Annotated in this window: 53 protein-coding genes (2 of these 53 running past the window's edge); 26 read left to right on the top strand and 27 right to left on the bottom strand. The window is 54.3% G+C overall.

The features are described 5' to 3' along the window. The 3 genes in view from aat to KZZ10_RS13395 are tightly spaced (at most 21 nt apart) and all read left to right on the top strand, a layout consistent with a single transcriptional unit that may run on beyond the window. On the top strand, positions 1-413 hold the 3' portion of the coding sequence (gene aat, locus KZZ10_RS13385) for a leucyl/phenylalanyl-tRNA--protein transferase (RefSeq protein WP_259662024.1). The gene continues 328 nt to the left of window position 1, outside the view; 413 of the gene's 741 nt are visible here — the last part of the coding sequence; its start codon lies off the left edge, out of view; its stop codon occupies positions 411-413. Then, positions 410-1,153 carry an arginyltransferase gene (locus KZZ10_RS13390; RefSeq protein WP_259662025.1) on the top strand — a complete coding sequence of 248 codons (744 nt, stop codon included), beginning with the start codon at positions 410-412 and terminating at the stop codon, positions 1,151-1,153. The genes aat and KZZ10_RS13390 overlap by 4 nt, the downstream gene beginning before the upstream one ends. Before the next feature lie 21 nt (positions 1,154-1,174). Further along, on the top strand, positions 1,175-2,224 hold the full coding sequence (locus tag KZZ10_RS13395; protein WP_259662026.1) for a quinone-dependent dihydroorotate dehydrogenase: 1,050 nt from the start codon (positions 1,175-1,177) through the stop codon (positions 2,222-2,224). Between the two features lie 56 nt (positions 2,225-2,280). On the opposite strand, the gene KZZ10_RS13400 is transcribed toward KZZ10_RS13395, so the two are convergent. Further along, positions 2,281-2,856, bottom strand: a complete 576-nt coding sequence (locus KZZ10_RS13400; RefSeq protein ID WP_259662027.1) for a phasin family protein — start codon at positions 2,854-2,856, stop codon at positions 2,281-2,283. A 163-nt stretch (positions 2,857-3,019) separates the two neighbouring features. Continuing rightward, positions 3,020-3,844: an IclR family transcriptional regulator gene (locus KZZ10_RS13405; RefSeq protein WP_375372570.1), complete on the bottom strand. Its 825-nt coding sequence runs from the start codon at positions 3,842-3,844 to the stop codon at positions 3,020-3,022. A 151-nt stretch (positions 3,845-3,995) separates the two neighbouring features. Here KZZ10_RS13405 and KZZ10_RS13410 point away from each other — a divergent pair, with 151 nt between their 5' ends. Next, positions 3,996-5,669 (top strand): formate--tetrahydrofolate ligase, encoded by a 1,674-nt coding sequence (locus KZZ10_RS13410; RefSeq protein WP_259662028.1) that lies wholly within the window; start codon positions 3,996-3,998, stop codon positions 5,667-5,669. 23 nt (positions 5,670-5,692) lie between these two features. On the opposite strand, the gene KZZ10_RS13415 is transcribed toward KZZ10_RS13410, so the two are convergent. Both KZZ10_RS13415 and KZZ10_RS13420 read right to left on the bottom strand, forming a co-directional pair. Beyond that, complete coding sequence (locus tag KZZ10_RS13415; protein WP_259662029.1) at positions 5,693-6,508, bottom strand: competence/damage-inducible protein A; 816 nt, start codon at positions 6,506-6,508, stop codon at positions 5,693-5,695. Between the two features lie 83 nt (positions 6,509-6,591). Next, positions 6,592-7,404, bottom strand: a complete 813-nt coding sequence (locus tag KZZ10_RS13420) for an EI24 domain-containing protein (protein WP_259662218.1) — start codon at positions 7,402-7,404, stop codon at positions 6,592-6,594. A 68-nt stretch (positions 7,405-7,472) separates the two neighbouring features. Here KZZ10_RS13420 and KZZ10_RS13425 point away from each other — a divergent pair, with 68 nt between their 5' ends. After that, positions 7,473-7,853 (top strand): thioredoxin family protein, encoded by a 381-nt coding sequence (locus KZZ10_RS13425; protein WP_259662030.1) that lies wholly within the window; start codon positions 7,473-7,475, stop codon positions 7,851-7,853. Positions 7,854-7,875: 22 nt separating this feature from the next. Here KZZ10_RS13425 and KZZ10_RS13430 read toward each other — a convergent pair whose 3' ends face one another. From KZZ10_RS13430 to KZZ10_RS13440, 3 genes are read right to left on the bottom strand one after another with little or no spacing between them, the layout of a single operon-like run. Further along, entirely contained in the window at positions 7,876-9,330 is a 1,455-nt protein-coding gene (locus KZZ10_RS13430; RefSeq protein ID WP_259662031.1) for a DEAD/DEAH box helicase, read from the bottom strand. A 59-nt stretch (positions 9,331-9,389) separates the two neighbouring features. Continuing rightward, positions 9,390-9,722 (bottom strand): branched-chain amino acid transport AzlD family protein, encoded by a 333-nt coding sequence (locus KZZ10_RS13435; RefSeq protein ID WP_259662032.1) that lies wholly within the window; start codon positions 9,720-9,722, stop codon positions 9,390-9,392. After that, positions 9,719-10,450, bottom strand: coding sequence for an AzlC family ABC transporter permease (locus tag KZZ10_RS13440; RefSeq protein WP_259662219.1), 732 nt, complete (start codon positions 10,448-10,450; stop codon positions 9,719-9,721). Before KZZ10_RS13440 ends, KZZ10_RS13435 begins: the two co-directional genes overlap by 4 nt. 145 nt (positions 10,451-10,595) lie before the next feature. Between KZZ10_RS13440 and KZZ10_RS13445 the strand changes: the two genes are divergently transcribed. Genes KZZ10_RS13445 through KZZ10_RS13455 form a run of 3 tightly spaced genes read left to right on the top strand, consistent with a single transcriptional unit; the run spans position 10,596 to position 12,331 of the window. Then, positions 10,596-10,805, top strand: a complete 210-nt coding sequence (locus tag KZZ10_RS13445; RefSeq protein WP_259662033.1) for a zinc-finger domain-containing protein — start codon at positions 10,596-10,598, stop codon at positions 10,803-10,805. A 19-nt stretch (positions 10,806-10,824) separates the two neighbouring features. Further along, entirely contained in the window at positions 10,825-11,247 is a 423-nt protein-coding gene (locus KZZ10_RS13450) for a YybH family protein (protein WP_259662220.1), read from the top strand. Between the two features lie 10 nt (positions 11,248-11,257). Then, on the top strand, positions 11,258-12,331 hold the full coding sequence (locus tag KZZ10_RS13455; RefSeq protein WP_259662034.1) for a YheT family hydrolase: 1,074 nt from the start codon (positions 11,258-11,260) through the stop codon (positions 12,329-12,331). A 12-nt stretch (positions 12,332-12,343) separates the two neighbouring features. Here KZZ10_RS13455 and KZZ10_RS13460 read toward each other — a convergent pair whose 3' ends face one another. Beyond that, a complete protein-coding gene (locus KZZ10_RS13460) occupies positions 12,344-13,789 on the bottom strand; it encodes a M48 family metalloprotease (RefSeq protein WP_259662035.1) in 1,446 nt (481 codons plus the stop codon). A 154-nt stretch (positions 13,790-13,943) separates the two neighbouring features. On the opposite strand from KZZ10_RS13460, the gene galU reads away from it, so the two are divergent. Next, positions 13,944-14,780: a UTP--glucose-1-phosphate uridylyltransferase GalU gene (gene galU, locus KZZ10_RS13465; RefSeq protein WP_259662036.1), complete on the top strand. Its 837-nt coding sequence runs from the start codon at positions 13,944-13,946 to the stop codon at positions 14,778-14,780. Here galU and KZZ10_RS13470 read toward each other — a convergent pair. Further along, positions 14,770-15,615: a cytochrome c oxidase assembly protein gene (locus KZZ10_RS13470; protein ID WP_259662221.1), complete on the bottom strand. Its 846-nt coding sequence runs from the start codon at positions 15,613-15,615 to the stop codon at positions 14,770-14,772. The two genes, galU and KZZ10_RS13470, sit on opposite strands and share 11 nt — an antisense overlap. A 90-nt stretch (positions 15,616-15,705) precedes the next feature. Here KZZ10_RS13470 and KZZ10_RS13475 point away from each other — a divergent pair, with 90 nt between their 5' ends. Together KZZ10_RS13475 and KZZ10_RS13480 are read left to right on the top strand one after the other, a co-directional pair. Further along, on the top strand, positions 15,706-17,058 hold the full coding sequence (locus KZZ10_RS13475; protein ID WP_259662037.1) for an aminopeptidase P N-terminal domain-containing protein: 1,353 nt from the start codon (positions 15,706-15,708) through the stop codon (positions 17,056-17,058). A 41-nt stretch (positions 17,059-17,099) separates the two neighbouring features. Then, positions 17,100-18,230: a TGL-type protein-glutamine gamma-glutamyltransferase gene (locus tag KZZ10_RS13480; RefSeq protein WP_259662038.1), complete on the top strand. Its 1,131-nt coding sequence runs from the start codon at positions 17,100-17,102 to the stop codon at positions 18,228-18,230. Here the strand turns inward: KZZ10_RS13480 and KZZ10_RS13485 are convergent. After that, complete coding sequence (locus tag KZZ10_RS13485; protein WP_259662039.1) at positions 18,227-18,670, bottom strand: TM2 domain-containing protein; 444 nt, start codon at positions 18,668-18,670, stop codon at positions 18,227-18,229. The two genes, KZZ10_RS13480 and KZZ10_RS13485, sit on opposite strands and share 4 nt — an antisense overlap. 107 nt (positions 18,671-18,777) lie before the next feature. Here KZZ10_RS13485 and KZZ10_RS13490 point away from each other — a divergent pair, with 107 nt between their 5' ends. Genes KZZ10_RS13490 through KZZ10_RS13520 form a run of 7 tightly spaced genes read left to right on the top strand, consistent with a single transcriptional unit; the run spans position 18,778 to position 25,455 of the window. After that, entirely contained in the window at positions 18,778-19,950 is a 1,173-nt protein-coding gene (locus tag KZZ10_RS13490; protein WP_259662040.1) for an FAD-dependent monooxygenase, read from the top strand. Between the two features lie 46 nt (positions 19,951-19,996). Then, positions 19,997-21,043 carry a tRNA dihydrouridine synthase DusB gene (gene dusB / locus KZZ10_RS13495; protein ID WP_259662041.1) on the top strand — a complete coding sequence of 349 codons (1,047 nt, stop codon included), beginning with the start codon at positions 19,997-19,999 and terminating at the stop codon, positions 21,041-21,043. Between the two features lie 21 nt (positions 21,044-21,064). Further along, positions 21,065-21,310, top strand: coding sequence for a helix-turn-helix domain-containing protein (locus tag KZZ10_RS13500; RefSeq protein ID WP_259662042.1), 246 nt, complete (start codon positions 21,065-21,067; stop codon positions 21,308-21,310). A 7-nt stretch (positions 21,311-21,317) separates the two neighbouring features. Then, positions 21,318-22,907, top strand: a complete 1,590-nt coding sequence (purH, locus tag KZZ10_RS13505; protein WP_259662043.1) for a bifunctional phosphoribosylaminoimidazolecarboxamide formyltransferase/IMP cyclohydrolase — start codon at positions 21,318-21,320, stop codon at positions 22,905-22,907. A 12-nt stretch (positions 22,908-22,919) separates the two neighbouring features. Continuing rightward, entirely contained in the window at positions 22,920-23,471 is a 552-nt protein-coding gene (ruvC, locus tag KZZ10_RS13510) for a crossover junction endodeoxyribonuclease RuvC (protein ID WP_259662044.1), read from the top strand. A gap of 26 nt (positions 23,472-23,497) precedes the next feature. Then, a complete protein-coding gene (ruvA, locus tag KZZ10_RS13515; protein WP_259662045.1) occupies positions 23,498-24,070 on the top strand; it encodes a Holliday junction branch migration protein RuvA in 573 nt (190 codons plus the stop codon). Positions 24,071-24,123: 53 nt separating this feature from the next. After that, positions 24,124-25,455 (top strand): aspartate aminotransferase family protein, encoded by a 1,332-nt coding sequence (locus tag KZZ10_RS13520; RefSeq protein ID WP_259662046.1) that lies wholly within the window; start codon positions 24,124-24,126, stop codon positions 25,453-25,455. Positions 25,456-25,469: 14 nt separating this feature from the next. Here KZZ10_RS13520 and KZZ10_RS13525 read toward each other — a convergent pair whose 3' ends face one another. The 4 genes from KZZ10_RS13525 to KZZ10_RS13540 are packed head-to-tail and all read right to left on the bottom strand — an operon-like array spanning position 25,470 to position 29,439. Continuing rightward, positions 25,470-26,447 carry a tripartite tricarboxylate transporter substrate binding protein gene (locus KZZ10_RS13525; RefSeq protein ID WP_259662047.1) on the bottom strand — a complete coding sequence of 326 codons (978 nt, stop codon included), beginning with the start codon at positions 26,445-26,447 and terminating at the stop codon, positions 25,470-25,472. 26 nt (positions 26,448-26,473) lie between these two features. Next, positions 26,474-27,493, bottom strand: a complete 1,020-nt coding sequence (locus tag KZZ10_RS13530) for an NAD-dependent epimerase/dehydratase family protein (protein ID WP_259662048.1) — start codon at positions 27,491-27,493, stop codon at positions 26,474-26,476. Positions 27,494-27,517: 24 nt separating this feature from the next. After that, a complete protein-coding gene (locus tag KZZ10_RS13535; protein ID WP_259662049.1) occupies positions 27,518-28,438 on the bottom strand; it encodes a complex I NDUFA9 subunit family protein in 921 nt (306 codons plus the stop codon). A gap of 29 nt (positions 28,439-28,467) precedes the next feature. Beyond that, positions 28,468-29,439 (bottom strand): threo-3-hydroxy-L-aspartate ammonia-lyase, encoded by a 972-nt coding sequence (locus tag KZZ10_RS13540; RefSeq protein WP_259662050.1) that lies wholly within the window; start codon positions 29,437-29,439, stop codon positions 28,468-28,470. Between the two features lie 98 nt (positions 29,440-29,537). Here KZZ10_RS13540 and ruvB point away from each other — a divergent pair, with 98 nt between their 5' ends. Continuing rightward, a complete protein-coding gene (gene ruvB / locus KZZ10_RS13545; RefSeq protein ID WP_259662051.1) occupies positions 29,538-30,605 on the top strand; it encodes a Holliday junction branch migration DNA helicase RuvB in 1,068 nt (355 codons plus the stop codon). Between the two features lie 24 nt (positions 30,606-30,629). Here ruvB and recQ read toward each other — a convergent pair whose 3' ends face one another. Continuing rightward, a complete protein-coding gene (gene recQ, locus KZZ10_RS13550) occupies positions 30,630-32,513 on the bottom strand; it encodes a DNA helicase RecQ (RefSeq protein ID WP_259662052.1) in 1,884 nt (627 codons plus the stop codon). Between the two features lie 96 nt (positions 32,514-32,609). Here recQ and KZZ10_RS13555 point away from each other — a divergent pair, with 96 nt between their 5' ends. From KZZ10_RS13555 to KZZ10_RS13565, 3 genes are all read left to right on the top strand, one after another. Next, the gene (locus KZZ10_RS13555; RefSeq protein WP_259662053.1) at positions 32,610-33,311 is read left to right on the top strand and encodes a response regulator; all 702 of its coding nucleotides are present in this window, start codon (positions 32,610-32,612) and stop codon (positions 33,309-33,311) included. Next, the gene (locus KZZ10_RS13560; protein ID WP_259662054.1) at positions 33,308-34,804 is read left to right on the top strand and encodes an ATP-binding protein; all 1,497 of its coding nucleotides are present in this window, start codon (positions 33,308-33,310) and stop codon (positions 34,802-34,804) included. Before KZZ10_RS13555 ends, KZZ10_RS13560 begins: the two co-directional genes overlap by 4 nt. Positions 34,805-34,890: 86 nt before the next feature. Next, positions 34,891-36,657 carry a glutamine--tRNA ligase/YqeY domain fusion protein gene (locus KZZ10_RS13565; RefSeq protein ID WP_259662055.1) on the top strand — a complete coding sequence of 589 codons (1,767 nt, stop codon included), beginning with the start codon at positions 34,891-34,893 and terminating at the stop codon, positions 36,655-36,657. A gap of 24 nt (positions 36,658-36,681) precedes the next feature. On the opposite strand, the gene ettA is transcribed toward KZZ10_RS13565, so the two are convergent. Further along, positions 36,682-38,355, bottom strand: coding sequence for an energy-dependent translational throttle protein EttA (gene ettA, locus KZZ10_RS13570; protein WP_259662056.1), 1,674 nt, complete (start codon positions 38,353-38,355; stop codon positions 36,682-36,684). A gap of 122 nt (positions 38,356-38,477) precedes the next feature. Here ettA and KZZ10_RS13575 point away from each other — a divergent pair, with 122 nt between their 5' ends. Next, entirely contained in the window at positions 38,478-38,984 is a 507-nt protein-coding gene (locus KZZ10_RS13575) for a hypothetical protein (RefSeq protein ID WP_259662057.1), read from the top strand. A 5-nt stretch (positions 38,985-38,989) separates the two neighbouring features. Here KZZ10_RS13575 and KZZ10_RS13580 read toward each other — a convergent pair whose 3' ends face one another. The 10 genes from KZZ10_RS13580 to KZZ10_RS13625 all read right to left on the bottom strand — a co-directional run bounded on the left by KZZ10_RS13580 (position 38,990) and on the right by KZZ10_RS13625 (position 48,853). After that, on the bottom strand, positions 38,990-40,000 hold the full coding sequence (locus KZZ10_RS13580; RefSeq protein ID WP_259662058.1) for an ABC transporter ATP-binding protein: 1,011 nt from the start codon (positions 39,998-40,000) through the stop codon (positions 38,990-38,992). Continuing rightward, positions 39,997-40,971, bottom strand: a complete 975-nt coding sequence (locus KZZ10_RS13585) for an ABC transporter ATP-binding protein (protein ID WP_259662059.1) — start codon at positions 40,969-40,971, stop codon at positions 39,997-39,999. Before KZZ10_RS13585 ends, KZZ10_RS13580 begins: the two co-directional genes overlap by 4 nt. 8 nt (positions 40,972-40,979) lie before the next feature. Continuing rightward, positions 40,980-41,894 carry an ABC transporter permease gene (locus KZZ10_RS13590; RefSeq protein WP_259662060.1) on the bottom strand — a complete coding sequence of 305 codons (915 nt, stop codon included), beginning with the start codon at positions 41,892-41,894 and terminating at the stop codon, positions 40,980-40,982. Next, on the bottom strand, positions 41,894-42,883 hold the full coding sequence (locus KZZ10_RS13595) for an ABC transporter permease (RefSeq protein ID WP_259662061.1): 990 nt from the start codon (positions 42,881-42,883) through the stop codon (positions 41,894-41,896). Before KZZ10_RS13595 ends, KZZ10_RS13590 begins: the two co-directional genes overlap by 1 nt. 72 nt (positions 42,884-42,955) lie before the next feature. Further along, positions 42,956-44,527, bottom strand: a complete 1,572-nt coding sequence (locus KZZ10_RS13600) for an ABC transporter substrate-binding protein (RefSeq protein ID WP_259662062.1) — start codon at positions 44,525-44,527, stop codon at positions 42,956-42,958. A gap of 92 nt (positions 44,528-44,619) precedes the next feature. Continuing rightward, positions 44,620-45,612 carry a Bug family tripartite tricarboxylate transporter substrate binding protein gene (locus KZZ10_RS13605; protein ID WP_259662063.1) on the bottom strand — a complete coding sequence of 331 codons (993 nt, stop codon included), beginning with the start codon at positions 45,610-45,612 and terminating at the stop codon, positions 44,620-44,622. Between the two features lie 55 nt (positions 45,613-45,667). Continuing rightward, a complete protein-coding gene (locus KZZ10_RS13610; RefSeq protein WP_259662064.1) occupies positions 45,668-46,030 on the bottom strand; it encodes an AtuA-related protein in 363 nt (120 codons plus the stop codon). Between the two features lie 3 nt (positions 46,031-46,033). Beyond that, positions 46,034-47,389 carry an acyclic terpene utilization AtuA family protein gene (locus KZZ10_RS13615; protein WP_259662065.1) on the bottom strand — a complete coding sequence of 452 codons (1,356 nt, stop codon included), beginning with the start codon at positions 47,387-47,389 and terminating at the stop codon, positions 46,034-46,036. A 67-nt stretch (positions 47,390-47,456) separates the two neighbouring features. Then, positions 47,457-48,512, bottom strand: coding sequence for a cyclase family protein (locus KZZ10_RS13620; RefSeq protein ID WP_259662066.1), 1,056 nt, complete (start codon positions 48,510-48,512; stop codon positions 47,457-47,459). 209 nt (positions 48,513-48,721) lie between these two features. After that, positions 48,722-48,853, bottom strand: coding sequence for a hypothetical protein (locus KZZ10_RS13625; RefSeq protein WP_259662067.1), 132 nt, complete (start codon positions 48,851-48,853; stop codon positions 48,722-48,724). A gap of 102 nt (positions 48,854-48,955) precedes the next feature. On the opposite strand from KZZ10_RS13625, the gene uvrA reads away from it, so the two are divergent. Genes uvrA through KZZ10_RS13640 form a run of 3 tightly spaced genes read left to right on the top strand, consistent with a single transcriptional unit; the run spans position 48,956 to position 56,377 of the window. Then, the gene (gene uvrA, locus KZZ10_RS13630; protein WP_259662068.1) at positions 48,956-54,556 is read left to right on the top strand and encodes an excinuclease ABC subunit UvrA; all 5,601 of its coding nucleotides are present in this window, start codon (positions 48,956-48,958) and stop codon (positions 54,554-54,556) included. Beyond that, on the top strand, positions 54,553-55,701 hold the full coding sequence (locus tag KZZ10_RS13635; RefSeq protein ID WP_259662069.1) for an aminodeoxychorismate synthase component I: 1,149 nt from the start codon (positions 54,553-54,555) through the stop codon (positions 55,699-55,701). The genes uvrA and KZZ10_RS13635 overlap by 4 nt, the downstream gene beginning before the upstream one ends. Positions 55,702-55,711: 10 nt before the next feature. Continuing rightward, positions 55,712-56,377 carry an aminotransferase class IV gene (locus tag KZZ10_RS13640; RefSeq protein WP_259662070.1) on the top strand — a complete coding sequence of 222 codons (666 nt, stop codon included), beginning with the start codon at positions 55,712-55,714 and terminating at the stop codon, positions 56,375-56,377. Here KZZ10_RS13640 and KZZ10_RS13645 read toward each other — a convergent pair. Next, positions 56,348-56,829: the final stretch of a Bug family tripartite tricarboxylate transporter substrate binding protein gene (locus tag KZZ10_RS13645; protein ID WP_259662071.1), read on the bottom strand. 499 nt of this gene lie beyond the right edge of the window; only the last 482 of its 981 coding nucleotides appear in the window; its start codon lies off the right edge, out of view — the gene reads right to left on this strand; it ends in the stop codon at positions 56,348-56,350. The genes KZZ10_RS13640 and KZZ10_RS13645 overlap by 30 nt on opposite strands.

Below are 56,829 nucleotides of genomic sequence, written 5' to 3' on the forward strand. Positions count from 1 at the left end.
GTGCCCGACCAGCCCACAATGGACAGCCCGGCACCTGGATCACTAGAGAAATGCAATTGGCTTACGAGGCCTGGCATTTACTAGGACACGTGCACAGCCTAGAAACGTGGATGGATGGAGAGTTGGTAGGAGGGTTATACGGCGTGAGCCTCGGGCGTATGTTTTTTGGCGAATCGATGTTTAGTCGAGCGACAGATGCCTCTAAAATCGCCTTGGCACACTTGGTCTGGTTCTTAAAGAATCAAGGGATCCCGTGGGTTGACTGTCAGATGCACACTGCGCACCTAAGCACCCTAGGGGCAGCACCCATCCCCAGGCAGCAATTCATCGCACATGTCCAACAATACACCTCGATGCCTGATATCGTTTGGCATCCAGGTCGCCTGGACCAAGCAGGTATATTGCACCTATGAGCCAACTGAAAGAACTCCCCTTTGCGGCACTGCAGTTTTATGCGACTGCGCCGTATCCATGCAGCTACTTGCCGCAGCAACAAGCTCGCTCGCAAGTCGCTGCGCCGGGACATTTGATTCATGCCGATACCTACTCCCAATTGATAGATCAAGGATTTCGGCGCAGTGGGCTATTCACGTACCGCCCTCACTGTGACAATTGCCGCGCCTGCCTGCCCGTCCGTGTTGACACGACTCGCTTTACACCGAACCGCACCCAACAGCGCACCCTCAAGCGCCATCAACAACTACGTCCACTGGTCGCCGAACTATCCTGGTCCAGCGAACACTACGCGTTGTATGCCCGCTATCAAGCGCTGCGTCACCCTGGTGGTGGCATGGATGATGACAGTCGCACGCAGTACAGCGAATTTCTATTAGCCAGCCGTGTGAACACTCGCTTGGTCGAGTTTCGAGAAGAAGATGGCACCTTGCGTATGGTGTCTATCATCGATGTACTCGAGCAAGGGCTCTCGTCGGTCTACACCTTCTATGATCCAGATGCGACAGGTAGCCTGGGCACCTATAGCATTTTGTGGCAAATCCAACAGTGCCGCCAACTCGGACTGCCATGGCTCTATCTAGGTTATTGGATCGAAAAGAGTGCAAAAATGGCATACAAAGCAGCATTTGGTCCGGCGCAGTACCGCTATAACGGAACCTGGCACGATCAGCCGCCACTCCCTGATGTTTCACTCTGACCCTATTTCTTAACGGTTGTCATGTCGATACTCTTTCAAGCCTACCCTCTGGCCCGTCAAGCCCTTTTTGCCATGGATGCCGAAGCGGCACACGAGGCAACGCTCAGCGCCTTGCAACGCGCCTACGATTGCTCATTCACAAGAGGGTTGATGCACAACCGAGTGGTTGCACCCATGACATTGATGGGCCTGGCCTTACAAAACCCTGTGGGGCTCGCTGCGGGCCTAGATAAGAATGGTGCCCACATTGATGCGATGGGAAATTTGGGGTTTGGCTTTGTTGAGGTGGGTACAGTGACGCCCCGCGCGCAACCTGGCAACCCAAAGCCACGTATGTTCCGCATACCCGAGGCACAGGCGCTGATTAATCGCTTAGGTTTTAACAATCAAGGGCTTGACACTTTTTTGAGTAACGTCCAGCGCAGCACGTGGCGCACACAAGGTGGTGTCATTGGTTTGAACATCGGCAAAAACGCCGATACGCCAATCGAACGCGCTGCAGACGACTACCTCATTGGCTTGGCAGGAGTCTATCCGCATGCCGATTACATCACCGTCAATATCTCCTCGCCCAACACAAAAAATCTCCGGGCTCTACAAGGTGAACAGGAACTCGACGAACTGCTATCGCAGCTTGCTCATCGCAGACAAGAGCTTGCTGCACAATATCAGCGACGTGTTCCGCTCGCCGTCAAGATTGCACCCGACCTGACAGAAGAGCAGATCGACATCATCACCGAGGTACTTCCTCGCCATGGCATTGACGGCGTCATCGCTACGAATACGACTATCGCACGCGATGCTGTGCAAGGGTTGGCGCACGCTCAAGAAGCGGGTGGTTTATCGGGCGCCCCGTTGCATGCACGCTCACTCGAAGTGATTGCACGACTGCGCGCAAAGCTTGGACCGGACTTCGCCATCATTGGTGTGGGTGGAATCGTTTCTGGTAAACATGCGGCTGAAAAAATCTCCGCCGGTGCGAATGCCGTGCAGCTCTACACCGGTTTGATTTATAAGGGGCCCGCATTGGTCGGTGAGTGTGTTCGCGAGATTGCAAAACTAGGTAAATAAGACGACCCAAATAAAAAAACCACCCGAGGGTGGTTTTTTTATTGCGGCGTTGTAGCTTAGGCTGAACGACGACCACGAGTAGCGGACTTAGCAGCTTCTGCAGCTTGACCAGCTGCTTTGAAGGTTGCGTTCGCAGCAGCAGCAAGATTCTTCTCGGCAACTTCAGCAGCCTGCTTGGCAGCTTTAGTCATCGAGTCGTAAGCCGAACTGGCCTGAGCCATCGAGTTCTTCAACATGGCCACAGCACCTTCAGAACCCGCTGGAGCACTCTTGGTGAACTGCTCGATTGCGTCCTGAACATGCTTCTGCCCTTCAGCAATCTGCGACTCGCTCAGTTTGGCCAAGTCAGCCTGCACTGTTGAAACGATGTCGTATACATGCTTGCTGTAAGCCATCGCTTTTTCTGCGCTTGGCTGGACCAGACCTGACGAAAGCGACAAAGCTTCTTGTGCGTCTTTTACGCCAACAACTTGCTGCGAAGTAGCCGACACTTCGTCGATCGTAGCTTTCAAGGCCTTGAGGTTGAGGTCAACAAGCTTCTCGAAACCTGAAAAAACTGAACCCTGAACAGCCACGAATGCATCGATGGCCGCTTTTTGACTATTTAGGACCTGCTGAGGAATTGCAGACATGGTGTTCTCCAAAATGAATTAAATGTTTGTTTGCTGCGATATGTTGCAGTGCACAAGTGTCATTTTAGGCTGAAAAAATGCCGTGTCAACAAATATTTGTTGCGGCGCACCAAAAAACCACAATATTTTTATGTGGTTAAGTTAATCTTATAATTGTGAGTGTTTACTGCGCACTCGTTGCCCCAGTTTCATAGCCTAAAGCTTCTGAAATTGTGGCTGCCGTTGCAACCAGCTGTGGAATCCAAGCATCTTGCAGACGACTTGATGGCGCAGAAATAGACAAGCCAGCCACCAACTTGCCGGCGTCGTCATAAATGCCCGCGGCAATACAGCGCACTCCCATCTCAAGCTCTTCATTGTCTCGCGCATAGCCTAACTGCCGAACAAGTGAGAGTTCGCGTTCTAGGGCTTCAAGACTTTTGATGCTATTGGCAGTGCCCCCTGCCAGGCCGGTACGTGTGGCATAGGCTCGCAATTGCCGCGCGTCCACCGAGGAAAGAAACAGTTTGCCGTTGGACGTGAGATGCAAGGGTGCGCGACCACCAATAGCGCGCACTACCTGCATGCCCGAGCGTTCGCTCCAGGCGCGATCGATATACACGATTTCGTCACCCTGCTGCACGGAGAGATTAACTGTCTGACCGGTCAAGGCGTGCAACGCCCGCATGGCATCAATAGCCGCCTCTCGAACGTTTAGGCGCCCCTTCACCAGCGAGCCTAGCTCTAGCAAGCGCATGCCTAGCTGATACAAGCCGCTATCCACGCGTTCAACGTAACGCCCGATTACTAAATCATTGAGGATGCGATGAGCGGTCGAGGTGTGTAACCCGGTGGTTCGGGCCAGATCTTTGAGTGGAACGGGATCTGGTTGAGCCGCTAAAGCATCAAGCAACTGTGTGGCTCGACCTAAAACCTGAATCGCCATCTCAGCAGATCCCGAGGAAATAGGGGGCGACAAGACTGTGGAAGATGAAACGGTGCGCGACATGGTGGGTTGATGTAGTCAGTAACCGCTGCGGCAGTGCAGCATAAGGAATTCTATCTCATATTATGAAACGCACTGCTTCTTGCGTCAAATCTCGCATCCAAGCGCTGCTTGCTAGGTATCATCACCCCATTCTCTTTTAAGGCAACCTCTCATGCGCTCTGACCTCGACATCGCTCAAGCCGCACACAAGCGACCAATTCTTGACCTCGCCCCAGAACAAGCAGGTATTCCCAACGAGGCGTTAGAGCCTTACGGCAGATTCAAGGCGAAGCTATCCCTTGAATACATCCGCACTCTCGATTCAAGACCGGACGGAAAATTAATTCTGGTCACAGCGATTTCGCCAACTCCCGCGGGCGAGGGCAAAACCACGACGACCGTGGGTCTCGGTGACGCTTTAAATTACATCGGTAAACGCGCCATGATCTGTTTGCGTGAACCCTCGCTTGGTCCAGTGTTTGGCATGAAAGGGGGTGCGGCCGGCGGAGGCATGGCACAAGTCGTTCCCATGGAAGATATCAACCTGCACTTCACGGGTGACTTCAATGCCATTGCGCTCGCCAATAATTTGCTGGCGGCCTTAATCGATAACCACATTCACCATGGCAATAAGCTGGGCTTTGATGTGCGACGTATTAGTTGGCGCCGTGTCGTGGATCTAAATGATCGCGCCTTACGTCAAATCGTAGTCGGCTTGGGTGGCACCGCAAACGGCTTCCCGCGTGAAGATCGCTTCGACATTGTTGTCGCCTCCGAAGTCATGGCGATCTTTTGCTTAGTCAAAAATCTAAAGGAACTAAAAGAACGATTAGCAGACATCGTCGTAGGCTATTCCTTAGCTGGCAAACCAATTCGCGCACGCGACCTACAGGCACAGGGTGCCATGGCGGCTCTGTTGAAGGAAGCGCTGGCTCCGAACCTCGTCCAAACGCTTGAGAACAACCTCGCTCTGGTACACGGCGGACCGTTCGCCAATATTGCGCATGGGTGCAATACCGTCCTGGCGACCTCAACCGCGCTCAAGCTCGCCGACTATGTCGTCACCGAAGCCGGCTTTGGTGCCGACCTCGGTGCGGAAAAGTTTTTAGATATCAAGTGCCGCAAAGCGGGCTTGAAACCTTCTGCCGTGGTGCTGGTCGCAACGGTACGCGCGTTGAAGTATCACGGCGGGGTCGAGGTAAAAGATGTTGGCTCAGAAAATCTCGAGGCCCTGCGCCTAGGTCTAGTGAATCTCGAGCGCCACATACATAACATCACTAAAAATTTCGGTTTGCCTTGTGTTGTGGCGATCAACCATCGCACAGAGGATACTGCGGCGGAAATCGCCCTGCTCCAAGCGACAGCCGCCTCACTTGGCGTGGAAGTTGTCCTGGCAGAGCACTGGGCAAAAGGTGGCGCTGGCGCAGCCGAACTCGCTCGCGCAGTTGTCAAACTGTGCGAGCGACCCAATCACTTCAAGTTTCTCTATGAAGATCAGGCGACGCTTTGGGATAAAGTTCAAACCATTGCAACCAAAATCTACGCAGCAGCAGGTATCTCGGCTGATGCAAAAGTCCGGGCACAGTTCGCGCAACTGGAAGCGGAAGGTTATGGTCACCTCCCAGTATGCATTGCGAAGACACAATATTCATTTTCAAGCGACGCGAAACTACGCGGCGCCCCAAGTGATCACCTATTGAATATTCGGGAAGTACGCCTCGCAGCAGGTGCGGGGTTCGTCGTGGTCGTGTGTGGCGACATCATGACGATGCCGGGGTTACCCGTCGTGCCAGCAGCCAATGGCATCGACATCAACGATGCCGGAGAAATCACCGGCCTATCGTGACCGCTTACCGTAATCGCTAGACGCTACTTTGTCACCGGAGGCTCGTACCGTGCGCCCAACCGCAAGGCTTCCGCGCGCAAAAACTCCAGCGCCTCTAGGGCAGCCGCCGCATCGCCTTTGACGCCAAGCTCAATATGCGGAACGCTCCCACCCTCGCCAACGGAGGGAAGACTGAAAGCCTTCACCGTTGGCCATTTTTGCTCTAGCGCCTCGAGCGCGGGGGTGATTCTAGATTCGGGTAGGCCGTAAACGATAAAGGAATGCTCCGCGCGATCTTCCTTGTTATGCAGATGCGCATAACGCGTGTCCAGCATCGACTCAAGCATGGGCCATGCCATGACAGGAAAGCCTGGCACAAAGGTATGGTCGTGAATAAAAAAACCAGGGATCCGATTGAAGGGGTTCGGCACTGCCTCACAACCTTGGGGGAAGAATCCCATCTGCAGACGTTGTTGGTTTTCAGGCGCATTCATATCGGCTGACCCCTGACCTTTCGCAGCGTTCTCAGCACAACGAATCGTGATTTGTTCTTTCGCAAAATCGTTAAGCTCGAGTGGCACACCCAAGGCGGCTGCCGCAGCTTGCCGCGTGTGATCATCCGGCGTGGCCCCAATACCACCGCAGCTCAACACAATATCTCCGGAAGCAAAGCTGCGTTTGTAAGCCGCTGTGAGGGCCGCACGATCGTCGGACAAAATTTCAACCCAGGACAGCTGTAGCCCTCGAGCCCCCAGTAATTCCACAACTTTTGGAAAATGCTTGTCTTGCCTGCGCCCCGAGAGGATTTCGTCGCCAACAACGATAAGACCGAAGCGAGATTTTTGTGTAGAGGCAGGCATAAACGTTCCAAAAAAGTATCAATCAGGTACAGCCGACATTTCAGCACAAATGTTGCCCGACATGTCACGCGGGCCTCAGCAAACTAGTCAAATGCAAGGTTCTCTTGGCGCAGGCGACGCAGGGCGGCCAGGCCAAAATGTGTGTAGATCAAGCCCGAAAATACGGGTAAAAATACCCACGCAGGGGGTAAGAGATTTAACAGCGCGCAAACTAAGCCAATAACCCAGAATCCTGTGCTGTGGCGAGCAATCAGCTCCGTACGTTCGGCGGCGCTGGCATGATCGACGATCGCATCGAGTCGCATCATGCGCGAAAACGCAAACGTCCACCACAACAACGAAACCAATAGACCCAGCGGCGGAAACAGCCAAAACGGCAAGGTCAACAGCCAACCGACCATAAATAGCACGCTGACCCAGAGCGCATTCCAGAGGCTCACGATGAAAGCATGTTGGCCTGCCACCTGGAGATCACTGTAATGATGGCGAGACACATGTCGCACCACAATCGGCATCACAAAGACGGCGGCGACAGCCAAACCGAGGATTCCTGTTAACGGTAACAAGATCGCTGCAACCATTAAAGGCAACAACCACGCCTTGATTGCTGCAAGCGAGAACAGTCCCATGGACTGCAACCATTGCGCCGCGACCAGCAAGGGTGTGGTTGCACTCAGCTGTTGATCAAGCCAGTCGGTCAAGGGGCCTAAAGCCAAAAACAACACTAACAGGGCACCTACCATCATCAACATAAATGGCAAAAGTAACGCGAGCAACATCTTTGGATGGAACTGAGATAGTAGGGCGCGACCAAAGGCGTCTCCGACACCAGTCAGCCCCGCAGAGCGGGGGCTGTTCGGAAAAGCTCGGTCAGAAATCGGCTTGGGGGGTTGCATCATAAACTTGTCGCGTGGAGTGAATTAAAACCCGGCTATCATAGACAAACAAACACCTCAGTGCATCGATGACATTACATCTACCTGGCACCACAGCACTCATTGAGCAGCTCAAACAGCCTGCTCAACGTCTCGCCCTGTGTTTTTGCGCGGCATGGTGCGATGCGTGCAAAGCCTACAAACCAAAGCTCGAAGCGCTCGCGTCAGCACATCCGGACATCTGCTTCGTCTGGATCGATATCGAAGATCATCCAGACTTGTTGGGCGATGAAGATGTTGAGAACTTTCCCACCATTGGCATTTTGGATGGAGGAAGCGTACGTTTCATGGGCACGATCTTGCCACACATCGAACATCTCGAACGATTGCTCGAAGCGATGCGCGCACCTGGCAAAGCCCAGGCTTGTAGGCTACCTGGCGATTTGTTAAGTCTTTTGACGCGTGCCTAAACCACACAAACCATCGTCTAACCTACGTTTTTTTGATTGCTGCGCCAAGCAACAGCCCGACGGGGCGTTTCCCAAGCAAGGCCGGCTTTTTTCCGGTTGACGCCGGCGCCTGTGCAGCTGCAGCGACAGCCGCCGCCGACGGCTCATAAGGTTTTAAAAAAAACTCATCGATCGGCTTGACTGGTGCGCTGTAGCGACTTGGGCGTGCGCCCCGCTCGTTACCGGAGCCTCGGGCTTCGGCACGCGGCCCACGCTCCGAACGCTCTGTGCGCTCAGAGGCGCGTGCAATCAACTCGCCTGGAATTTGTAAGGTGCCACGTGTGACAGGCGTCTTGATGAGTTTTTCAATATCTAGCAGATACTTTTCTTCGGCAGGTGAAAACAAAGAGATCGCTTCGCCCTTAGCACCCGCACGCCCAGTTCGGCCAATACGATGGACATAGTCTTCCGCGCTATGCGGCAAGTCATAATTGATCACACAAGGCACGCCGGCCACGTCCAGACCACGCGCAGCCACATCGGTCGCCACCAATACCTCGAGCTCGCCGGCTTTGAAGGCGTCAAGCGCTTTCATGCGGTCAGCCTGGGATTTATCGCCGTGAATGGATTCGGCTCGCACACCATCCAGTTCAAGCTGACGCGCTAGACGCCCTGTCCCAATTTTGGTGTTGGAAAACACAATCACTTGCTTTAACCCGCGAGACTTAACGAGATGCACTACCGCCGCACGCTTCGCATCGCCCGACATCGCATAAGCAATTTGCGTCACTGTATCGGCCGTGGCATTTCGCTTAGCAACCTCAATCTCCACAGGACTATTGAGGTAGGTGCGAGCGAGCTTACGAATTTCGTTACTGAACGTCGCCGAAAACAAGAGCGTTTGTCGCTGCGCCGGCAAGAGGCGAATAATCCGTTCGAGGTCGGGCAAGAAGCCCATATCTAACATGCGATCGGCTTCATCCAGGACCAAGATACCCACTTGTCCAAGATTCACATTGCGCTGCTCGACGTGATCAAGCAGCCGTCCGGGCGTTGCAATCAACACTTCACAACCATTGCGTAGCGCCTCTTTTTGAGGGCCGATGTCGACACCGCCGAACACAACCGTCGAGCGCAACATCGTCTGTTTACCGTAACGCTTAACGCTCTCAGCAACCTGATCGGCGAGTTCACGCGTGGGTGTCAAAATCAATGCACGCACGGGGTGTCGAGCGGGCGATGCGCTCGAGTTGGCGTGTTGCATCAGTCTGTGCAGAATGGGTAACGTGAACGCAGCTGTCTTGCCCGTTCCAGTCTGGGCCGCCCCCATCACATCGTTGCCCGCCATCACCGAGGGCAAGGCTTGAGCCTGGATGGGCGTTGGCGTGGTGTATCCGGTATCTGATACCGCCTGCAACAAGGCAGGATGCAGTCCGATCTCGGCAAAAGTGAGGGTAGCCGGCTCAGGCTGTAATACGGTTTGAGTGTTTGAAGTCATTGAATTATTTAAGAAATCACCCACCAGTGTACCGCAGCTAGCCCAATAAACCGCAGGTTTTAGGCAAGGAATAGCCAACGCGCGGTCCAAAGGACCGCCATTCCAGACACAATCAGGACAAAACTGTTCCGCGTCCAGCAAAATAGAGCCGTGGCGACCACTGCGGCAAACAGCCTCAAGTCCACTTGCGGCCCGAGCTCTGGGTGCCAGGGCAGCAGCTCCGGCACAATGATTCCGGTCAACGCTGCCAGGGGCGCATACCTTAGCGCACGCTGCAAGCGATCGGGCAGAGGCAAAAGATGGCCAAACAGCACATATCCTGTTCGGCAAATCAAACTCGTGGAGGCGAGCAAGACAATGGCTGAGTAGACATACCAGGACTGCTCAATCACGATCCTGACCCCGTCGTTGTGATGTTCCGATGAAGCTGAGACTCTGCCCACATTCCCGCAGCAATACCGACCACCGTCGACGCCACCAAACCCATACGCAATGGCCAGGGCTGGGTCAGCCAAGCTGTGGCGCCGGCGGCCAACACCGAGATCATTGCAGGTCGCGTTTTGATGAGTGGCAACATTAACGCCATCAATGCCAATACTGCTGCGAACTCCAGCGACCACGAAGCTGGAACCGACGCACTCAACGTAATTCCGATCAGTGAGGTTAACTGCCACATGGCCCAGCAGGGAATGGTGGCACCAATAAAAAACCACAATTGCTCTGTATTGCCCTTCTGGGGGGCAGCCCCAAACCGCCCAATGAACGTCACAAAAACAATATCGACATTCATGAACCCTAGCAGCAAACGCTTAGGCCAGGGCATGTGTTTGAAATACGGATGCATCGCTGCACCAAAAATGAGAAACCGCAAGTTCACGATGATGCCTGCACCGAAAATCAGCCAAAGTGGTGCGCCAACAACCAATAACGGTATCGCCGTCAGCTGAGCCGAACCCGCATAAACCAGGAGTGACATCACAGCCGCCGCAGGTGCGGAAAGCCCCGACTTCACCATGGCGACACCGGTGACGATGCCCCAGATTGCCAGCGCGATAAGCCCCGGCGCAATTGCGCGCGCGCCCTCAAAAAACGCACGGCGTCTGAGCGTGCGTAGAGCGATCGAATCCAATGGTTTAGCAGCCACGTATCAGTTCAACGACAAACGACAATGCGAAAATTTGAGGGGTTTTTATCTTTCGATTGCGCTATTGTAGACCGTGCAGTTGTTACAATGATTGCAACACGTTATTTTCACGAGACGCGCAATGACACAAGCATCTAGCTCCACTGAAAACCAACAAGCGATCATGCTGACGGGTGACGACTTACCCCTGCATTGCCCCGGTCCGAAAGCTCCGCTCTGGAGCATGCATCCACGCGTTTTTCTTGATGTCACCAAAACCGGTGTTGCCAAGTGCCCGTATTGCAGCACCGAATACCGCCTGGCACCTGGTGCAGTTGTGCACGCTCACTAGGCTGCCCACCTTGCCCGTTATCTTTGCCACCCCAGAAGAAGCCGAACTCGCCTTCTACGATGCCCTTGAGCGTGCAGACTTGCCTCGCCTAATGCAGGTCTGGGCTGAGGATGAAGAGGTTATCTGTGTACACCCGGGTGGCTTACGTGTAGTGGGGCTACATGCTGTAAAAGAATCCTGGCAAGAGATACTGGCCAACGGCGGATTGCGCATTCGCCCGTCGATGACCGTGTCGTCGCACAGCATGATGGGCGCTGTGCATTCTCTGATCGAGCAAATCTCCGTCAAGAGTGCAGATGGCACAGAAGTTGCACATTGTTATGCAACCAACGTCTATCACAAAGGTCCAACTGGATGGAAACTGGTCATGCATCACGCCTCGGCTGCGCCCGTGGAGGCAGGCATGCTCGATCTTCACGACAAACCAGGGCTTCTGCATTAAGCACCCCCTCGTGAGCGCCCATCTCGATCTCTCACCTTGTCCGACTCCCGCTTGGCTCCCCGAAAGGCAGTCACAAACACTCTTCGGTGCTTTGCTTGCACCTACAAACCGCATCCGTTTTTTTCGTGAGCGCGTCGAAACACCAGACGGCGATTTCATCGACTTTGATTGGAACTCGCCACTCCTTCCTCGCGCCCCCAAACAGGCGCGTGATGCGACGCTGATTCAAACTGCCGCAACAGACTGGCTCGATGACTCTGGACGTCAGGCGCTTGGCCAAGCTCAGGCGAGCCCCGCACTCGTTTTACTGCATGGCCTCGAGGGAAGCAGTAAAAGTCGCTATGCACAATCCATCACCCAATACTTTCGGCAGGCGGGCTGGACGGTCGTCGTCGCGCACTTCCGTGGCTGTTCGGGTTTTGCAAACCGCTTGGCGCGCGCGTATCACTCGGGAGACTCAGCCGAGATTCGCTTCATCCTTCAGACGGCACACGCAAGACTTCCCGCAGGGCACTGGCACGCAGTCGGCATATCCCTCGGGGGCAACGCGCTGCTTAAATACCTAGGCGAGTCACCAACCGAGGTGGCCTGGCTCAAAGCAGCTGCTGCGATCTCGGCACCATTGGATCTTGTCGCCGCTGGAAACCACCTGTCGGATGATCGATTCAACCGCGAGATTTATTCACGACACTTCCTGCGCACCCTTAGGCCGAAAGTACTCAAAAAAGCGCAAAGATTTCCTGGTGTGATCGACACCCTACGCATCCAGCAAGCTCGCACGCTACGAGACTTTGATAACGCCTACACGGCACCGATGCATGGCTTTGCAGATGCCCTTGATTACTGGACACAGTCTTCAAGTATGCGTTGGCTTACTCACATTCACATTCCCACGCTCGTGCTCAACGCGCGCAACGATCCTTTTTTACCTCAAGCTGCCTTGCCAGGCCCACAACTCGGCAGCGCGCAGATAGAATTTCACCAGCCCGCACAAGGCGGACATGTTAGTTTCGTTACGGGAGGTTGGCCGGGGCATCTTGGTTGGCTACCAAGACGTATCGAAAGATTTTTTACCGCTCGCTAAGCCCTGCAGGCGTTATTTAAATCGCTCTAGCAAACGTCGGTCGTCTGATATTTTTGTCGTCAGCGTACGGATCTGGCCATCAATTTGCGACTGCACATAGAAGTCTTGCGACTGCGCACGGGCTTGCTGCAACTGCGTCACAGCGGCTGGTAAGGCGCCCACCCTTTCATAATATGCCGCCATCGACTGCTTAGCCGCAATCGATTCACCGAGTCTGTCCTGCGAGACGGCGAGCATCTTATAAAAATCTGGCTCTTCGTTTGGCCAGCGTTTAATTTGCGCCTGTAAAAAAGTGACGGCTTCTCTATCCTTGTTCGTGCCTTGCAAAGTTTGTGACACGCGCAGCGCGAAAGAACGTCGACTCGGCCAGCGCTTATTACCCGCCTGAGCGGCCGTCAACGCAGCCGCGTATTGCCGGTTGGCAATATCAATGTCAATTTTCTGCAAGTCCAAATAGGGTGATGAAATTTTGAACGACTGTGCCTGTTGTAGCGCTGCGGCCGCCGCCGCCGGATCCTGACGAGCGAGTGCTGCGAGCGAGACCCCATACCAAGCGGCGACGCGACGCGGCGCACTCTCGCCAGCTCCGGCTTGACCGCCTGGTGCCCGCGCTTCCTCTTCCAGCTGATCGAGCGCCTGACGCAAAGCGCGTGGATCCAGCGCCTGCAAAACCCTCGCCTTCGCACGTACGAACCAAAACTCATCCGACCCTTGGAATTTACCTGAGGGATATTGCCGAATGCGGTTTTGCATATCCGTCATCCGCTGAATACTCAACGGATGGGTCGTTGCATACACACCACCACCACGCCCTTCGTTGAGCGATGATGCATTCATCAGTCTGCCAAACATTAGCGCCATACCGTTAGGGTCGTAACCAGCCTTACGCAACATTTCCACCCCCGTGCGATCAGCTTCCTGCTCCGCATCGCGAGAGAACCCAAGTTGACGGTCAATCATCGCGGCCTGCCCAAACGCCGCGATACCCATCGCAGCTTGCCCTCCGCCTGGGATCATCGCTGCCAGTATCGCTGCAACCAAGGTCGCCAACGCAAGGTGACCACCCTGGGTTTGCTGAGTCAATCCGCGCGCAATATGTCGTTGGGTGACGTGTGCGATTTCGTGGGCCACCACACCAGCAAGCTCAGACTCTGCTCCCGCCAAGACGATCAAGCCAGTCTGCACTCCAATAAACCCCCCTGGCATCGCAAACGCGTTGACGACTGGATTTCGCACGCCGAACACATCTACCTGAGGAGCACCTCCGGGGGCGAATGCGGCAATTTTGCGTCCCATTTCGTTCAAATACTGGCTTAAATCCGCGTCGTTGATGTATTCCGGATCCCGTCGCCCCTGCACCATGATGGCTTCACCTAAGCGTCGCTCCACAGAGGGGGACAACTCAGCCGCAGCCGGCGAGCCCAGAGTTGGCACAGCCGCGGGCTGTGCCGGGGACACCGCTGGAAAGCACAAAAGTGCAGAAACCGTCCAAATCACGCACTTAGACGGTAGTGTTTGATGAGTTTTTGAATGTTTTAGAGCCATAAGCTTATGATAGCGGCTGTCGAGATATGTTCCGCCCTTTGGGCGAATTTTTGCAAGGAATCAAAAAATGCGCCCTGTACGCAAAGCGGTTTTTCCAGTTGCCGGACTTGGAACCCGTTTTTTACCAGCTACCAAGGCAATGCCTAAAGAGATGCTACCAGTCGTAGACAAGCCCTTGATTCAGTACGCGGTCGAAGAAGCCGTTGCGGCCGGTATTACAGATTTGATTTTTGTGACCGGGCGAAACAAGCGTGCGATCGAGGACCACTTCGACTCGGCTCCAGAAATGGAACATGAATTAGCGCGTAAAGGCAAGGCTGAACTCCTTGCAATTGTTCAGGAAATCTTGCCTTCGAACGTCAGTTGTATCTACATCCGACAATCTGCCCCACTTGGACTTGGTCATGCAGTCTTAACCGCCGCCCCAATCGTGGGCGATGAGCCTTTCGCAGTTCTTTTAGCTGATGATTTGCTCGATGCTGAGCGTCCGGTGATGGGGCAGCTTATTGATGCCGCCCTCACCTACCAAGGCAGCATTCTGGGCGTACAAGAAGTGCCTTTAAGCGATACCGACAAGTATGGCATTGTGGCAACGGAACCAGCCGGTCCTCGCACAGAGCGTGTCAGACACATCGTTGAAAAGCCAAAGTCAGATGTTGCCCCCTCCACCCTGGCTGTGGTCGGTCGCTATGTTCTGGACGCTAGAATTTTTGCGCATTTGCGTCAAACACAAGCGGGTGCGGGCGGTGAGATCCAGCTCACAGACGGAATCGCCTCCCTACTCAAAGAGCAACCGGTATTCGCTCATCGCTATGAAGGGATTCGCTACGACTGTGGCAACAAAGAGGGAATGTTCAGAGCCACTGTGGCGCTCGGTCGTAAGTACCACGGTCTCATTCCCTGATTTTTCCAAGGGGCCGAGGTTTGGCCCCTCCCCAGCGGCCATTTGCAGACAGCCGCATGAGTGTGCGCAAGGCCACCAAGAGACCGATCACCTCGGTCATCGCTGCCGGTATCCACATGGTCAGCCCGCCAATCATCTGATCGGCTTGGGCGCTCATCGCAATCGCGCGGCCGCACAAGTCAAACAAAGGGTATAAATCTCGCTCCGTGAAGGCAATCACGGCGCCCGCGACCATCTGTGGCGCCATCGTCAAAATCGGAGAGATCACGCGGCCACCCGGCGTCATTGCCGCGGGCGGATTCGGTCGACGGTCTAGAATTAAATTCCAGTACATAAAACCGGTAATGACAACCGACCAGTTCATGAGACGGTACAGCCGCCAGTCCAACATCGAATAAAACTGTACCGAAGGGATCAGCCAGATCACAACCAAAAATACGAACAAGGCCGGAACAAAAATGGGGTTAGTCAGAACTGACACGACCCCTCGGCCCAAAATTGTTTGATTGAACCGAAAGAGCGCACGACGCAACGTCTGTGGCAGCCCAGCGCGCATGACTGAACCGGGGTACGCTGCCATCACGATCAGAGGTCCAAGATGGTGCAGCACCAGATGTTGAATTCGGTGCATAAAAAACATACGCTCGGCGTAGTAATCGAGCATCGTGTGCATCGATAGGTACAGCATGACCCAGCCAGCCCAAAAGAATACTTGGCGTGTGCGCGATACACGACGCACGCGCACGCCCCGTACAAATAGCCACGCGCTAAGTGCGAAGCACAACATTAAGACGGGCGACGATTCCCAGGGTCTAAGCCAGCTCAGCCAATCCATCACACAACCTTTTAAATGATCGGAGATCAGCACACAATCTACGCTTCGAATTGTAGTATGTTGAGGTCAATCCATCTAACCGAATGTCTTATGACCCACGAGCACAAATCAACTAGCGCCTTCACTCGCCGCCGCCAGCAGATTCTAAGTTGGATGCGCAGCATGGGCGGCGGAATCGCCATCTTGCCCACGGGTCCGGAAATTGGACGCAACCGAGATAATCATTACGCGTTTCGACACGACAGTGATTTTTTCTACCTCTCTGGCTTTACCGAGGCAAACGCTTGGTTGGTGTTGATTGCCGGTGAGACCGACAGCAGTATTTTGTTTTGCGAGCCAAAGGATCCGCTGATGGAGACGTGGACTGGCAAACGGTGGGGGCCCGATGCCGCTGCGGAGCACTTTGGTTTTGATCGAGCCCTCCCCACAACCGACCTCGATACTCAAATCCCTTTATTGATGGCAGGTTTAAAAAACCTGTTTACCAACACCGGGCGCAGTCGGTCACCACACTACCTAACCCAACTGCGTACTTGGCTCGAGAAAGCTCAGACAACGTTACGCGGCACGCGCGCTGCGCCTACGCAGTGGCTCGATATTGGCGAACCGCTGAGCGAGATGCGCCTCATTAAGGACGCCAGCGAACTGGACACGATGCAACGCGCAGCCACGATCTCGGCACTTGGGCATACCCGCGCTATTCAAGCTGCACAGCCGGGCATGCACGAGTACGAGCTCGAAGCCGAACTTTTATATGTGTTTCGCAAGCACGGCGCCCAATCAGTTGCCTACGACAGTATCGTTGCCGCCGGTGCCAACGCGTGTACCTTGCACTACCGCGCGGGCAACACAGTCATGCGCGACGGCGATCTTGTTCTTATCGACGCAGGTTGCGAACTTGACGGCTACGCCTCGGACATCACACGCACCTTTCCCGCTAATGGTCATTTTTCAGCGGCTCAAAGGGCACTCTATGAAATCGTTCTTGCGGCGCAGCATGCAGCTACCGCCTGCGTATCGCCCGATCACCACTGGAATGCCGCACATGAAGCTGCGGTGCGCGTCTTAACGCAAGGGCTCCTCGATGAAAAGCTGTTAACTGGGACTCTTGAACAAAACATTGAAACCGAAAGCTTTAAACGCTTCTACATGCATCGCACAGGGCATTGGCTGGGTATGGACGTGCATGATGTCGGAGATTATCGTACCCCTCCGGCTGGTGCAGGCGAACGCGGTTGGCGCACGTTAATGCCAGGCATGGTGCTGACGATCGAACCTGGTCTCTACGTGACCCCATCGCCAGACATACCAGAGATATTTTGGGATATTGGCATTCGAATTGAAGACGATGCAGTCGTGACGCAACACGGCTGTGAATTGCTGACTAGGGGTGTACCCGTAGAGATTAGGGACATCGAGGACTTGATGCAGCAGAGAGATTGACGTAAAACAAAGATCTGGAATCCTTGGAACAGAGACCTATCATGTTCGATCCCGTTCAATTTGAAACGTTAGGCGGCATTTGTGTTGTCACTCACAGCAAGTCGCACGCAGAAGAAATTAGTCGCGACCTAGGTAAGTGGTGCTCAGACCTGAATATTCGTCAATATCTGGATTCGACGATCTCGCAACATCAGAATCTTTGGGTTGCGCGAATGTATGCGAGCGCCTTACTCAAAGAGAGTGCGCCTAATGCTGACGTTCGCCTCCTTGCGGATAGCTTTGGGTTTTCGACCGAAAGCTCTGACGACGAACTGTTCAAAGAAATCGTATTTTCGAAGGCGCTCAGTCCAGTTGCCTCGAGTTTTCCAAGTATTGAGGAATTTTTCGCAGCCCTGCGAGTGCGCAAAAACATTGCACTCATCGCACGACGCACCGAGTTGTGGTTCAGCATTGACGAAGATACGCGGCCCTCTACGCATTGGCGACAACTCAGTGGAGACGGTTTTGCATTGATCGCCGGTCAGCCGCTTAGCCAAGCGCTGGAGCTCGCACTTTGCCCCGATGCCTCTGGGCAAAGTTACGGCTTCGCCTGTCGGCAAGCTTCTGAGTACCTCATGCTTGCGGGCTTAGCGCAAGAGCTCGAGACGACCAACCCACAACTTCTAGAAACGATCGAGCGCCGCTGGAGTGAACAACCACTCCGAGGTGATACCTTCATTAACGCATTTTTAACTGAGCGTGGCTCTCGCGAACATCCATTTCCAAAACATCATTACGTTCCCGGCAGTCGAGTTTGGTTCAAAAACCCGGATGAGAACTCCACAGATGTGGATGGGTTTGAGGGCTCTTGGGTGGTGTACATGGGCGCCGGAAAGTTTGTGAATCTGTGGGACAAAAAAAGTCCCTACGACATTGAGACAAAATGTTTTGAGGTGTATCACTGGCGCCACTGCGTCGAGCGCACAGACGCTGGCATCTTGCGCATGAATGAAGATCGTGTCAAAGACATGATGGCAGCATCAATGGCTGATCCTGCAGCTAAACATGAGATCTTGCATCAAATGATGGAGTACCGTGCCCCCGTGCGCGTCTACGGTGAAGGTGGCTGTATCGATCTCACCCGTGAACAGGCCCGCTGGGTCTGTCCTCAAACAACCAACATCAGTATTTAGCCTTTTAGATCTAGGCCATCTAGCAACCCAAGCGCGGTCCAAACATAAATCACGACCATCGCAATCCCGAACATGAAGGCGACGGTACCGATCAACAGCGTGAAACTCGCCACCAGCACCGGACCCCAGCCACTCGGCTTGTCTCGCACAAGGCCTGGGTTATACAAAGCGTCGAAGCGCTCATCACGCATCAGGCACAAGACGATTGCCTCGACGAACCCATCTAACGTTGGGATAAATAATAAAAAAAACGCTGGGTTTTCCCACCAAGTCTCGGCAAAACTACAAGCAACCATCAGAGACACGGAAATTAGGGAAACAAGCCAAGCGTAGGGGCGCTTCAAATACCACCAATGTGCGCCTACACAGCCCAAGACTGCGGCCAGAAGCCCAACCGTGACCTTGTTTCGAAATGCAGGCGCTGCTTGCTGAATAGACATAGGACCTGAAAAAAATGAAAATCACTTCCGCGGAATCCGAAGAATAGCCTATCGGCATCTAAGGATTCAACTAAAGACCTTAGTCTGCGCCCACGATAGAATGCGGTATGCCCTCCAATGACTCCACGTGCGAATTCGATGTTGCCATCTTAGGTGGCGGCCCGGTCGGGTCCGCCTTGGCTTTGCTGCTCGCCAAATTGAGCCCCGCACCAGAGCGCATCGTTTTATTACAGTCAGATTCAGCCTCTCGTTATGGCTACGCGCCAGAAACTGACCCTAGAGTCCTAGCGGTCAATCACGGCAGTCGCGTTCTGCTCGAATCGTTGAATGCGTGGCCAGAACGGTGCGCAGACATTCGAACCATTCACGTCTCACAACGTGGTCGGCTTGGAAGCACGCTCATCAAACAGACAGACTTTGGCGTACCGCAGCTAGGTTGCGTGGTGCGATACGGCGCGCTTATCCAACAGCTTACCCATGCGGTTAAGGCAAGCGGTGTCTCCGTGCGCCACGCAGCGACGGCGGAAATCGTTTGTCAACACGCCGCCACCGTAGAGCTCTCGCATGGACAAGACACTCTGCATGCGGCAATCGCTGTGCAGGCAGACGGAGGGAATCCTACCGAAATTCGTCGTACCTATAAACAAATGGCCTTACTCACCAAAGTGCGGGCCAGTATTCCGCGTGCGGGTTGGGCGTTCGAACGGTTTACCCGTGAAGGTCCGTTAGCCGTTTTGCCGCACCCAGAGGCAGCCGATCAACAGTCCGTCGTCTGGTGCTGTACACCCGAGCGCGCCGAACAGCTACACAAGCTCAACCCTAAAGACTTTTCACTGGCGTTGACACAAGCGTTCGGTACACGACTGGGCTCGCTCGAGGTCCAGGATAAGGTGTCTATGTTTCCGCTGGCGTTAAGCGTGCGCGCCACTCCCGTTGATGGCCGCATCATCGCCATTGGTAACGCGGCACAAACGCTTCATCCTGTCGCGGGTCAAGGCCTCAATCTGGGGTTGCGAGACGCAGCAAGCCTGGCCATTGCCTTGCGTGACTGGATGGTGCTCTCGAACCAGCAACCCTCCGCCGCACTCAGGCAATTTTTACAAATGCGTCAACCTGATCGCCAGCTCACCACCAGACTGACAGATTTAATGTCGCGCGTATTCACCTCGGGTTGGCCCGTGGTGGAACATTCCGCCGGACTAGCCTTGCTAGCGATGGATATGCTTCCAGGGCTGCGCGCACCCTTAGCGAGACACCTGTTGCAAGGTTTAAGGCTTTAGTCTTAGGCGAACGCGTCACCACCCCTCAACCGATTACAATTTGCGCATGCAGATCGGTGCGTGGTCCCTTCCCAATAACGTGTTCGTTGCGCCTATGGCTGGCGTAACAGATCGCCCTTTTCGTCAACTTTGCAAAAAGCTTGGTGCTGGCTACGCCGTATCTGAAATGGCCGCAAGTAATCCTCAGTTATGGCAGACGGTGAAGTCCTCGCGCCGACTGAATCATGATGGCGAAATAGACCCGGTTGCCGTGCAGATCGCTGGGGCAGATCCTACGATGATGGCACAGGCTGCTGTCTTCAATATTGGCAAGGGTGCGCGCATTATTGATATCAACATGGGCTGCCCCGTTAAAAAAGTGTGTCACGTCGCTGCTGGCTCAGCACTGCTACGCCACGAGGACTTGGTTGCACGCATTCTTGATACTGTGGTTCAAGCCTGTCTGCCGTACGGTGTGCCCGTTACACTTAAAACGCGCACTGGCTGGAGCCGCGAAGATCGCAATGCACTGCGTATTGGTCAAATCGCCCAAAACGCAGGGATCGCCGCACTGACGCTGCATGGCCGTACGCGTGAAGACCTTTACTTAGGTGAAGCAGAGTACGACACCATCCGAGCGGTAAAGGCAAGCCTCACGATACCTGTTGTCGCGAACGGCGACATCGATAGCCCTGAAAAGGCACGGGATGTTCTCGCCTATACGGGTGCTGACGCTGTGATGATTGGTCGCGCAGCGCAAGGACGGCCTTGGATTTTTCGTGAGATCGCGCACTTTCTGCGTACCGGACACCACCTGGCACCACCGAGCTGGGATGAGATGCGAGACTTACTGCTGACGCACCTTGCGGATCATTACCATTTTTATGGCGAGCGAACCGGCGTGCGCACAGCCCGAAAGCACATTGGGTGGTACGTTGAGGGTCTGCCTGGCGGTCGAACCTTTGCAGACCATATAAACCGTTTAGAAAGCACTGCCGAACAAGCCGCGGCAGTTGAGCGTTGGTTTACTTCCCAAAGCAATGTTTTGCCACACACAGCCCCGTCAAACTGCGACAATGCCACAGACAAAACGCTTCAACAACAGGCCGCCTAAGCGTTAGACAGTCCACACACCATGAAACAATACAATGCCCTGCAAAACTCGGTCCGCGACACGCTAGAACGTTATCTGGCTGACCTCGGTGACACAGATCCAAGTGGTCTGTATGACATGGTGATCCAATGCGTAGAGCGACCAGTATTACAAATTGCGATGCAACACGCAGAGGATAACCAATCAAAAGCTGCTGACATGCTTGGCATGACGCGCAACACGCTTCGCAAGAAACTCCTTTCTCACAAACTACTTTCAGAAAAATAAGCCTGCAATGAAAATTAAAACAGCCTTGCTCTCCGTTTCGGACAAAGACGGTATCGTTGAATTCGCCCAAGCGCTTGCTGCACGCGGTGTGCGACTTCTCTCCACGGGTGGTACCGCCAAACTACTCGCACAGGCTGGACTCAAAGTCACCGAAGTTGCCAAGCACACCGGATCGCCAGAAATTCTTGACGGTCGCGTTAAAACATTGCATCCGAAGATTCATGGTGGCTTGCTAGCGCGTCGCGATAGCGATGAACACATGGCGACGCTCAAAAAACACAAGATCGATCGGATTGATCTACTCGTCGTCAACCTCTACCCTTTTCGCCAAACAGTCGCCAAGCCTGACTGCACCTTTGCCGACGCGGTAGAGAATATTGATATTGGTGGTCCGGCGATGCTACGTGCCGCGGCCAAAAATCACGGCACAGAAGAAGGTGGTGTCACCGTTGTCATCGATCCAGCTGACTACCCTGACGTGCTTAAAGAAATTGATGCACGCGGCTCGACTTCTTTTGGGCTGCGCTTAAAGCTTGCGACCAAGGTCTATGCCCATACCGCTGCCTATGACGGCGCGATCGCGAATTATCTGAGCAGCCTGACCGAGGCCGAACCTAGCCAGGACGCTGTGCCTGCCCGCAGCACGTGGCCAAACGTTCTGACGCTTCAGGTGCATCAGCAACAAGTGTTGCGGTATGGCGAAAATGCGCAGCAACTTTCGGCGTTTTATACCGACCCTAGTCGACCAGTTGGCTTGCTAGGTAACTTTGTTCAGTTACAAGGCAAAGAACTCTCTTATAACAATATCGCAGATTCCGATGCCGCCTGGGATTGTGTGCGCAGCTTCACCTCCCACGCGTGCGTCATCGTCAAACACGCGAACCCTTGCGGCGTCGCTACAGCCGACAGTACGCTTGAGGCCTACAAAAAGGCTTTCAAAACCGACCCCACCTCGGCCTTTGGCGGCATCATTGCATTTAATCGCAAGGTCGATCTTGCGACCGCACAAGCCATCAGCGGACAGTTCGTTGAAGTCCTGCTAGCCCCCGCCTATGACAAGGACGCCCTGGCGCTGCTCGCAGCCAAGAAGAATGTACGCGTGCTGCGCGTTCCGATGGGCACGGGCCAGAACGATATCGATGTCAAACGCGTCGGGGGTGGTTGGCTCATCCAGACACCAGACTCAGGAACGACGGCCGCCAAAGACCTGCGTGTTGTCACAACAAAACAGCCGACGCCACAACAAATGGCAGATCTACTCTTCGCCTGGAAGGTCGCGAAGTTTGTGAAGTCCAATGCAATCGTCTTCTGTGGCGATGGCATGACACTTGGAGTGGGTGCCGGGCAAATGAGCCGAATCGATTCTGCCCGTATTGCGTCCATTAAAGCAGAGAACGCCGGGCTGACATTGAAAGGCTCAGCTGTCGCTTCCGATGCATTTTTCCCCTTCCGCGATGGGCTTGATGTCGTAATCGATGCAGGTGCGACCTGCGTGATTCAACCAGGCGGTAGCATGCGCGACGACGAGGTAATCGCCGCTGCGAATGAGCGCGGCATCGCCATGGTGTTGACCGGCATGCGGCACTTTCGTCATTAACACACTGACTCTATGAGGATTCTTGGCGTTGATCCGGGCTTACGCCGAACTGGTTTCGGTGTCATTGACGTACAAGGCGCCAAGCTATCGTATGTGGCAAGTGGGACCATCGTCGTCCCAACCGATGTGACCCTGCCGCTGCGCTTGAAAGTCATCCTCGATAATTTGCGTCAAATCGTCGAGGACACTAAGCCAGATGTTGCTGCGCTCGAAATCGTTTTCATGAATACGAATCCAGCAAGCACATTGCTACTGGGCCAAGCCCGAGGTGCAGCACTCTGTGCGCTGGCGGATCGGGATCTGGCCGTTCACGAATACACCGCACTACAAATAAAAAAATCGGTCGTCGGTGCGGGCCGTGCGGCGAAAGAGCAAGTTCAAATGATGGTGCAACGGCTATTACGGTTAGACGGCATTCCTGCTCCAGACTCGGCCGATGCACTCGCCTGCGCCATCTGTCATGCCCATATCGCACCACTGACCGAGAAACTTAGTCAAATGAACTACCAAACTCGCACCTCACGTGGCCGTTCACGCGTGCGGGCCGGGCGCTTACTGGGTTAGCTTGCCCATTTACTCAAGGATTCTGGATGATAGGTCGTCTCACCGGTACATTGTTTGAAAAGATGCCTCCGCGTATAGGGCTAGATGTGCAAGGCGTGGGCTACGAGATCGATGTCTCGATGACTACGTTTTACGCACTACCTGAGTTAGGCGCACAGGTCACTCTTCTTACCCACCTCACTGTGCGTGAAGATGCACATATTCTCTATGGCTTCTCTACAGCCGAAGAGCGCGCAACCTTCCGCGAACTCATCAAAGTGAGCGGTATTGGTGCCCGTACCGCGCTCGCAGTCCTGTCGGGCATGTCAGCCACCGAGCTCGCGCAAGCGATCACACTTCAAGAACCCGCTCGCTTAATGCGCGTTCCAGGCATTGGTAAAAAAACGGCCGAACGCCTTCTGCTCGAAATGAAGGGCAAGCTCGGCGCAGATCTAGGCGTACAGCCAACAAGCGTAGCAGGGACTCAGAACGATGTGCTACATGCGCTCACCGCCCTTGGATACTCTGAACGCGAAGCGCTAAGTGCCTTAAAAGGCCTGCCGGATGGTGTGAGCGTCTCGGATGGCATTCGCCTCGCTTTGAAGGGACTATCCCGCTGAGCCAGTCGCACGGACAACTGTTACGGACTTTAATTTTTTGACCGGATTCTAATATGAGCCACATCATTCACCGCTCTCTGCTCAAAACACCGCTAACGGCTGCGCGTGCGCAAGGCATTCATATTTATGATCAGAACAACAAGGCCTACATTGATGCCAGTGGCGGCGCAGCAGTGTCTTGTTTGGGTCATGGGCATCCCGACGTGCTTGCTGCCATGCATGCACAGATCGATCAACATGCCTATGCACACACTGGTTTCTTTACCTCAGACGTTACTGAGAAGCTTGCTAATCATCTGATTCAACACGCACCAAAAGAGCTTGGTAACGTCTACTTCGTCTCAGGCGGCTCCGAAGCGATTGAAGCATCTTTAAAATTAGCGCGGCAATACTATGTCGAGATTGGTCAGCCCGAACGAACAGTCTTTGTCGCAAGACGGCAGAGCTACCACGGCAACACCCTGGGTGCGCTGGCTATTAGCGGCAATGAGCAACGGCGCAAACAGTTTGCCCCCTTACTCATGGACGTACCGCGAGTGGACCCGTGCTATGAATATCGCGACCGTTTGCCTAGCGAGACCCAAGACGCTTATACCGCGCGTCTACTGAAAGAAATAGAAGATGTTTTCGTCTCTACTGGACCAGAAAAAATCATTGCTTTCTGTGCAGAGACCGTGGGCGGTGCGACTGCAGGTGTTCTACCACCCACCCCGGGCTATTTCCGTGGCGTACGAGACCTATGCGACCGTTACGGTATTTTGCTGATTGCTGACGAAGTCATGTGCGGAATGGGGCGAACAGGCACGCTCTATGCTTTTGAGCCCGAAAAAATCGTCCCCGATATTGTCGTCATCGCTAAAGGCTTGGGTGGGGGCTATCAGCCGATCGGCGCTTTTCTAGCGCACAACCGAATTATTGATGCACTACGTCAAAAAAGCGGTAGCTTTCAGCACGGCCACACCTACCTTGGACATCCAGTCGCTTCAGCTGCAGCCCTCGCCGTCCAACAAGTCATTAAACGCGACAACCTACTCGCACAAGTGCGCGCGCGAGGCGAATATCTGACAGGCGCTTTGCAGGCGCGCTTCCGCGATCACCCCTTTGTTGGCGATATTCGCGGGCGCGGACTTTTTATGGCACTTGAGCTTGTACAGGACCGTGTGTCAAAAGCACCTTTTGACCATCGCAACAAACTACACGCAGTCGTTAAATCACAAGCCTTCGAGAACGGCCTGTTGGTCTACCCGATGGGCGGAACCATTGACGGTGAGCGAGGCGACCATGTGCTGCTCGCCCCACCATTCATTACCTCTGAGGCCGATTTAGATCGAATCGTTGACTTGCTCGCGCTCTCGATCGACCAGTCAATCAAGAGCTTGGGCTAAGTAGGGCTGCGGTATCAATCGATTTTTGCACCTGAGAGTTGGACGGCCTGCGCCCAGTTCTTTACCTCGGCATCGATTACTTTTTGAAACGCCTCGGGTGTGCTGTTGTTTACTTGCCCTCCCATATCTTGCAGTCGTTGCGTCATGCCAGGCTCGGCAACAATACGTCGGATATCCGCCGAAATTTTTTCACGTAGCGCCACTGGCATCGAAGCTGGACCGTACAACCCAAACCAAGTGGCGGCGGTAAACCCAGGCATCCCCGCCTCAGCGGTGGTTGGCACACCATCGAGCGCAGCGACACGCTCACCATGGGCAAGTGCAATAGCACGCAACTTACCCGTTTTGATATATGGCAAGGCTGCCGACAGTGTCACGAAAGCGATTTGAACCTGACCGCCCATCAAGTCTGTCAACATCGGCGTGTCGCCTTTATAGGGCACGTGCACTAACGGTGTCCCTGTTTTCGCTTTAAACAGTTCACCCGCCAAATGCTGTGGTGTACCGTTGCCGGTGGACGCCATCGTTAAGCCGTTTTTTTGGGCCTTCGCATAATCAATCAATTCCTTCAGCGTCTTCGCCGGAACGGCAGGATTCGTCACTAGCACCAACGGTATGGTAGACACCAAGGTAATCGGCCCAAAGTCCTTAATGGGATCGTAATTAAGCTTGCGGTAGAGGCTCGCGCTAATTGTGTGCGCTGCCGTCGTCATGTAGAGCGTATAGCCATCGCCGGGCGCGCGCGCCAACGCCTCGGCCGCGACGGTGGTTCCCGCTCCAGGCTTATTGGTCACAACCACCTGTTGCTTCCAAGCGGTCGTTAGTTTTTCCGCCAGCATCCGCGCGATCACATCGGTAGCACCACCAGCAGGGTAAGGCACCACGATCGTGACTGCCTTCTCTGGGTAGGCAGCCAAAGCCGTTGCACCATAGACAAAGAATCCAACAAACCAGCCAAGAAGCGCTTTACCGCAAAGCTTACGAATATTCATGTCAATCACCTCTAGGTCTAGTAGTTTTAACTATCCTGCTGCTCACGCCAGGCTAGCAAACGCATCACACCTTCGCGCATTTGCACCACCGGCTTCCAGCCAATCACCTCCCCCGCTTTGTCATGGGGAATATGAAAAGCACCACCCGAAGTCAAACGAACCTTGCCCGGAGGATCCGGACGCACTTCCGGTTTGAGATCGCTCTTGCAATACTCGAGCACAAGCTGAACAAGCTCCCCGGTGGTAATCGGTGCAGGTCCAGACACGTTGACCGCCACGTCGGTCGCAGTGCTCTGCAAGGCAGCCACGTTTGCGCGCGCAACATCGGAGACATGCACAAAGTGTTTGGTATCTTTACCATCGCCGGGTAATACCGGCGCCTGGCCTTTGCGCACAAGGTCGTAAGTCTCCATGATGTATAACGAGTTCGCTGCACGATAGTGCTGACGTTCGCCATACACGGTCGAGTAACGCAACACGACGTAATCCTGTCCTGCGCTTTGATAATAGTGGCGACACAACTGCTCGCCCATGATTTTTGAAGCGCCATACAGAATCGCCGCAGGTGGTGCCCCAACAGAATGAAAGGGTATCTCTTCGGACAGCGCACCTTTGATTCCCGAGCCATAGCCGTACACTGCGTTCGAAGAAGCGAAGATGATTTTTTTAACGCGGTTAACACGGCAAGCTTCTAACATATTCTGCGCACCACGAATATTGACATCAACTGCCTGCCAAGGCGTTTGAGAAAAACCAAGCGTCATGTAGGCCGCCAGATGAATCACGCCATCCACACCTTCGGTTGCAGCAAGCAAATCGGGCAAGCGCATCAGGTCAGCACGCACAATCTTAATGCGTGGCTCATTCTGCAAGTGGGCGATGGCATCCATCGATCCAAAAGAGAAGTTATCTAATAACAGTACCTCACGTGCGCCTTCTTTCAACAGCAAATCGGCCGTATGCGAGCCAACCAAACTGGCCGCCCCCGCAATCAGTATGCGCGAATCTTTGATGTTGAGCGCTTTACCTTGTTTGACAGTCGTCATTGTCTCCAACCCTGTATCTATGTTTTAAGTGGCAGGTGCTAAGTAAATCGGTGCGACAGATTCTAGCGGAGTCGGCACAACGCCGAGCCGCGGATCCATCGGCAACGCTGCGACATTATCTTTTGTCAGCGATGCCAAATTATCACGTGACAATAATGGCTCGCCAGGCAGCAACTCAAAGGCGAACGCCTGTAAGCGACCCAGGCTCATCGGCAAGTTCAGCACCATACGCGGGTGGCCGCTCCAGAGCGCAGCAAGCTTGACCAACTCACCGAGCGTGTAGACACGCGGCCCCGCCAACTCGAACGTTTGATTGAGTGCAAACGGCGCCTTAATCACATTAAGAATCGCATCCGTGACATCGGATACATAGACGGGTTGCATTTTTGCGTAGGCGCCGGCCATGGGCAGTATCGGCAAGTATTTCGCCAACCCAGCAAACATATTCATGAACTGATCTTGCGGCCCAAACACAACCGAGGGTCTAAAAATCGTATAGCTCTCATGCTCGGCGTCTGTATAGGCTTCTTTAATTGCCACTTCGCCTGCTGCTTTTGAGCGTAAATAACCGCTTGGACCCTGCGCATCGGCACCGAGTGCGCTGATGTGGATGAACCGCGGCGTTTCTGCACGACGACAGGCTTGAGCGATACGCTTAGGAAGCTGCACATGAGCGCGATCAAAGTCTGGACCGAAAGGGTCGCCACCGCGACTATGCAAAATGCCGACTAGGTTCACCACCACGTCGCAGCCGCTCACGAGACGATCGAGCGTCGCCTCGTCATGAACATCGGCCTGCATCACCGTGACGGTGGGATGCACCATCAACTCACGTCCTCGTTTGTATTGACGCGTGGGCACATGCACAACATGCCCTTGCGCAACGAGCCGACCCACTAGGTGGCGTCCGATAAAACCAGCACCGCCAATCACGAGTACGCGCATGTCGTCTTACTCCCTTAAACCATCAATACTCAAGACTGAGTCAAAAAGCCTGCATAGGCCGCTAAATCAACGTTTCCACCACTCAAAATCACCCCAACCCGTGCGCCTTTTTCAACAGGCAAGGCACCATGCATCAGCGCTGCCGCGCCTAGGCATCCGGTTGGCTCCACCACTATTTTCATACGTTCGGCAAAAAATTTCATGGTTGCGATCAGTTGTGGATCCGTGACCGTTAAGATATCTTTCACACGCTGTTTAATCACACCAAAAGTCAATTGACCCAAATAGAGCGTCAACGCACCATCCGCAATTGAACGCGGCGGTTCAATACGGATCACCTCACCTTTGCGTAACGACTGCTGACCATCATTGCCCGCCTCAGGTTCGACACCAAATACTTTGCATTTCGGGCTGAGTACGCTTGCTGCCAAGGCACTGCCCGCCAACAGTCCTCCACCGCCCAGGCACACCAACAAATAGTCTAATTCACCCACATCTTCGAGCAACTCCAGTGCGGCCGTTCCCTGACCCGCGATGACGTGCAGATGGTCGTATGGTGGAATGATTGCCATACCCGTTTTTTCTTGAATTTCACGCGCAACGACCTCTCGGTCCTGCTTGTAGCGGTCATAACTAACCACCGTGGCACCGTATTCTTGCGTCGCCGCCTTTTTTGCCGCCGGTGCATCGTGCGGCATGATGATCGTGGTGGCGACACCCAAGAGCTTTCCAGCCAAGGCTATCGCCTGTGCATGGTTGCCCGAAGAATAGGTCAACACGCCTGCGCGGCGTTGTTCGGGCGATAAATTAGCGATCGCATTGTAGCCACCGCGAAATTTGAAGGCGCCCATGCGCTGCAGGTTTTCGCACTTAAAAAATACCTTGGCGCCTGTCAAGCGATCCGCCGTTGCGGAAGTCAATACCGGGGTGCGATGGGCCACGCCCTTCAGGGTCTTGGCGGCGCTCGCAACATCTTCGTAGGTGGGCAACACTAAGGACATAGCTTTCCTCTGATTTCGGGGTAAAAGTGTGGGATAGTGTACGATTGTCTAAGCGTCTTTGTGCGACCCGCGCCCCTAACGGATTTTTTAATCGACACATGGCCATACAGTCCGACTCCCTAAGCTCGCGTGCCGAGGCTTCACGCCTGGTCGCACCCCAAGCCGTTACCCCCAACGAAGAGTCCATCGAACGGGCGTTGCGCCCCCGCGCGCTAGAAGAGTATGTGGGACAGCAGCGCGTGCGCGATCAGCTTCAGATCTTTATTGCTGCCGCGCGAAACCGACAAGAATCACTAGACCATGTGCTGCTCTTTGGTCCACCCGGCCTAGGGAAAACCACGCTGGCCCACATCATTGCGCACGAAATGGGCGTTAATTTGCGCCAAACTTCGGGACCCGTTCTAGAAAGACCCGGCGATCTAGCCGCCTTGCTGACCAATCTAGAACGAAACGACGTGCTGTTTATCGACGAAATACACCGGCTATCCCCCGTTGTAGAAGAAATCCTTTACCCCGCCCTTGAAGACTTCCAGATCGATATTCTGATCGGCGAAGGTCCGGCCGCACGCAGCGTCAAACTCGACCTGCAGCCCTTCACACTTGTCGGTGCCACCACCCGCGCCGGCATGCTCACCAATCCGCTACGCGATCGCTTTGGTATCGTCTCGCGGCTTGAGTTCTATACCCCCGAGGAACTGACCCGTATCGCCACACGCAGTGCTGGGTTACTGCAGGTACCCATCACGCCAGACGGTGCGTCGGAAGTGGCTCGTCGAGCCCGCGGTACGCCCCGCATTGCAAACCGCCTACTGCGCCGCGTCCGCGACTATGCCCAGGTCAAAGCCGACGGCACAATTGATGCAACGGTGGCTAACGCCGCCCTCTCAATGCTTGAGGTCGATCCGCAGGGCCTAGACCTGATGGACCGCAAGCTTCTTGAAGCCATTGTGCACAAATTTGACGGCGGACCTGTTGGCGTCGATAGCCTCGCTGCCGCTATAGGCGAAGAGCGCGACACCATCGAGGATGTGATCGAACCCTATTTGATCCAGCACGGCTACTTGCAGCGTACGCCGCGCGGCCGGATGGCTACACAGACGACGTGGCGACACCTCGGACTGACGCCACCCAAAGCTTCCGCGAGCGATGGCCCCTTGTTTAGCTAGTCGTATCGCGGTTTCAGACGCCGATCAGGCATCCTCAAATGCCTCAATGCAAGCCAGAATCGACTGGCCATAGGACTCGAGCTTGCGCGCACCCACGCCGTTGACGTGCGCCAAAGACTCTAAATCAGTGGGTCGCGCAAGCGCGATTTCCTTGAGTGTTGCATCGTGAAAAATGACATAGGCGGGCACACCATGGCTACGGGCAATCTCAGCTCGCCAAGTGCGCAAGGCCTCAAAAATTGGTTGCACTAAAGCTGGCAAATCGGCACCAACAGACTTGCCGCGCGCAGCTGACGGACGCACAGGTCGATCAGCTTCTCGCCTGAGCATGAGGGTGCGCTCGCCCTTAAGCACCGCCCGACTCGCGTCTGTCAGAGCGAGCGTGCCATAACCTTCTTGATCCACCATTAAAAGTCCGTGCGCGAGCAATTGCCTGAGCACGCTACGCCAGCCCTGCTCTGTAATATCAGGACCAATTCCAAATACGGAAAGTTCCTGGTGATCATGTTCGAGTACGCGAGGAGTTTTTTTACCGCGCAAGACATCAATCAGATGCCCCGCGCCGTAGCGTTGGCCCCGCTCTTTCCAAAGACGGTAGATCGCCGACAACATCTTCTGTGCGGCCACTGTTCCATCCCACGCTTGAGGGGGCGTTAAGCAGTTGTCACAATTACCGCAGGCCGTAATGGTTTGCCCAAAATACTGGAGCAGGCCCACACGCCTGCAAGCGATCGTCTCGCATAGTCCGAGCATCGCGTCTAGTTGACTGCCCAAGCGGCGCCGGAACGCATCGTCGCCCGTCGATTCATCGATCATGCGGCGCTGCTGCACGACATCCTGTAAACCATAAGCAAGCCAAGCCGTTGCTGGCAGACCGTCTCGTCCAGCTCGGCCGGTTTCTTGGTAATAGCCTTCAACAGACTTCGGCATATCGATATGCGCCACAAAACGGACATCTGGCTTATCGATACCCATTCCAAAGGCAATCGTTGCCACCATCACCAAGCCATCTTCGCGTAAAAACCGTGATTGATTTTGTGCGCGCACGGCTGTACCTAACCCGGCGTGATAGGGCAATGCCTGTATGCCCTGCGTGCATAAATAGGCCGCGGTATCGTCCACTTTGTTGCGAGACAAACAATACACAATGCCAGAATCCCCGCGATGCTCCTCGCGTAGCAACTGCAGCAGCTGTTTGCGGACATCCTGCTTTTCAACAATGTGATAGCGGACGTTGGGTCGGTCAAAGCTGGCAACAAAGTGACTTGCCTGTGTTAACGCTAAACGATCGACGATCTCGCGTCGCGTGACATCCGTCGCGGTCGCCGTCAGTGCAATACGCGGCACGTTTGGCCAGCGCTCGTGCAGCATCGACAACCCAAGGTATTCAGGACGGAAATCATGTCCCCACTGGGAGACGCAATGCGCCTCGTCAATCGCAAACAACGCAATCTGACCACGCTCAAGCAACTGCATACAACGATCAGTTAGGAGGCGTTCGGGCGCCACATACAACAGGTCATACTCACCGCGCAGAAACGCTTGCTCGACGTCCCGCGATACCTGCCAGTCCTGGGTTGAATTAAGGTAGGCTGCGCGAACGCCGAGCTCAGTCAGGGCGTCTACCTGGTCTTGCATCAGCGCAATTAAGGGCGAGATAACGATACCCGTTCCTGGGCGCACAAGAGCAGGCACTTGGTAGCAGAGGGACTTTCCCCCTCCGGTTGGCATTAAAACGAGTGCGTCTCCGCCCTCAATGACATGTTCGACAATGGCTGCTTGATCACCCCGAAAGGATTCATAGCCAAAGACGCTTGCCAGCACGCGCCGCGCACTTTTATTTGAGGAAACTCCTCCTGCGTCCACAGAAGGGGCGACATCGACCGTAGCGGTCTGCGACTTAGACATAAAAAAACATGAGCAACGGCATGACTGGATTGTAGTGGATACACTTGCTCAAACGGGCAAGACGCTGCACACTATACGAAAAGGGAATTGCAAACCATGTCCGAGGTGCGTACCAAAATTTTGGTGGTAGACGACGATCCGGCACTTCGCCAGTTACTTGCCGACTACCTCAACAAGCACGGCTTTGATACCTTGCTTGCGCCGGACGCACGCAATCTTGACACCTTAATTCAACGTTTTACCCCTGCACTGCTCGTCTTGGATCGCATGATGCCAGGTGGTGACGGGGCTGAAGCACTGCGCACCCTTCGGGCACAAGGCGAAGATGTTCCGGTGATTCTCCTGACGGCACGCGACGAGTCAGTCGATCGCATCATTGGACTCGAAGCAGGTGCGGACGACTACGTTGGAAAACCCTTTGATCCGCGAGAGTTACTCGCCCGCATTCAAGCCGTCTTGCGACGCAAAGTCAGCTCGCACGCACATAAACGCAACGCGCCCATCACGTTTGGCGACTTTACCTTTGACCCAGTCATGCGCCAGTTGCGCAAGCATGGTCAAACCGTCAAGCTCACCGGCGGTGAAATAAATCTGCTGGAGGCCCTTTTGCAAAGTGCGGGTAAGCCATTGTCTCGCGAGCGGCTCATGACGCTTGCACGCGATGATGAGGCGGGCGAGCGAAGCGATCGCGCGATTGATATCGCCATCCTCCGTCTGCGACGAGTGCTCGAAGACGACCCTAAACAGCCTCGCTGGATTCAGACGGTCTGGGGCACGGGCTACCGCTTTTCACCTTGAAAAACACCTTCTCACTCGGACCACAATCTCTGCGCGCTCGCCTGATCGCGCTGCTGCTTGCGAGCGTTCTGGCAGGGCAAGTCGCGACGCTATACCTCGTGTCGCAATATCAACGCAATCATGCACAAACGGTCGCGTTAGACCTCATCGCCACAACTATTCGAGCGCTGCATTTCTCGATGGAGCACGCAGCTCCTGCCGATCGCGCCGAATTCGTGCGCCAAGCCTCGGAAGGCCAATGGCGGTTATGGACCCGCCCACTTCCAAATGATGTAAGACTTCTGCGTCGGCCGACTCCGGCGAGCACGGAGTCGGTACGGATTCAATCTGCCCAAGAGAGACAGGCGAATACTCAGTCAAGCACACGCCGGCTAACCAACCGTGCGCCAGACGATTCGGCTTCGCGTCCAAACGATAGTGCCCAGGGTGAACGCGCCACGAGTGCGAGCGACCGAAGCATCAACAGCTTATTGGAAAGTCTTAACGAGCGTCTAAGCGGTGATAGCCGTATCGCCGTATCGTACGGGCAGCCACCGGAGCTTTACATCTCCCTTCCGCAATTTACCGAACCGGTGCCCGGACGCCTGCGCGACTGGCTTGTGATCCCCCTTGAGCAGCTCAAGCCACCACTGGCGAGCTCACTTATTGCTTATTGGCTCATGGGCCTGCTGGTCATCATGCTCGTGGGTGTGCTGTTTTCGTGGCATATCACCAGACCTATTACGCGCCTCATGCAAGCCACAGACAAGCTAGCAGCCGGCACGCCAGCACCCGTGGACCCAACCGGGCCCACTGAGCTGAGGGTGTTGGGCGAACGCTTTAACGCCATGCTAGCGGCACTGCGCGCTTCAGAGTCGACAAAACGCACGCTGCTAGCAGGCCTGCCGCACGACTTGAAAGCACCGCTTTCACGCATGTGGCTGCGGGTCGAAATGTCAGAAGAGCCGACCCTAAAAGAAGGGATGCGAAGCGACTTGCAAGATATGCAACACATCGTCGACCAGTTTGTTCACTATCTACGAGGGACCGACCTCGGGTCCTACCGCTTCACCATATTCTCGTTGGATCAATGGCTACGTGAACGTATTAGGAACTGGCAGCAAACCGGTCAGACCATTGTGCTTGAGGGTCCGCCCGCGCGGGCCTCCATTCACGCTGACCAGGTAGCACTTTCTCGCCTGTTGGACAACCTGATTGGAAACGCCCTACATCACGGCGCCCCGCCAGTGCATATCAGCCTAAGAACAGAGGGGCTAATCGCCGCACTGACGGTGTCCGATCACGGCCAAGGCATTCCCCAAGCGCTTCGCGCGGAGGCACTTAAGCCGTTTGTTCGGCTCGATGAGGCCCGCACCCGCTCAGGTAATGTCGGTCTTGGGCTTTCGCTGGTTGACTCAATTGTGCTTGCACACGCAGGCACGCTGACTCTGGATCAGAGCCCAGCGGGCGGGCTGCAAGTCAAGGTTAGACTGCCCATTCTGGCTAGGGACTAAACCGCCGCTTGGGCTGTTCCAAGTCGGATCGCGTCTGTCGTGGCAAAATGTATCTTTAATGCCCCAATTTCCCACTAAAAACCGGTATGACCCAAGAATCCTCCGCCCCCGTTACAACGAATTTTCTACGCAACATTATCGATGCCGATCTCGCTGCCAGAAAGTTTGAAGGAAAGCGTTGGGCGGGTGGTCCTGGGCCCGCCTCTGTGCAGGCCAGCGGGGAAGTTGACCTTGCGCGTATCCGCACGCGCTTCCCTCCGGAGCCCAATGGCTATCTGCACATCGGTCATGCAAAAAGTATTTGCTTAAACTTCGGATTAGCGCGTGACTATGGTGGCGTGTGTCATCTGCGCTTTGACGACACGAATCCAGAAAAAGAAGAACAAGAGTACGTCGATGCAATCATCGATGCCGTGAAATGGCTAGGTTTTGATTGGAAATCTGGTAACAGCGAGCACCTGTTCTTTGCCAGTAGTTATTTTGCGACGATGTATGCCTGTGCTGAGGCTCTAATCCTGGCTGGTCATGCGTATGTTGACGAGCAAAGCCCAGAAGAAATGCGCTTAATGCGCGGCACGCTAACTGAGCCCGGGAAAAACTCTCCCTTCAGAGGCCGTCCCGCGCAGGAATCCTTGCAGATGCTGCAGGACATGCGCGCTGGTAAATATGCCGATGGCAGTATGGCTCTGCGGGCACGCATCGACATGGCCTCCCCTAACATCAACTTGCGCGATCCCGTGCTCTATCGCATTCGCCACGCCACGCACCACCGTACGGGTAACGATTGGTGTATCTACCCAATGTATGCCTTCGCGCACCCCATCGAAGACGCGCTAGAGGGCATCACCCACAGTATTTGCACACTCGAATTTGAAGACCAGCGCCCGTTTTACGATTGGACACTAAATAGACTACAAGAGCTTGGACTGTTCGCTAAGCCTCTACCTCATCAGTACGAGTTTGCACGCTTGAACATGAGCTACATCGTCACCAGCAAACGTAAGCTCCTGCAGCTTGTCAAAGATGGCCACGTCAATGGCTGGGATGATCCCCGTATGCCGACCATTGCAGGCTTGCGCCGCAGGGGCTACACGGCCTCTGCGTTGCGTTTGTTCTGCGAACGCACGGGCGTTTCAAAGTCCAACTCGCGTATAGACTACAGCTTGCTTGATCAAGCCCTGCGAGAAGATCAAGACCCGATCGCGCTTCGCTCGGTGGCGATCCTCGACCCCTTAAAGCTCGTCATCACAAACTTCCCTGCAGACCATGTGGAGCCCTGCCATGCGCCGCGTAATCCACATGCGTCGGAGGCGGGAATGCGTGAGTTTGGGTTGAGCCGAGAGGTATGGATTGAACGGGAAGACTTTGCTGAAGTCCCGCCAAAGAAATACTTTAGGTTATTCCCTGGCAATAGCGTTCGTTTGAAATACGGTTACGTGGTGACCTGCACGGGTTGTGTCAAGGATGCGGAAGGCAACGTCATTGAAGTCCACGCCGAGTACAACCCAGACACCAAGAGCGGTACGCCAGGATCTGATGCCGTTAAAGTCAAAGGTAATGTCACTTGGATCAGCACGGCACAAGCCGTGTCCGCAGAAATCCGACTTTACGACCGACTATTTTCAGAACCATTCCCAGACGCGGGTGACAGTGATTTTCTCAACTGTCTGAATCCGCATTCTGTGCAAGTGGTCAAGGCTTTCCTCGAGCCCGGCACAGCACTCGTACCTGGCGTTGTCACGCAGTTCGAGCGCTTGGGCTACTTTGTGGTCGATCCAATCGATTCAACGCCAAACGCACCTGTCTTTAATCGTGTCACCACGCTTAAAGACACCTGGGCCGCAGCAAGCTAAGCCGCTGCGGATGAGTGGCTTAGCTTATCTCAGCGCCTTATAACGAATACGTTTAGGCGCTGCGCCTGCTTCGCCTAAACGTCGCTTTTTATCCGCCTCGTACTCTTGATAGTTACCATCAAAGAAGACCACTTGCGAATCGCCTTCGAAGGCGAGAATGTGTGTCGCAATACGATCAAGGAACCAACGGTCATGGCTAATCACCATGATCGAGCCCGCGAACTCAAGCAACGCATCTTCAAGCGCGCGCAAGGTTTCGACGTCCAAATCGTTTGATGGCTCGTCCAGCAATAAAACGTTACCGCCAGTAATAAGCGTTTTTGCCAGGTGCAGACGACCACGCTCACCACCCGATAACTGGCCAACCTGTTTGCCTTGGTCAGCACCCTTGAAGTTAAAGCGCCCCAAGTAGGCACGCGCCGGCATTTCAAAACGCCCAACCGTTAAGATGTCTGCACCATCCGCGATCGAATCAAAGACCGTTTTGGCGTCAGGCAACGAGTCTCGAGACTGATCAACGAAGGCGATCTTGACCGTCTGACCAATCTTGACCTCACCACTATCGGGTGTATCTTTACCCGCGATCATACGAAAGAGGGTCGATTTACCCGCACCGTTTGGACCAATGATGCCAACGATCGCACCCGGTGGTACGCGAAAGCTCACGTTATCCAATAACAATTTATCGCCGAACGCTTTTGAGACATTCACAAACTCGATCGCGTCGTTACCTAAGCGCTCTGCCACTGGAATAAAAATCTCCTGGGTCTCGTTACGCTTCTGATATTCATGCGAAGACAGCTCTTCAAACCGCGTCATGCGTGCTTTAGCCTTAGCTTGACGGCCTTTCGCATTCTGACGCACCCATTCAAGTTCTTTCTTGATGGTCTTTTGTCGGGCTGATTCGCTCGACTCTTCCTGCTTAAGGCGATCATTTTTTTGTTCAAGCCACGAGCTGTAATTGCCCTTCCAAGGGATCCCATGCCCGCGGTCCAGTTCCAGAATCCACTCTGCTGCGTTATCCAGGAAGTAGCGGTCGTGCGTCACGCCAACGACCGTGCCTGGGAACTTCGCCAGAAATTGCTCAAGCCACTCAACACTTTCCGCATCGAGGTGGTTAGTGGGCTCGTCAAGTAACAACATATCTGGCTTGGACAGCAACAGACGACATAGCGCGACACGGCGTTTTTCACCGCCCGAGAGCTTGCCAACGTTCGCATCCCAAGGCGGCAGACGCAACGCATCGGCTGCGATCTCCATCTGCGTTTCCATGTCGTCCGAACCACTCGAGGCTGCAGCCGCAATGACGGCTTCAAGCTCAGCCTGTTCCGCCGCAAGCTTATCAAAATCGGCATCAGGCTCGGCATAGGCCGCGTAAACCTCGTCGAGCCGTTTTTTTGCAGCCATGACTGCACCTAAACCCTCTTCGACAGCCTGGCGTACCGTATGCTCTGCATTAAGCTTTGGCTCTTGCTCGAGGTAGCCAATATTGAGGCCCGGCATTGGCACGGCTTCACCTTCAATCTCCTTGTCCACACCGGCCATAATTTTAAGCAGCGTCGACTTACCAGAACCATTGAGTCCCAGAACGCCAATTTTGGCACCTGGAAAAAACGACAGGGAGATATCCCGCAGGATTTGGCGCTTGGGTGGAACCACTTTGCCCACGCGATGCATGGTGTATACGTATTGAGCCATAAGTCCAACAATGAATAGAACAGAGATGTCCTATTGTAGAGCTTAGGCAGCCGCTTCGGACCACTCCGCAGTGATCAAAAGGCTATGATGACGGCTGTGATCTCTAAATTTTGAATCAAATAATGACGACCCCTGACCACGCACTACGTTTTACCGAACAAGAACTGTCCATGCTGGGTAAAACAGCTGATGGCCTGAGTGCTTACATGGGCAAATCGGTACTTGCTGAAATAGGGATGGACGACGACGCAGAGTGGGTGATTTTTGCAATTCCGCTTGGCGTAGATGAGACCCCCGACGAAAAGGCCACGCAGGTCCAGATGGGCGGTCCAGGCGCACGCTTTGTCGGCAATCGCGGCGGGTTGGACCTGGATACGGAAGTCTATGACTGCCAGTATCTTTGGGCGGTTCAAATCACAGACGATCCCGACGCGCGCTTCGTCAGACTAGACCAGAACGGCGACGAGTTCGACTACGCGATGGAGCTTGCCGAGCTACTGCCTTTTGATTTAACAGATGACGCCCTGCCAGATCCTGATCTAGAACTGCTCGAGGAGCTTGAGGAGGATGATGACTCCGATCAGAGCGAGCAGGCGGACGACCCACCTAGGCCGCCCTCCATTCACTAAAGCCGTTAGCCGCTAATCTGCATTGGCCAGCCTTGGGTCACCCCATGGCAGGCAATCTCGACACCCTTGAAGTTCTGCGTGACAGGGGACTCTGTCTTACAAAGATCACGGACAAACGGACAGCGGGGGTGGAACGTACACCCCGAGGGTGGATTGAGCGGGTTGGGCACTTCACCAGCTACTGGTGTACGAGACGCACCTTGTCCCGTCATATCAGGAATCGCGGACAACAGCATTCGTGTGTAGGGATGTTTAGGATCGGCAAACAACGTATCTCGATCTGCGATTTCAACAATACGACCTAGATACATCACGCCCACTCGATCCGCCACATGATGTACGACGGCAAGGTTATGGGAAATGAATAGATAGGTCAGTCCAAGATTGCGTTGTAAGTCCTTCATGATATTCAAAACCTGCGCCTGAACCGAAACATCGAGCGCGGAGGTCGGCTCATCACACACCAAAAACTCTGGGTTCACCGCCAGCGCACGTGCAATTGAAATACGTTGCCGTTGGCCGCCTGAGAACTGATGTGGAAATCTACTTTTATCCGAGGGGTGTAAACCAACTTGCGTCAACAATGCGTCTACCCGCGCTTCACGTTCAGCAGGGGTGAGCGTCGTATGCGCAAGGATCGGTTCGGCAATAATTCGTCCCACGCGCCAGCGCGGATTCAGACTCGCATAGGGATCTTGGAAAATCATCTGTAAGCGCTTGCGCAACGCCAGGCCATTGCGCCCCTGCATGTTTGACAGCGGCTGCCCATCAAACAAAATACTTCCTTGTGTCAGTGGATACAAACCCACCAGCAGACGGGCAATGGTGGACTTGCCACAGCCAGACTCACCAACCAAAGCCAAGGTCTCTCCTTTGCGAATCGTGAAGGACACACCATCGACCGCACGCAAGAGTGTGCGAGGCTTACGCGACAACACCCGCTCTAACCAAGGTGCCGACACATCAAACCAACGCGCAGCATCTTTAACTTCTACCAACGCTCGCTGAGTCGTCATACAACCTCCTGAGCAGGATGAAGCCAACAAGCCGCTTGAGAAGTTCCCAGTTGCTGCAATTCAGGGCGTTCGGCCCGACAACGATCCATCACTTTAGGACAACGAGGATTAAAGGCACAACCAGCCGGAATCGCCGTCAGTCTAGGCATGCTGCCATCAATCTGAACCAAACGTTCAACATGCTGATGAATCGAAGGGATAGAGCCCATCAACCCGACAGAATAGGGATGGCGGGGCGCATGAATCACATCGCGCACTTTACCGATCTCGGCGACGCGACCCGCGTACATGACGACGACGCGATCTGCGGTCTCAGCAATGACGCCCATGTCATGGGTAATCAGCATCACGGCCGCACCTTGTTCGCGACACATCTTTTTTAGCAGCTCAATGATCTGCGCTTGGATCGACACGTCAAGCGCCGTCGTCGGCTCATCCGCAACAATCAGCTTCGGCTGGGCAGCCAAAGCCAACGCAATCACCACGCGCTGACGCATTCCACCCGAAAACTGATGAGGATAGTGATCGATGCGTTCACGCGCCGCCGGTATGCCGGTTGCTTCCAATAATTCAATGGCACGGTTACGCGCTTGCGTCCAAGTCATTGGCAAGTGCGTGACGATCGTCTCTGCGATCTGGTGACCAACGGTGTATAGCGGATTCAGGGATGTGAGCGGATCCTGAAAAATCGCTCCGATTTCACGTCCACGAATACGGCGCATGTCCTCGTCAGAAAGCTGATCAATGCGCCGACCCTCCAGCAGTATTTGACCCCCCGAAATACGACCTGGAGGTTCAAGCAAGCCAATAATTGCGGCACCGGTCAAGGATTTTCCTGCCCCCGACTCGCCAACCACACCGACTACTTCACCGGCAGCGATCGAGAACGACACCTCATTCAAAGCTTTGAGCGTGCCGCGACGTGTTGGAAACTCAACACTCAGTTCTTTAATTTCTAGAATATTCGACATGGGTGTCCTCAACTCAAACGGGGATTCAAGGCGTCACGAAGCCAATCCCCTAATAGGTTGACAGACAGCACTAACAGCACCAGGGCCGCACCAGGAAAAATCGTGATCCACCATTCCCCGGAAAAAAGGAAATCATTTCCAATCCGGATGAGCGTACCTAAGGACGGGGAAGTGGGCGGCACACCCACACCCAAGAATGAAAGCGTCGCCTCGGTGATAATCGCAGTTGCCAAGTGCACCGTCGCCAAAACGAGCACCGGTCCCAACACATTCGGCAACACATGGCGAAACATAATAACGGGCGACGAAATGCCAATGACCCGGGCCGCCTGCACATATTCGCGATTCTTCTCAACCAAAGTAGAGCCACGCACCGTACGTGCATACTGCGGCCAACCCGCCAGCGCAATCGCTCCTACCAACACGGGAAAAGCAATCACCTCATGCATATCGCCTGGAACAACGGCCCGCGCAACACCATCGATCAACAAGGCAATCAAGATTGCTGGAAACGACAGTTGCACATCGGCAACGCGCATAATTAACGCGTCAATGCGACCACCTGCGTAACCAGAAATCAATCCGAGAACGATGCCCAAAGACATCGCACCAGCCACTGCAGCCAAACCAATCAATAACGACACCTTGGTGCCATACATCAGCGCTGAAAGCATGTCGCGCCCTTGGCTGTCGGTCCCGAGCAAATACTTTGTCGTGCCGTCAGACAGCCAAACCGGCGGCTTGAGCGCATCAAGTAAGTCAATCGTTGCCAGATCGAAGGGGTTATGCGGTGCGATCCAGGGCGCACCAAAAGCCGCCACCAATAAGGTGATCAACAAAAACGTTGCTAACATCGCAACCGGCGTGTGACGCCAGGACCAAGCCAGATCCCCATCCCAAAAACGTGCAAGTGCTGCGCGCATTAGTGACCCCCGCCTGATTTACCTAAACCTACACGCAAACGCGGGTCGACGGCAAAGTAGAGAAGATCAACGGTCAAATTAATCACAACAAAAATCAAAGATATCAAACAAAGATAAGCCGCCATCACTGGAATATCGGCGAACTGAACAGCCTGAATAAAGAGCAAGCCCATCCCCGGCCACTGGAAGACAGTTTCAGTCACGATCGCGAACGCAATAATGCCACCCAATTGCAGGCCCATGATTGTGATCACTGGGACTAGCGTATTTTTTAAGGCATGACCGAAATGAATGGCACGCTTCGTTAAACCACGTGCGCGTGCAAACTTAATGTAATCAGCACGTAGCACTTCGAGCATTTCAGAACGCACGAGTCGCATCACCAGAGCCACTTGAAAAAGCGAAAGCGTGACAGCGGGCAGAATTAAATGGTGCCAACCACTTGCGGTGAACAAGCCGGTGGACCACCAGCCAAGACGAATTGTGTCCCCGCGCCCGTAGCTGGGCAACCATCCAAGCTGTACAGAAAAAATCAGAATTAACAAAATGCCAATCAGGAAGGTCGGCAACGACACACCAAACAGGGAGAAGGCCAACAGCGCTTGGGATAGCTTGCCATGACGCTTGAGTGCGGTATACACACCCAGCGGAACTCCAACCACCAACGCAATCAATGCAGCTGCAATTGACAACTCAAGCGTAGCGGGCAAACGCTCACGCAGCAAAAGCGACACCTTTTGACCTTGACGTAGAGACAATCCAAAATCGCCTTGTATTGCATTGGTAAGAAAGTGATAGAACTGCACAACAACCGGATCATTAAGCCCAAGAGACTGACGCAGCTGTTCGCGCTCGGCCGGCGTGCCCTCCTGGCCCAGCATGATCATGACTGGATCACCGACATATTGAAACAAGATGAACGCCAGCAGTGCAACTGCCAACATGACGCCAACGGCTTGGATTAACCGGCGCAAAATAAAAGCAAACATGGATTCTCAGTACAGAGGCAAAGTCATCCGACGCCCAGGCTTACGATCGTGTAGCCTGGGCGTCTGAGTGGATTACTTAATCGTGATGCGCTCAACAACCGGGCGATTGTTAGGCTGGTGAACAATTTCGACATTTTTCTTCATTGCCCAAGGAATCACTTGGTCATGCAGAGGTATCGTGCCGAACTCTTTGGCATGGATTGTGAACGCCTCACGAATCATCGCAGTGCGTTTAGCATCATCGACCTCGGTCTTTACCGCATCAATCAGCGCATCAACTTTGGGATTGGAATAACCACCATAGTTAAACGCACCGGCTGCACCCTCACCCTTGCTACGAATCAAAGATTCAAGTGTGTAGTAAGCATCAAACGTCGGAACGCCCCAACCAAACAAGTAGACACTGAAGTCACCGTTCGCAATCTTCGGGAAGAAGGTCGCACGAGGCATTGCGTTCAATTTTGCCTTCACGCCAGCACGCGCCCACATCGCTACGACAGCTTGGCAAATGGCTTCGTCATTAATGTAGCGATTATTCGGGCAATCTAAAGTGAACTCGAGATTGTTTTCGTAGCCCGCCTCTTTAAGCAAAGCCTTGGCTTTTTCAACGTCATAAGGAACACGCTTACCCATTGCGTCTGAATAGCCATGAACCTGCGGGGAAATCATAGCGCCTGTAGGCAAGGACATTCCTCGCATGACGGACTTCTTGATCGCTTCAATATCGATCGAGCGATACAGAGCCTCGCGCACACGCACATCTTGCATCGGATTTTTGCCCTTGATGTTGCTGTACTTAAGTTCTGGACTCTTTACATCCATTGCAAAGTAGATCGTACGGTTTTCGTTACCGTCGATGACTTTAACTTGCTTGCGTAAGCGATCCAAGTCTTGTGCAGGAGGATCCAACACAAAGTCAACCTCACCTGACAGCAGCGCTGCGGTGCGTGTCGCGTTTTGTTTAATTGGTGTGTAGATGATTTCCGTCACGTTGCCCGTCTTCGTGGGCTTGCCCCACCAGTTCGGGTTCTCTGCATAGGTCGTTTTGATGTCGACTTCACGGGTTTTGAGAATATACGGCCCGGTGCCCATCGCATGACGTGCAGCGTAACTTTCCTCTTTCTTATTAAAGTCTTGAGGTAGCGTAGCGTTGTTCTTTTCAGCCCATGCCTTGCTCATGATACCAAGCGAAGGGAGTTGGCGAAGCAACACAGGGTTCGGGCCTGCTGTTGCGATTTCGACCGTTAGAGGATCAATCGCCTTGACATCACTGATACCAGCAACGTAGGACTTGAACTGAGAGGAAGGCGCCATGGCGCGCTTAATCGAAAACACAACGTCATCCGCGGTAAACGCGGAGCCGTCATGAAACTTTACGTTCGGACGCAGCTTGAAGCGCCAAAGGGAAGGATTGACCTGCTCCCAAGAAACGGCCAAGGAGGGGACCACTTCAAACTTGTCGTTGTAGGCAAGCAAGGGGTCATACACCCATAAGTTGGCGGCAATATTCAGGCCTTCGTTTTGAGAGTGTGGGTCAAGGGTCAGAATATCGCCCTGGCTAGTCCATTTGAAGGTTTTGGCACTTCCTATGGCTGGAAACAAAAAAGCTGCTGTCAACGCGGCAGCGATAAGTGATCGACGCATGGCTCGGTCCTTAAGAAAAGTTCAGTAACGGTCTCAGTTTGCCCCATCCGCTCAGGGGCGTCAACAATGAACATATAACTACGGGTTTGCGCTTAGTTCAGCTTGATGTTGTTGGACTTTGCCACCCCACTCCATTTGTCGCGCTCACCAACAATAAATGCCTTAAATTGCGCTGGCGTATCGCCAACCGGCTGCGCACCCAAGTCGAAAAACTGCTTTTCAATTTCAGGCGTGCGCAAAATGGCCATTAAATGACGGCTCAGCTCATCCACCAAAGGCTGGGGCGTTCCGGCAGGCGCCATCAAGCCAAACCAGGCCGACACATCGTAACCAGGCACGCCTGCCTCAGCCATGGTTGGGATCTCGGGGGCACCCGGCCAACGCTTGGTTGTTGTGACCGCCAGTGCGCGAACCTTACCCGACTTAATGAAGGCCATTGAGGACGGCAAGTTATCAATACCGACACTGACTTGACCGCCAATTAAGTCCACAAGCATTGGCGAGCCACCTTTGTAAGGCACATGCACGATGTCAAGCCCTGCCATCGACTTAAAGAGTTCGCCACTCATGTGCGGGGAGCCGCCATGACTGGTCGAACCGAAATTGATAGTGCCTGGCTTGGCCTTAGCCAGCGCGATGAGCTCTTTCAGATTCTGTACCGGCAAATTAGTATTGGCGAGCAAAACATTAGGCGTACTAGCAACCAAGCTGATCGGAACAAAATCTGTCACGGGATCATAAGGTGGCGGCGTTTGCAGGGCCGGAATAATTCCGTGCGAAGCGATACTGGCAAAGACCAACGAATGCCCATCCGCGGGTGATTTCGCCACTTGCTGCGACCCAATCACACCCCCGGCCCCAGGACGATTATCGATCACGACAGTGCGTCCAAGGCGCTCGCCGAGCCTGGGCGCCACGGCACGAGCCAATAAGTCTGTTGTCCCCCCAGCCGGGTAAGGCACCACGATTCGAATCGGACGGTCAGCAAAGGCAGTTTGCGCCGCCGCACCTGAAGACCCAAGCACCCCAGCGGCGAGTACCGAAGTGAATATCCCTAGCCATTTGAAACGATTATTTTTTTTCATGATTGATGTCTCTTCTCCGTTGATGATGGACTAATGGTTTGACGTAAGTAAGGCATCAAGCCTTGGGTAAAAGATGTTGCCCTCGTAGCTGGGGCCTTAACCCCTCGGGCACCTCTAACTCAAAATTCAACACCGCGGCGGATAACGCCTTGCCATAATTATCAAGACACAGGCTGCGCGAGACTCCTCCCCCAAGCGCCCCTTGCGCCACAAAATTCATTGCGTGCAGTTGGTCCACGTCATAGCGCGTCACTGCGCCTTTAATAGCGCCTGAATAAAAAGCCTTGAACCGTTCCGCAGTCAGTTGCTCCTTCAAGAGCGGATATAGCTCGGGCGTGTAGGCAAAGACGGCGATATTCGAGGTGTCGCCCTTATCCCCAGAGCGGGCATGCGCAACATGTTGAAGTTTTACTTTCATGGCTCAACTCACAAAATAATTTATTGAAGGGGTTACGCGTTCGCGAGGCACCAGCGAAGACCAGACGCCGATGACTTCCCGAGTGCGATCCTGATGCGGCACGCGCTTGCCGGTGTGCGCAATACCGGATACCGCCATGCCATCAATCTCACGGCCGACTTTGGCCGCCTGCTCTCGTGTCTTTGTGCGCGCAGCTACACGCACAGCCACCTCATAGGGCTCAGGCGCGTCTTTCGGCGTTGCATCGCCATGGATCGCATTCAAGCCAAGGTAGTCGATTCGAATGTCCTCTGCCTCGAGCTTCACAATCTTGAAGCGCTCTTCCAAAATCCTCTTGGCGAGCTGCGCGCGACGCAAGGCTCCGGGGCCGGCGTAAAAAAACATGTCTTCCCCGATAAACCCTTCGGTGCAACCAATCGACACCTTTAAGGTGGGCGTGCGAGGCTTGCCGCCGATGTGACTAACCTTCACGCGATCGGCGCCGACTTGCTCAAGCACAGCGGTCGAAAAATCCACCACCACATCAGGCGTTAAATAATTAAAGGGGTCATGTACCTCATACAACAGTTGTTCTTTAATTGTTTGCAGCGTGACCGCCCCGCCCGTTCCGGCAACTTTGCTGATCACAGCGCTTCCATCCGGACTGACCTCAGCAATCGGAAAACCAAAATTCCAAGGCTCTGGCACGTCTTTAAACCCTGGGTCTGCGAAATAGCCTCCCGTTGCTTGCGCACCGCACTCCAGAATGTGTCCAATCCCAGTCCCTTGACCTAGCTTGACGTGATCTAGGGGATCCCAGCCAAACTCAAACATCATGGGCGCTAAAAATATCGAGGGGTCCGCTACACGGCCAGTGATCACGATTTGGGCGCCCGCCTGTAGGGCTTGCACGATTGGCTCAGCCCCTTGATAGACTTCGGCAGAAATCAACGTTGACTGCAGACTCGCAGTAGGCTTGCCGTTTTCAAGAATGGTGTCGGTCAGTTCAAGCACATGCTCCGTGATCAGACTGCCATTGACCGCGGCAACTTTAACGCCGGTATAACCAAACTCCTTGAGCCAATACACCACACGCTGTGCCGCTGCGTCTGGGTTAATCCAACCTTGGTTGCTAATAATCTTTGTGCCGCGGGCCATGCAGGCTGGCAATACGGCACGCATACGGTCATCGAGGTATGTGTCATAGCCTGGGAAACTAGGGTCACGCCGTGCGCGCACCTGCGCGGCCGACACCGTGGCCTCGGCCATGGTCTCAAAACACAAGTAATCTAAATCACCTTTCTCTGCATTGAGCGCTGCAGGCTCTACTCGGTCACCCCACCAGGCGGCGCCAGATCCAATTCTGATAATTTTTTTCATTTTGCTCTCAAAAAAACGCCCTCAGAGCTTTGAGGGCGTGCGATCCATACACTTACCGATAAGCGTCTTAAACCGTTGCAACGGCCGTCGACGGGGAACCCACTGCTCCCGGCAAACGCAGTGGTGGTGCCGTCAACAAGAAACGATTGCGGCCATGCTCACGCAACCATTTGGCAAGAGGCGTGAGATAAAACATCTCACCCAGATGCACGCCGAGCTTGAATAAACAGTGCTCATGCAATGGCAAGGTCGCGCAACAACCCACGTGATCAACTGCAGGGTAATGCTCGACGGCATAGTTATCGGCCATCAACACCACCAACTGACTGTCGGTGATCCAGTTCAATAGTTTTTGGTCCCGACCGTTCAAGGCTGCGCAGCTTGTTTCCAAGGTATGCAGGTCAGGCTTACCCTTCATATCCATGAGCATTTGTGCAAAGCCTGTGTGCAAACACACCATATCGCCAGGCTCGACAACCACCTTATCTTTCTCCATGACACGCATCAGAGTGTCATAGCCAATGATCTCGCGCTTGTTTCCAAAGTGTGCGTGAAAGTCGAGCATCACACCGCGCCCCTGCACGCAAGACTCCGCCATATTTTGTATACCCAAGGCCGTGGCATTCGAGGTCGACCTCTGATCGCCAGGTTGGGGGACGCCCGCGTCTTTCGCATCGGTTGGGCCTTGGATGTCGTCACCCGCGCGATAGCCGTTGTAATAGACCGACTCGGCAATCCCATCACCGTTCGCATCAAAACGGGAACCGACATGCGCCAAGCTATCCCATTGCGTTGAATACTGAAGGTGCATCACGACCAAATCATCACTGATGACGTCAGTGTGTAATTCGTTATCGCGAAACAAACCGTAATTCATATTCGGACGATCACCACGAAGCGTTGGACGAATGACTGGGGGAAAACGTCTGGGGTTGAGCAAATTGCCACCGGGTAAGTCCAGTGGCAGGCTCAGACAGAAAGGTTGAAACTCTTTGACTTCAGCGATGCCCTGCTTGAGCTTGGCTGGCGTCAAGAGATTGATGCGACCCCGTTGGTCGTCCGGTCCAAAATCACCCCATGTCGATCCTTCAGGACGATTTACCCAACGTTTTGACCCGCTCATGCTTTGTATCTCCGATTTATGTTTATTGTGACTAGCGTTCGTATGCGTTCTCTTTTACGCTCCTAGGATAGTCAACCGATCTGCCCACCGAGTCAAGTCAGTCCCCGCCAGGTCAAAAGCAAAAAGGCCGCTGACATCGTCAGCGGCCTTTCACTTAAATCATTTTGGTCTACGCAGAACGCTGCAAAGACCAGTCAATATGCCAATACTCAGGCTTTCTTGACTTTCTCGAGCATTTTGAACACGCCTTTGGGAGCGTTGACGAACAGGCGCTTGAAGGCCTTGCCCAAGCAACGGCGCTCGAGAGTGTTGCGACGCGTACGTTTTGTTTCTGAAGCCATAGCTATTCTCCGGTAGGGAACTCACTATATTACCCTAAATTTGACCCGGTTATCGCTTGGACAAGAGACCCCAGCTCGGCTAGCCCGCTCTATGATTGCGACATGAACCCCACTATTCGCATTACTGGCGCTCGCCAGAACAACCTAAAAAATCTCGATGTCACCCTAAATACAGGGGAACTGACCGTCATAACTGGCGTCAGCGGCTCGGGCAAAAGCTCCTTGGCCTTCGATACCTTGTACGCCGAAGGACAGCGGCGCTACGTCGAAACCTTCTCGCCCTACGCCCGACAGTTTCTCGATCGCATGGATAAGCCTGTGGTCGACAAGATTGAAGGCATTTTGCCTGCAATCGCCATTGATCAAACCAACCCAGTGCGCAGCTCGCGCAGCACGGTTGGCACAATGACCGAGCTCAATGACCATCTGAAATTACTTTTTGCGCGTGGCGCGCAGTTAATGTGCCGCGGGTGTGGTCAAGCCGTTTGTCGCGACAGTACGGCTTCAATCTTTAGCGCCATCACTGCGCGCGCAGCAAAGGCGAGCGATCCAAGACTGGTCATTACTTTCCCAGTCCAGGTACCGGCAAACTTTAGCGAAGAAGAGGTCCGAGGCTTCTTAGATCAGCAAGGTTATACACGGGTCCATGCCGATGAGGGTCCGACGCAAACAGAGGTCGTTGCAGCAAGCGCCGCGACGAAGGCTCCCGCAAAGTCCAACAAAAAGAAGACGGCGATGCTGTCCCCGACATTACGAACCTTACGCGTGGTGCAAGACCGCTTTCGTATGGCAGGGGCAGACACTTCGCGTGTCATGGAAGCACTGGACATCGCCCTGAAAATGGGCAATGGCCTCATCGCTGTACACGCCCTTGATCAAGACGGGCAGGACACAGAGGTCTGGAAATTTAGCGACAAACTCCATTGCGCAGACTGCAATATTAGCTATAGCGACCCCCTCCCAAGCACCTTCTCTTTTAACTCACCGCTTGGTGCGTGCGAGACCTGCCGTGGCTTTGGACGCGTGATCGGAATCGACTTTGGCTTGGTTATTCCTGACGAGAACAAAACGCTGGAAGGCGGTGCCATCAAACCATGGCAAACGCCAAGTTACAAAGAATGCCAAGTCGAACTAGAAAAATACGCCAAGCGCGCGAACGTTTCGACCAATACGCCCTGGAAGCACTTACCGCCCGAGCACCAGGAGTGGGTCCTGCATGGCGATCCGCTTTGGAAAGGCGGCAATCAAGCCTGGAAAACACAGTGGTATGGCGTGCAACGTTTCTTTGACTGGCTCGAGACCAAGTCCTACAAAATGCACGTGCGCGTGCTGTTGTCGAAGTATCGCAGCTACACCCCCTGCCCCACTTGCAAAGGTGCACGACTTAAGCCCGACGCCTTGCTGTGGCGCATCGATGGCAGGTCCATTCAAGACCTGATGTTGACACCGATCGTGCAGTTGCGCGAATTCGCAGGCACTGTCAGGTTTGCCGGCAGCTTAGATGCAGCGATGGATCTTGTATTAACGGAGGTGCGAGCCAGACTCAAATTCCTCTGTGATGTCGGACTTGGTTACCTCACACTAGACCGACAAAGTCGCACTTTGTCAGGCGGCGAAGTGCAGCGCATCAACCTGACAACGGCGTTAGGCACGTCTCTCGTTAACACACTCTTTGTACTGGATGAACCATCGATCGGTCTGCATCCGCGAGATATTCACCGCATTGTCGAAGTGATGCATCGACTGCGCGACGCAGGTAACACTCTCGTTGTCGTCGAACATGACCCGCAAGTCATGATCGCTGCAGATCGCGTGATCGACGTTGGACCAGGTCCCGGCGAACGCGGCGGCCAGATCGTCTTCGACGGCACCCCTAGCGCCTTGAAAGAAGCGCCAACCTTAACCGGCAAGTACATGGGTGGCCTGTTGAAGGTCGAGGCACCTCGCCCACTGCCGGTATCCGCAAACACGCCGAGGTTATTGCTCGAAGGTGTGACAGCAAATAACCTGAAAAACGTCTCAGTCGAAATTCCACTCGGACGACTCGTTTGCGTCACCGGTGTCTCTGGGTCTGGCAAATCCACTCTCATCCAGGACGTACTCTATCCAGGGCTGCTCAAGATCATGGGCAAACCCACAGAATCACCGGGCCCGTTCGATCGTATTCTCGGTGCAGAGCAGCTCGCTGATGTTGTGATGGTCGATCAGGCGCAAATTGGGAAAACAGCGCGCTCCAACCCCGCGAGTTATGTGGGTGCCTTTGATCCCATTCGCAAGCTGTTCGCCCAGGCTCCGGTTGCGCGTGAACGTGGTTACACCGCAGGCACCTTTAGTTTTAATAGCGGTGATGGCCGTTGCCCAACTTGCGGTGGCACAGGCTTTGAACACGTTGAAATGCAGTTCTTGTCTGATATCTACATCCGCTGTCCCGACTGCGATGGCAAGCGCTTCCGGCCAGAAGTACGCGAGGTAGAGATCGAACATCTCGGTCGGCGCGCCTCGATCGATGCCGTCTTAGACATGACTGTCTCAGAAGCGCTTGAATTTTTCAAAGGCCTACGCGATGTTCAACTCGGTCTAGCTCCGCTTGCAGACGTAGGACTGGAATACGTCAAACTTGGTCAACCGGTGCCGACCCTATCTGGCGGTGAAGCCCAGCGACTAAAGTTGGCCGGCCATCTGGCTGAGGCGGCACGCAGCGGAATCTCGACTGCCAAGGTTGCTAAAAAAGGTAGCCTGTTTCTATTTGACGAACCCACGACTGGTTTGCATTTTGATGATGTCGCACGACTGATGCGTGCGTTTCGCAAACTACTCGGCGCGGGCCACACTTTATTAATCATCGAGCACAATCTTGATGTCATACGGTCTGCCGACTGGGTGATCGATCTGGGTCCCGAAGGTGGCGACGCGGGGGGCGAAATTATTGCGGCAGGCAGCCCGGAAGATATCATGCAAGCACCTCGTTCCTATACAGGCGAGGCGTTGCGTGAGTACGCCGTGGCGATGACACCGGACGCAATTGGTAGCACGCTCGCGGAAACCTCTGGTAAGCCCCTCCAGGCAGTCCTTAAAGAACGCCGTCGCGCAGCGACTCAAATCGATATCTTGCATGCGCGCGAACACAATTTAAAGAATATCAGCGTGAGTATTCCGCACGATAAATTTACGGTAATCACTGGTGTATCTGGCTCTGGCAAGTCGACACTAGCTTTCGATATCTTATTTAACGAAGGACAACGTCGGTATCTCGAATCATTAAACGCGTATGCGCGTGCCATCGTACAACCGGCTGGCAAGCCCGATGTAGATGCAATCTTTGGCATACCGCCCACGGTTGCGATTGAACAGCGCACCAGCCGCGGGGGTCGCAAGTCGACGGTCGCGACCATGACCGAGATCCATCACTTTCTGCGTTTGATGTACATGAAGCTCGGCACCCAAATGTGCCCAGATTGCCGTGTCAGCGTCGAGCCGCAAAGTGCGGATCAGATCGTAGCTCGTATCTTGCGTGACCATAAAGGTCAACGTATTGGCCTGCTCGCGCCGCTTGTTACAGCACGCAAGGGCTATTACACCGACCTCGCGAAGTGGGCCTCCGGCAAAGGCTTTACCCACTTACGTGTCGACAATGCGTTTATCGGCACGGCAAAATGGCCTCGCCTCGATCGCTTCAAAGAGCACACAATTGAATTACCCGTCTGCGATCTCGTGGTCGAATCAAAAAACGAATCCGCTCTGCGTGAAGGCGTGCGTAGCGCGCTCGAACATGGCCAGGGTGTGATGAGCCTCGTATGGCCGCTCGACAAGCTTCACAGCGATATGGCTGCCACACTTGAGCAGACGCACTTCTCAGTTAAACGCGCCTGTCCGAGCTGCGGCACGAGTTTCCCTGAACCAGATCCGCGCATGTTCTCGTACAACTCGAAACACGGCTGGTGTACCGGCTGCTTTGGCACAGGGCTTCAGCTTCAAGGGTTCGACGCAGAACAAACCGGCGAGGAAAACGCGTGGAACGCATCCTATGAGGGCGAGACTAGAGTCTGTACGCAGTGTCATGGCGCGCGCTTAAATCCAGTATCGCGCTCCGTACTCTGGCGTGAAAAATCGATTGCCGAGCTCGCAGGTCTTGCAGTATCGGATGCGCATACTTTCTTCACCGGACTCGTCTTACGCGGGCGCGATGCAGAAATTGCACGCGATATCCTAAGTGAAATTCGCGGGCGACTGCAATTCATGCAAGAAGTCGGCTTGGGCTATTTGGCTCTTGACCGTGCAGCACCGACTTTATCGGGCGGAGAAGCCCAACGCATCAGGCTTGCTGCGCAACTCGGTTCCAACATGCAAGGCGTCTGCTATGTATTGGATGAGCCAACGATTGGACTGCACCCTCGCGACAATCGCATTTTGTTGGGTGCCCTATCCAAACTCGAGAAAAATGGAAATACCTTGGTCGTCGTAGAGCACGACGACGATACGATTCGACGTGCTGAACATGTCATTGATATCGGGCCGGGTGCAGGCGTGCGTGGTGGACGCGTCGTCGCCCAAGGCACGCTACAAGATTTAATGGATGCACCTGAATCCACAACGGGTCGGTACTTACGCGAGCCCCTCAAGCACCCGCTACAACCGCGGCGTCCCGTCACCAAAGACCTTCCGATGTTGACGGTAAAAGGTGCAAAGCTACATAACCTCCGACATGTCGACGCTCACTTTCCAATCGGTCGCTTGAGCGTTGTCACAGGCGTCTCGGGCTCGGGTAAATCAACCCTCGCGCGCGAAGTGCTGCTCGACAATCTCTCGGTGGCATTGTCGGTGCGTGGCACTCCCGCCTGGCAGGGCTGCGAAGACATTAGCGGTTGGCAAGCGCTCGATCGAGTTTTAGAAGTGGATCAAACGCCAATTGGTAAGACCCCACGCTCCTGCCCAGCGACTTACATTGGTTTCTGGGATGACGTACGCAAACAGTTCGCTGAAACGAACGAGGCGCGCATTCGTGGCTGGGGTGCTGGCCGCTTCTCGTTCAATACAGGCGATGGTCGCTGTCCGATCTGTGAAGGCCAAGGCATGCGCACGCTCGAAATGAGCTTCCTACCCGACATCAAAGTACCCTGCGATGCGTGCGGCGGAGCGCGCTTCAACACCGATACGCTCGCGGTACGCATGCGAGAAAAACATGCAGGTCAGGTACTGTCGATGGAAGTGGATGACGCGATCGTTTATTTTGCTGCACACCCAAAGATTCGCCATCCTCTGCAACTCATGCAAGATGTTGGACTCGGCTACCTGACGCTAGGACAACCCTCGCCCACACTATCTGGCGGTGAAGCGCAACGGATCAAGCTTGTGACCGAGCTTGCAAAAGCGCGTATGACAGAAGGTGTCATCACGACTGGCAGAGCCTCACGGTTGCCTCACACGCTCTATGTACTGGACGAGCCCACTGTCGGGCTCTCCATGGCTGATGTGGAGAAGCTCATCCGCGTACTGCATCGTTTGGTCGAAGCTGGAAACACCGTGGTGGTGATCGAACATAACCTAGACATCATCGCCGAGGCGGACTGGTTGCTGGATCTCGGCCCAGAGGGTGGCTCGGGCGGAGGTCGTCTTGTCATCGAAGGGACGCCCGAGCAAGTCGCAGGCGCTCGCAAGCGCTCGCATACGGGTGATGTCCTTCACGAGTTCATGACCCGCACATGACGCACTGTCGCTTTGAAGACCGCTTAGCGGGTGAGGCGCGGGTCTTGTCAGAGCCGCTCTACCGCATTGAAGCGCGCTCGCAACAAGAACTACCCCAGGCCTTTGTACGCATCGCACAAGCCAAAAAAGACGGTCACTGGATTGCACTTTTGCTGGACTACGAATTAGGGGAATGGCTTGAGCCAACACTAGAGGTCCATGCAAACGACACCCGTTCTGAACGCACGCAGGACTCCTCGCCGCGCCTGACCGCTCTCGTGTTTGCGAAAATGATGCTCGAGGCGCCCTGGGGCGAGGCCCTCCAGACTAGCAAGCACGAGCATTCTGCGGCGATTGAAAACGTAGCTTCCCTTCTTTCGAAGGATGCTTACATCGATCGCATTCAGAAAATCCGTCAATGGATTGCTCAAGGCGAGGTTTATCAAATAAATGCGACGTTTCCGATGTTGGTTCAGCTGCGGGGAGATCCCTCCACACTTTACAAACGCATCGCGAACAAGCACCCTGTCGGACATGCCGCTTTTATCGAAGACGGTATGCGCACCGTGCTGTCCTTCTCACCTGAATTGTTTTTGGCACGAACCGGCGACTGCCTGACGACCCGCCCCATGAAAGGTACTGCACCACGTTCAACGGATCCCGCTGAGGATCATGCCTTCAGGCAAGGCTTGGTAGCGAGCGCCAAAAATCGGGCAGAGAACCTCATGATCGTTGATCTATTGCGCAACGATCTGGGTCGTGTCGCTCTCGCTGGTAGCGTCACAGCAAACCCACTATTTTCCCTCGAGAAATACCCCTCGGTTTGGACCATGACTTCGACCGTTCAGGCCCGCGTCGCACCTGGCACGGATCTAGAAGCAATTTTAAGAGCCCTCTTCCCTTGTGGCTCTGTGACGGGCGCACCAAAAATCGCTGCCATGCGGCGCATACAAGAGACAGAGGCTTCACCGCGCGGACTTTACTGCGGTAGCGTTGGATGGCTAGCTCCTAATGGAGATTTCTCCTTGAACGTGGCGATTCGCACCTTGGTCCTTGATGCACAGAAGGGCACTGGCCTCTATCATGTTGGTGGCGGTATCGTCTATGACTCTGACCCCGAACAGGAGTGGGAAGAATGCCACTGGAAGGCGCGCATACTCGCTTAAAACTAAACAGATGACTAAGCCAACACCCGATCTGATAGAAACGATGCACGCTGATGAAGCGGGTACCATTGATTTAATCCCCGAGCATTTAATGCGTCTTGCTCGCTCTGCAAAAGCGCTTGGCTATTCTTATCCCGGCGACTCGGCTGTGATTGAGGCCATCAAAACTACTTGCTCGGCGCACACAGGCAAATCGCTTCGCGTGAGATTGTTACTTAGCGCATCAGGCGTGCTTTCGATGCAAGCGGTGCCCTTAGGCGCACTGTTCGGCACACCGCTGATTGCGCTGTCTCCTGTGGTGCTCAAGAGCCAAGAGCCCCTGCTTCAGCACAAAACTACACATCGTCCCTGGTATGACGTCACTGCCGAATGGCTCAGCATGCACCCCGCGTACTTCGATCAGATTTTTATCAATGAACGGGGAGAATTATGTGAGGGCAGTCGCTCAAACATCTATTTGCTGAGCAAAGGCGTGTGGCTCACGCCTCCCTTGCACTGCGGTTTGCTAGGCGGCACGATGCGTGCACGCCTGCTGCAATCAAGTCAGGTGCAGGAGGCCGTCCTGCGCCTGAGTGATCTATCTCACGCGCAAGCAATCCGTTTGTCGAATGGCTTGCGCGGCTGGTTTGAAGTCAAGCCGGATACCTCACTCCTTCCAGGGCATATCCTTCCATAGTTGTTGCAACATCTTTTCTGTATCCGCCAGTTCTTTTGCATACGCAGGCGGTGCCAGATAACGGATTGGTGCAAACAACTCACCCGCCTTTTTGATGTACTCAGGATCTGCCGCCGCCTGCGCAACAGCCTTCACTAAGCGATCGCGAATCTCAGGTGGCAAGCCCTTCGGTGCTGCCAACCCGCGCAGCGAGGCACTTTCCATGTTGTAGCCCTGCTCCGCAAACGTTGGGGTGTCAGGCGCTAATACCGTACGCTTAAGTGACATCTGACCAATCATACGCATCGGTGAGCCGCCTTTGATGTAAGCCAGGGCCTCACCCACGTTAATCGCACCGACCACCAACTGACCGCTCACCACCGCAGCACGTGTTTCACCCGATCCTTTGTAGGGAACATGGGTCAACTTAACGCCCGCAGCTTTCTCAAAGAACAACATCGCGAGGTGATCAT

This window comes from Zwartia hollandica, assembly GCF_019923725.1.
GTDB lineage: Bacteria > Pseudomonadota > Gammaproteobacteria > Burkholderiales > Burkholderiaceae_B > Zwartia > Zwartia hollandica.

What these genes read in the sequence shown, in the direction of transcription:
- KZZ10_RS13390 (WP_259662025.1), top strand. Translation starts at nt 410, where the DNA reads ATGAGCCAACTGAAAGAACTCCCCTTTGCGGCACTGCAGTTTTATGCG.
- KZZ10_RS13395 (WP_259662026.1), top strand. Translation starts at nt 1,175, where the DNA reads ATGTCGATACTCTTTCAAGCCTACCCTCTGGCCCGTCAAGCCCTTTTT.
- KZZ10_RS13400 (WP_259662027.1), bottom strand. Translation starts at nt 2,856, where the DNA reads ATGTCTGCAATTCCTCAGCAGGTCCTAAATAGTCAAAAAGCGGCCATC.
- KZZ10_RS13405 (WP_375372570.1), bottom strand. Translation starts at nt 3,844, where the DNA reads ATGTCGCGCACCGTTTCATCTTCCACAGTCTTGTCGCCCCCTATTTCC.
- KZZ10_RS13410 (WP_259662028.1), top strand. Translation starts at nt 3,996, where the DNA reads ATGCGCTCTGACCTCGACATCGCTCAAGCCGCACACAAGCGACCAATT.
- KZZ10_RS13415 (WP_259662029.1), bottom strand. Translation starts at nt 6,508, where the DNA reads ATGCCTGCCTCTACACAAAAATCTCGCTTCGGTCTTATCGTTGTTGGC.
- KZZ10_RS13420 (WP_259662218.1), bottom strand. Translation starts at nt 7,404, where the DNA reads ATGCAACCCCCCAAGCCGATTTCTGACCGAGCTTTTCCGAACAGCCCC.
- KZZ10_RS13425 (WP_259662030.1), top strand. Translation starts at nt 7,473, where the DNA reads ATGACATTACATCTACCTGGCACCACAGCACTCATTGAGCAGCTCAAA.
- KZZ10_RS13430 (WP_259662031.1), bottom strand. Translation starts at nt 9,330, where the DNA reads ATGACTTCAAACACTCAAACCGTATTACAGCCTGAGCCGGCTACCCTC.
- KZZ10_RS13445 (WP_259662033.1), top strand. Translation starts at nt 10,596, where the DNA reads ATGACACAAGCATCTAGCTCCACTGAAAACCAACAAGCGATCATGCTG.
- galU (WP_259662036.1), top strand. Translation starts at nt 13,944, where the DNA reads ATGCGCCCTGTACGCAAAGCGGTTTTTCCAGTTGCCGGACTTGGAACC.
- KZZ10_RS13470 (WP_259662221.1), bottom strand. Translation starts at nt 15,615, where the DNA reads ATGGATTGGCTGAGCTGGCTTAGACCCTGGGAATCGTCGCCCGTCTTA.
- KZZ10_RS13475 (WP_259662037.1), top strand. Translation starts at nt 15,706, where the DNA reads ATGACCCACGAGCACAAATCAACTAGCGCCTTCACTCGCCGCCGCCAG.
- KZZ10_RS13480 (WP_259662038.1), top strand. Translation starts at nt 17,100, where the DNA reads ATGTTCGATCCCGTTCAATTTGAAACGTTAGGCGGCATTTGTGTTGTC.
- KZZ10_RS13485 (WP_259662039.1), bottom strand. Translation starts at nt 18,670, where the DNA reads ATGTCTATTCAGCAAGCAGCGCCTGCATTTCGAAACAAGGTCACGGTT.
- KZZ10_RS13490 (WP_259662040.1), top strand. Translation starts at nt 18,778, where the DNA reads ATGCCCTCCAATGACTCCACGTGCGAATTCGATGTTGCCATCTTAGGT.
- dusB (WP_259662041.1), top strand. Translation starts at nt 19,997, where the DNA reads ATGCAGATCGGTGCGTGGTCCCTTCCCAATAACGTGTTCGTTGCGCCT.
- KZZ10_RS13500 (WP_259662042.1), top strand. Translation starts at nt 21,065, where the DNA reads ATGAAACAATACAATGCCCTGCAAAACTCGGTCCGCGACACGCTAGAA.
- purH (WP_259662043.1), top strand. Translation starts at nt 21,318, where the DNA reads ATGAAAATTAAAACAGCCTTGCTCTCCGTTTCGGACAAAGACGGTATC.
- ruvC (WP_259662044.1), top strand. Translation starts at nt 22,920, where the DNA reads ATGAGGATTCTTGGCGTTGATCCGGGCTTACGCCGAACTGGTTTCGGT.
- ruvA (WP_259662045.1), top strand. Translation starts at nt 23,498, where the DNA reads ATGATAGGTCGTCTCACCGGTACATTGTTTGAAAAGATGCCTCCGCGT.
- KZZ10_RS13520 (WP_259662046.1), top strand. Translation starts at nt 24,124, where the DNA reads ATGAGCCACATCATTCACCGCTCTCTGCTCAAAACACCGCTAACGGCT.
- KZZ10_RS13525 (WP_259662047.1), bottom strand. Translation starts at nt 26,447, where the DNA reads ATGAATATTCGTAAGCTTTGCGGTAAAGCGCTTCTTGGCTGGTTTGTT.
- KZZ10_RS13530 (WP_259662048.1), bottom strand. Translation starts at nt 27,493, where the DNA reads ATGACGACTGTCAAACAAGGTAAAGCGCTCAACATCAAAGATTCGCGC.
- KZZ10_RS13535 (WP_259662049.1), bottom strand. Translation starts at nt 28,438, where the DNA reads ATGCGCGTACTCGTGATTGGCGGTGCTGGTTTTATCGGACGCCACCTA.
- KZZ10_RS13540 (WP_259662050.1), bottom strand. Translation starts at nt 29,439, where the DNA reads ATGTCCTTAGTGTTGCCCACCTACGAAGATGTTGCGAGCGCCGCCAAG.
- ruvB (WP_259662051.1), top strand. Translation starts at nt 29,538, where the DNA reads ATGGCCATACAGTCCGACTCCCTAAGCTCGCGTGCCGAGGCTTCACGC.
- recQ (WP_259662052.1), bottom strand. Translation starts at nt 32,513, where the DNA reads ATGTCTAAGTCGCAGACCGCTACGGTCGATGTCGCCCCTTCTGTGGAC.
- KZZ10_RS13555 (WP_259662053.1), top strand. Translation starts at nt 32,610, where the DNA reads ATGTCCGAGGTGCGTACCAAAATTTTGGTGGTAGACGACGATCCGGCA.
- KZZ10_RS13565 (WP_259662055.1), top strand. Translation starts at nt 34,891, where the DNA reads ATGACCCAAGAATCCTCCGCCCCCGTTACAACGAATTTTCTACGCAAC.
- ettA (WP_259662056.1), bottom strand. Translation starts at nt 38,355, where the DNA reads ATGGCTCAATACGTATACACCATGCATCGCGTGGGCAAAGTGGTTCCA.
- KZZ10_RS13575 (WP_259662057.1), top strand. Translation starts at nt 38,478, where the DNA reads ATGACGACCCCTGACCACGCACTACGTTTTACCGAACAAGAACTGTCC.
- KZZ10_RS13580 (WP_259662058.1), bottom strand. Translation starts at nt 40,000, where the DNA reads ATGACGACTCAGCGAGCGTTGGTAGAAGTTAAAGATGCTGCGCGTTGG.
- KZZ10_RS13585 (WP_259662059.1), bottom strand. Translation starts at nt 40,971, where the DNA reads ATGTCGAATATTCTAGAAATTAAAGAACTGAGTGTTGAGTTTCCAACA.
- KZZ10_RS13590 (WP_259662060.1), bottom strand. Translation starts at nt 41,894, where the DNA reads ATGCGCGCAGCACTTGCACGTTTTTGGGATGGGGATCTGGCTTGGTCC.
- KZZ10_RS13595 (WP_259662061.1), bottom strand. Translation starts at nt 42,883, where the DNA reads ATGTTTGCTTTTATTTTGCGCCGGTTAATCCAAGCCGTTGGCGTCATG.
- KZZ10_RS13600 (WP_259662062.1), bottom strand. Translation starts at nt 44,527, where the DNA reads ATGCGTCGATCACTTATCGCTGCCGCGTTGACAGCAGCTTTTTTGTTT.
- KZZ10_RS13605 (WP_259662063.1), bottom strand. Translation starts at nt 45,612, where the DNA reads ATGAAAAAAAATAATCGTTTCAAATGGCTAGGGATATTCACTTCGGTA.
- KZZ10_RS13610 (WP_259662064.1), bottom strand. Translation starts at nt 46,030, where the DNA reads ATGAAAGTAAAACTTCAACATGTTGCGCATGCCCGCTCTGGGGATAAG.
- KZZ10_RS13615 (WP_259662065.1), bottom strand. Translation starts at nt 47,389, where the DNA reads ATGAAAAAAATTATCAGAATTGGATCTGGCGCCGCCTGGTGGGGTGAC.
- KZZ10_RS13620 (WP_259662066.1), bottom strand. Translation starts at nt 48,512, where the DNA reads ATGAGCGGGTCAAAACGTTGGGTAAATCGTCCTGAAGGATCGACATGG.
- KZZ10_RS13625 (WP_259662067.1), bottom strand. Translation starts at nt 48,853, where the DNA reads ATGGCTTCAGAAACAAAACGTACGCGTCGCAACACTCTCGAGCGCCGT.
- uvrA (WP_259662068.1), top strand. Translation starts at nt 48,956, where the DNA reads ATGAACCCCACTATTCGCATTACTGGCGCTCGCCAGAACAACCTAAAA.
- KZZ10_RS13635 (WP_259662069.1), top strand. Translation starts at nt 54,553, where the DNA reads ATGACGCACTGTCGCTTTGAAGACCGCTTAGCGGGTGAGGCGCGGGTC.
- KZZ10_RS13640 (WP_259662070.1), top strand. Translation starts at nt 55,712, where the DNA reads ATGACTAAGCCAACACCCGATCTGATAGAAACGATGCACGCTGATGAA.